The 57,671-nt window shown below is 29.4% G+C and carries 50 protein-coding genes and 2 riboswitches (1 of these 52 running past the window's edge); of the genes, 38 read left to right on the forward strand and 12 right to left on the reverse strand.

What is annotated here, in order from left to right; translation table 11 throughout:
• The first annotated feature begins 132 nt into the window (after positions 1 to 132).
• The 11 genes from H3N56_RS12485 to H3N56_RS12535 all read left to right on the forward strand — a co-directional run bounded on the left by H3N56_RS12485 (position 133) and on the right by H3N56_RS12535 (position 11,106).
• Positions 133 to 1,629: a Na+/H+ antiporter NhaC family protein gene (locus H3N56_RS12485; RefSeq protein ID WP_185881508.1), complete on the forward strand. Its 1,497-nt coding sequence runs from the start codon at positions 133 to 135 to the stop codon at positions 1,627 to 1,629.
• Between the two features lie 34 nt (positions 1,630 to 1,663).
• Positions 1,664 to 2,050 carry a hotdog domain-containing protein gene (locus H3N56_RS12490; protein WP_185881509.1) on the forward strand — a complete coding sequence of 129 codons (387 nt, stop codon included), beginning with the start codon at positions 1,664 to 1,666 and terminating at the stop codon, positions 2,048 to 2,050.
• 5 nt (positions 2,051 to 2,055) lie between these two features.
• Positions 2,056 to 2,874: a 3-keto-5-aminohexanoate cleavage protein gene (locus tag H3N56_RS12495; protein WP_185881510.1), complete on the forward strand. Its 819-nt coding sequence runs from the start codon at positions 2,056 to 2,058 to the stop codon at positions 2,872 to 2,874.
• A gap of 11 nt (positions 2,875 to 2,885) precedes the next feature.
• On the forward strand, positions 2,886 to 3,920 hold the full coding sequence (locus tag H3N56_RS12500) for an L-erythro-3,5-diaminohexanoate dehydrogenase (RefSeq protein WP_185881511.1): 1,035 nt from the start codon (positions 2,886 to 2,888) through the stop codon (positions 3,918 to 3,920).
• Positions 3,921 to 3,979: 59 nt separating this feature from the next.
• On the forward strand, positions 3,980 to 5,230 hold the full coding sequence (gene ablA / locus H3N56_RS12505; protein WP_185881512.1) for a lysine 2,3-aminomutase: 1,251 nt from the start codon (positions 3,980 to 3,982) through the stop codon (positions 5,228 to 5,230).
• A 1-nt stretch (position 5,231) separates the two neighbouring features.
• The gene (locus H3N56_RS12510) at positions 5,232 to 6,233 is read left to right on the forward strand and encodes a hypothetical protein (protein ID WP_185881513.1); all 1,002 of its coding nucleotides are present in this window, start codon (positions 5,232 to 5,234) and stop codon (positions 6,231 to 6,233) included.
• 1 nt (position 6,234) lies between these two features.
• Positions 6,235 to 7,596 (forward strand): DNA mismatch repair protein MutS, encoded by a 1,362-nt coding sequence (locus H3N56_RS12515; protein WP_185881514.1) that lies wholly within the window; start codon positions 6,235 to 6,237, stop codon positions 7,594 to 7,596.
• A complete protein-coding gene (locus H3N56_RS12520; protein ID WP_185881515.1) occupies positions 7,589 to 9,148 on the forward strand; it encodes a lysine 5,6-aminomutase subunit alpha in 1,560 nt (519 codons plus the stop codon). The genes H3N56_RS12515 and H3N56_RS12520 overlap by 8 nt, the downstream gene beginning before the upstream one ends.
• Positions 9,148 to 9,942 (forward strand): OAM dimerization domain-containing protein, encoded by a 795-nt coding sequence (locus H3N56_RS12525; RefSeq protein WP_185881516.1) that lies wholly within the window; start codon positions 9,148 to 9,150, stop codon positions 9,940 to 9,942. The genes H3N56_RS12520 and H3N56_RS12525 overlap by 1 nt, the downstream gene beginning before the upstream one ends.
• Positions 9,943 to 9,962: 20 nt before the next feature.
• Positions 9,963 to 10,682: a beta-ketoacyl-ACP reductase gene (locus tag H3N56_RS12530; RefSeq protein WP_185881517.1), complete on the forward strand. Its 720-nt coding sequence runs from the start codon at positions 9,963 to 9,965 to the stop codon at positions 10,680 to 10,682.
• A 103-nt stretch (positions 10,683 to 10,785) separates the two neighbouring features.
• Positions 10,786 to 11,106, forward strand: a complete 321-nt coding sequence (locus tag H3N56_RS12535) for a (2Fe-2S)-binding protein (protein ID WP_185881518.1) — start codon at positions 10,786 to 10,788, stop codon at positions 11,104 to 11,106.
• Positions 11,107 to 11,198: 92 nt separating this feature from the next.
• On the opposite strand, the gene H3N56_RS12540 is transcribed toward H3N56_RS12535, so the two are convergent.
• Positions 11,199 to 12,551, reverse strand: a complete 1,353-nt coding sequence (locus tag H3N56_RS12540; RefSeq protein WP_185881519.1) for an NAD(P)/FAD-dependent oxidoreductase — start codon at positions 12,549 to 12,551, stop codon at positions 11,199 to 11,201.
• Between the two features lie 102 nt (positions 12,552 to 12,653).
• Between H3N56_RS12540 and H3N56_RS12545 the strand changes: the two genes are divergently transcribed.
• The gene (locus H3N56_RS12545; RefSeq protein WP_332478887.1) at positions 12,654 to 13,448 is read left to right on the forward strand and encodes a transketolase; all 795 of its coding nucleotides are present in this window, start codon (positions 12,654 to 12,656) and stop codon (positions 13,446 to 13,448) included.
• Between the two features lie 5 nt (positions 13,449 to 13,453).
• Complete coding sequence (locus H3N56_RS12550; RefSeq protein WP_185881521.1) at positions 13,454 to 14,389, forward strand: transketolase family protein; 936 nt, start codon at positions 13,454 to 13,456, stop codon at positions 14,387 to 14,389.
• Here the strand turns inward: H3N56_RS12550 and H3N56_RS12555 are convergent.
• The 4 genes from H3N56_RS12555 to tenA are packed head-to-tail and all read right to left on the reverse strand — an operon-like array spanning position 14,373 to position 17,474.
• Positions 14,373 to 15,359 (reverse strand): ABC transporter substrate-binding protein, encoded by a 987-nt coding sequence (locus H3N56_RS12555; protein ID WP_185881522.1) that lies wholly within the window; start codon positions 15,357 to 15,359, stop codon positions 14,373 to 14,375. The two genes, H3N56_RS12550 and H3N56_RS12555, sit on opposite strands and share 17 nt — an antisense overlap.
• Positions 15,359 to 16,102, reverse strand: a complete 744-nt coding sequence (locus H3N56_RS12560; protein WP_185881523.1) for an ABC transporter permease — start codon at positions 16,100 to 16,102, stop codon at positions 15,359 to 15,361. The genes H3N56_RS12555 and H3N56_RS12560 overlap by 1 nt, the downstream gene beginning before the upstream one ends.
• Positions 16,092 to 16,814, reverse strand: a complete 723-nt coding sequence (locus tag H3N56_RS12565) for an ABC transporter ATP-binding protein (protein ID WP_185881524.1) — start codon at positions 16,812 to 16,814, stop codon at positions 16,092 to 16,094. The genes H3N56_RS12560 and H3N56_RS12565 overlap by 11 nt, the downstream gene beginning before the upstream one ends.
• Entirely contained in the window at positions 16,815 to 17,474 is a 660-nt protein-coding gene (tenA, locus tag H3N56_RS12570; protein ID WP_185881525.1) for a thiaminase II, read from the reverse strand.
• A gap of 54 nt (positions 17,475 to 17,528) precedes the next feature.
• A riboswitch (TPP riboswitch) is annotated at positions 17,529 to 17,626 on the reverse strand.
• Positions 17,627 to 17,761: 135 nt separating this feature from the next.
• Here tenA and H3N56_RS12575 point away from each other — a divergent pair.
• The 6 genes from H3N56_RS12575 to xylB all read left to right on the forward strand — a co-directional run bounded on the left by H3N56_RS12575 (position 17,762) and on the right by xylB (position 23,618).
• Entirely contained in the window at positions 17,762 to 18,217 is a 456-nt protein-coding gene (locus H3N56_RS12575; protein WP_185881526.1) for a TSCPD domain-containing protein, read from the forward strand.
• Between the two features lie 14 nt (positions 18,218 to 18,231).
• A complete protein-coding gene (locus H3N56_RS12580) occupies positions 18,232 to 18,543 on the forward strand; it encodes an FMN-binding protein (RefSeq protein WP_185881527.1) in 312 nt (103 codons plus the stop codon).
• A 156-nt stretch (positions 18,544 to 18,699) separates the two neighbouring features.
• On the forward strand, positions 18,700 to 20,184 hold the full coding sequence (locus H3N56_RS12585; RefSeq protein ID WP_185881528.1) for a sugar ABC transporter ATP-binding protein: 1,485 nt from the start codon (positions 18,700 to 18,702) through the stop codon (positions 20,182 to 20,184).
• Position 20,185: 1 nt separating this feature from the next.
• A complete protein-coding gene (locus tag H3N56_RS12590; protein ID WP_221893498.1) occupies positions 20,186 to 21,163 on the forward strand; it encodes an ABC transporter permease in 978 nt (325 codons plus the stop codon).
• A gap of 32 nt (positions 21,164 to 21,195) precedes the next feature.
• The gene (locus H3N56_RS12595) at positions 21,196 to 22,149 is read left to right on the forward strand and encodes a substrate-binding domain-containing protein (RefSeq protein ID WP_185881529.1); all 954 of its coding nucleotides are present in this window, start codon (positions 21,196 to 21,198) and stop codon (positions 22,147 to 22,149) included.
• Between the two features lie 8 nt (positions 22,150 to 22,157).
• On the forward strand, positions 22,158 to 23,618 hold the full coding sequence (xylB, locus tag H3N56_RS12600) for a xylulokinase (protein WP_185881530.1): 1,461 nt from the start codon (positions 22,158 to 22,160) through the stop codon (positions 23,616 to 23,618).
• A 56-nt stretch (positions 23,619 to 23,674) separates the two neighbouring features.
• On the opposite strand, the gene H3N56_RS12605 is transcribed toward xylB, so the two are convergent.
• Together H3N56_RS12605 and H3N56_RS12610 are read right to left on the reverse strand one after the other, a co-directional pair.
• Entirely contained in the window at positions 23,675 to 24,310 is a 636-nt protein-coding gene (locus tag H3N56_RS12605; protein WP_185881531.1) for a flavodoxin family protein, read from the reverse strand.
• Positions 24,311 to 24,328: 18 nt separating this feature from the next.
• Positions 24,329 to 24,928 carry a class I SAM-dependent methyltransferase gene (locus H3N56_RS12610; protein ID WP_185881532.1) on the reverse strand — a complete coding sequence of 200 codons (600 nt, stop codon included), beginning with the start codon at positions 24,926 to 24,928 and terminating at the stop codon, positions 24,329 to 24,331.
• Between the two features lie 100 nt (positions 24,929 to 25,028).
• A riboswitch (SAM riboswitch) is annotated at positions 25,029 to 25,116 on the forward strand.
• A 93-nt stretch (positions 25,117 to 25,209) separates the two neighbouring features.
• On the opposite strand from H3N56_RS12610, the gene H3N56_RS12615 reads away from it, so the two are divergent.
• From H3N56_RS12615 to H3N56_RS12700, 18 genes are all read left to right on the forward strand, one after another.
• Positions 25,210 to 26,217 (forward strand): methionine ABC transporter ATP-binding protein, encoded by a 1,008-nt coding sequence (locus tag H3N56_RS12615; RefSeq protein ID WP_185881533.1) that lies wholly within the window; start codon positions 25,210 to 25,212, stop codon positions 26,215 to 26,217.
• Positions 26,207 to 26,857, forward strand: a complete 651-nt coding sequence (locus tag H3N56_RS12620) for a methionine ABC transporter permease (RefSeq protein WP_185881534.1) — start codon at positions 26,207 to 26,209, stop codon at positions 26,855 to 26,857. Before H3N56_RS12615 ends, H3N56_RS12620 begins: the two co-directional genes overlap by 11 nt.
• Before the next feature lie 5 nt (positions 26,858 to 26,862).
• The gene (locus H3N56_RS12625; RefSeq protein ID WP_221893499.1) at positions 26,863 to 27,633 is read left to right on the forward strand and encodes a MetQ/NlpA family ABC transporter substrate-binding protein; all 771 of its coding nucleotides are present in this window, start codon (positions 26,863 to 26,865) and stop codon (positions 27,631 to 27,633) included.
• 140 nt (positions 27,634 to 27,773) lie between these two features.
• Positions 27,774 to 29,279: a glutamate/gamma-aminobutyrate family transporter YjeM gene (gene yjeM, locus H3N56_RS12630; RefSeq protein ID WP_185881535.1), complete on the forward strand. Its 1,506-nt coding sequence runs from the start codon at positions 27,774 to 27,776 to the stop codon at positions 29,277 to 29,279.
• An 80-nt stretch (positions 29,280 to 29,359) separates the two neighbouring features.
• On the forward strand, positions 29,360 to 30,397 hold the full coding sequence (locus tag H3N56_RS12635; RefSeq protein WP_185881536.1) for an acyltransferase: 1,038 nt from the start codon (positions 29,360 to 29,362) through the stop codon (positions 30,395 to 30,397).
• Positions 30,394 to 31,113, forward strand: a complete 720-nt coding sequence (locus tag H3N56_RS12640) for an FMN-binding protein (protein WP_255492205.1) — start codon at positions 30,394 to 30,396, stop codon at positions 31,111 to 31,113. Before H3N56_RS12635 ends, H3N56_RS12640 begins: the two co-directional genes overlap by 4 nt.
• 123 nt (positions 31,114 to 31,236) lie before the next feature.
• Positions 31,237 to 33,717 carry a heavy metal translocating P-type ATPase gene (locus H3N56_RS12645; protein WP_221893500.1) on the forward strand — a complete coding sequence of 827 codons (2,481 nt, stop codon included), beginning with the start codon at positions 31,237 to 31,239 and terminating at the stop codon, positions 33,715 to 33,717.
• A gap of 112 nt (positions 33,718 to 33,829) precedes the next feature.
• On the forward strand, positions 33,830 to 35,686 hold the full coding sequence (locus H3N56_RS12650) for a bifunctional diguanylate cyclase/phosphodiesterase (RefSeq protein ID WP_185881538.1): 1,857 nt from the start codon (positions 33,830 to 33,832) through the stop codon (positions 35,684 to 35,686).
• The gene (locus H3N56_RS12655; RefSeq protein WP_185881539.1) at positions 35,683 to 38,031 is read left to right on the forward strand and encodes a bifunctional diguanylate cyclase/phosphodiesterase; all 2,349 of its coding nucleotides are present in this window, start codon (positions 35,683 to 35,685) and stop codon (positions 38,029 to 38,031) included. Before H3N56_RS12650 ends, H3N56_RS12655 begins: the two co-directional genes overlap by 4 nt.
• A gap of 18 nt (positions 38,032 to 38,049) precedes the next feature.
• On the forward strand, positions 38,050 to 39,009 hold the full coding sequence (locus H3N56_RS12660) for a BMP family protein (RefSeq protein ID WP_185881540.1): 960 nt from the start codon (positions 38,050 to 38,052) through the stop codon (positions 39,007 to 39,009).
• Positions 39,010 to 39,600 (forward strand): NAD(P)H-dependent oxidoreductase, encoded by a 591-nt coding sequence (locus tag H3N56_RS12665; RefSeq protein ID WP_185881541.1) that lies wholly within the window; start codon positions 39,010 to 39,012, stop codon positions 39,598 to 39,600. It abuts the gene before it with no gap.
• Between the two features lie 159 nt (positions 39,601 to 39,759).
• Positions 39,760 to 40,773 carry a LacI family DNA-binding transcriptional regulator gene (locus H3N56_RS12670; RefSeq protein WP_185881542.1) on the forward strand — a complete coding sequence of 338 codons (1,014 nt, stop codon included), beginning with the start codon at positions 39,760 to 39,762 and terminating at the stop codon, positions 40,771 to 40,773.
• Positions 40,766 to 42,256 carry a sugar ABC transporter ATP-binding protein gene (locus H3N56_RS12675; RefSeq protein WP_185881543.1) on the forward strand — a complete coding sequence of 497 codons (1,491 nt, stop codon included), beginning with the start codon at positions 40,766 to 40,768 and terminating at the stop codon, positions 42,254 to 42,256. Before H3N56_RS12670 ends, H3N56_RS12675 begins: the two co-directional genes overlap by 8 nt.
• 22 nt (positions 42,257 to 42,278) lie before the next feature.
• A complete protein-coding gene (locus H3N56_RS12680; protein ID WP_185881544.1) occupies positions 42,279 to 43,247 on the forward strand; it encodes an ABC transporter permease in 969 nt (322 codons plus the stop codon).
• A 23-nt stretch (positions 43,248 to 43,270) separates the two neighbouring features.
• Positions 43,271 to 45,262, forward strand: a complete 1,992-nt coding sequence (locus H3N56_RS12685; protein ID WP_185881545.1) for a substrate-binding domain-containing protein — start codon at positions 43,271 to 43,273, stop codon at positions 45,260 to 45,262.
• Positions 45,252 to 46,214 (forward strand): sugar phosphate isomerase/epimerase, encoded by a 963-nt coding sequence (locus H3N56_RS12690; protein ID WP_185881546.1) that lies wholly within the window; start codon positions 45,252 to 45,254, stop codon positions 46,212 to 46,214. The genes H3N56_RS12685 and H3N56_RS12690 overlap by 11 nt, the downstream gene beginning before the upstream one ends.
• 16 nt (positions 46,215 to 46,230) lie before the next feature.
• Positions 46,231 to 47,904, forward strand: coding sequence for a ribulokinase (locus H3N56_RS12695; protein WP_185881547.1), 1,674 nt, complete (start codon positions 46,231 to 46,233; stop codon positions 47,902 to 47,904).
• 2 nt (positions 47,905 to 47,906) lie between these two features.
• Positions 47,907 to 48,617: an L-ribulose-5-phosphate 4-epimerase gene (locus H3N56_RS12700; protein WP_185881548.1), complete on the forward strand. Its 711-nt coding sequence runs from the start codon at positions 47,907 to 47,909 to the stop codon at positions 48,615 to 48,617.
• 2 nt (positions 48,618 to 48,619) lie between these two features.
• On the opposite strand, the gene ppk1 is transcribed toward H3N56_RS12700, so the two are convergent.
• The 5 genes from ppk1 to H3N56_RS12725 form a co-directional block, all read right to left on the reverse strand.
• Complete coding sequence (ppk1, locus tag H3N56_RS12705) at positions 48,620 to 50,653, reverse strand: polyphosphate kinase 1 (RefSeq protein WP_185881549.1); 2,034 nt, start codon at positions 50,651 to 50,653, stop codon at positions 48,620 to 48,622.
• Positions 50,643 to 52,172 (reverse strand): hypothetical protein, encoded by a 1,530-nt coding sequence (locus H3N56_RS12710; protein ID WP_185881550.1) that lies wholly within the window; start codon positions 52,170 to 52,172, stop codon positions 50,643 to 50,645. The genes ppk1 and H3N56_RS12710 overlap by 11 nt, the downstream gene beginning before the upstream one ends.
• A 24-nt stretch (positions 52,173 to 52,196) precedes the next feature.
• The gene (locus H3N56_RS12715; protein WP_185881551.1) at positions 52,197 to 53,693 is read right to left on the reverse strand and encodes a Ppx/GppA phosphatase family protein; all 1,497 of its coding nucleotides are present in this window, start codon (positions 53,691 to 53,693) and stop codon (positions 52,197 to 52,199) included.
• 16 nt (positions 53,694 to 53,709) lie between these two features.
• On the reverse strand, positions 53,710 to 55,149 hold the full coding sequence (pap, locus tag H3N56_RS12720) for a polyphosphate:AMP phosphotransferase (RefSeq protein WP_185881552.1): 1,440 nt from the start codon (positions 55,147 to 55,149) through the stop codon (positions 53,710 to 53,712).
• A gap of 120 nt (positions 55,150 to 55,269) precedes the next feature.
• Positions 55,270 to 56,028, reverse strand: a complete 759-nt coding sequence (locus H3N56_RS12725; protein ID WP_185881553.1) for an IclR family transcriptional regulator — start codon at positions 56,026 to 56,028, stop codon at positions 55,270 to 55,272.
• Positions 56,029 to 56,207: 179 nt separating this feature from the next.
• Here H3N56_RS12725 and H3N56_RS12730 point away from each other — a divergent pair, with 179 nt between their 5' ends.
• A protein-coding gene (locus tag H3N56_RS12730) for a glutamine synthetase III (protein WP_185881554.1) crosses the window boundary here: on the forward strand, positions 56,208 to 57,671 show its 5' portion. The gene runs 645 nt beyond the window's last position; the window shows 1,464 of its 2,109 coding nt (coding positions 1-1,464); the start codon lies at positions 56,208 to 56,210; its stop codon lies off the right edge, out of view.

Below are 57,671 nucleotides of genomic sequence, written 5' to 3' on the forward strand. Positions count from 1 at the left end.
TTTTTTTCAAAAAATCTATTGACGAAACGAAAAGCCTAAGGTATATACGTCTAGTGTCATAAGTAAGTACTCACTTACACTGCTCTACTCAAAATTTAAAAATATCAAACAAATATTTTAGGGGGAGTTAACATGGAAATTTTAGTCGCCTTGGCAAAGCTGAGTCCGGTAGCACTATTAGCAGGTCTTATGGTGGGAGGTTATGATGCACTAATAGCAGCTCCAATTGCAACTGTTTATGCAGCGATTATCGCAGTATTTTTCGCAAAGAAAAAAATAAATGATATTATGGATGCTTGTATAAAAAATGCAAGAGAAATGCAAATAGCTTTCTTTATTTTGATGGCAGCATATGCAATGGCAGAGGCATTTATGTCAACTGGAGTAGGAGCATCAATAATCAATTTATCACTAAATATTGGATTGACAGCAAGAACAGTGGCTGTAGTGGGAGTAGGAGTAACTTCAATACTATCGATAGCTACAGGAACAAGCTGGGGAACATTTGCAGCATGTGCGCCTATATTTCTTTGGTTAAATCATATTGTTGGTGGAAATATGTATCTTACTTTAGCAGCAATCGCAGGTGGAGCATGTTTTGGAGATAACATTGGACTTATATCTGATACCACAATAGTAAGTTCTGGAATTCAAAGAGTTGAAGTTGTAAAAAGAATAAGACACCAAGGTTTCTGGTCAGCATCTGTATTAATATTAGCTGTAACTTCTTTCTATATAGCGGGAGTTGTTATGGACTTACCTACAACAATAGGAAATGCAGCAGAAGCTATAGATCAAATTCCTGAGGCAGCTTGGAAAGCATTAGCAGAGGAAAGACCAAGTGCTGAAGCACTTTTAAATCAAGTTAAAAATGGAGTGCCTTACTATATGGTAATTCCATTGATATTAGTTCTTATTTCAGCTTTTAGAGGGATGACGACTTTACTTTGTCTATTCATAGGAATATTATCAGCATACGTTCTTGGAAGTATAGCAGGGACAGTTGAAAGTTTACAATCATTCTTAGATTTAGTAACAACTGGATTTGCAGATGCAGGTTCATGGGTAATTGTTATGATGATGTGGGTAGCTGCATTTGGTGGAATCATGAAAATTATGGATGCTTTCAGACCTATATCTATATTAGTTGTAAAGATTTCAAGAAATGTTAGACAACTTATGTTTTATAACGGTGTTCTTTCTATTTTAGGAAATGCAGGTCTTGCAGATGAGATGGCACAAATTGTTACAATAGGACCAATTATAAAAGAATTGGTAGAGAAAAATGTTGTTGGAAAACCAGAACATATAGAAACTCTTAGATTAAGAAACGCTACGTTTAGTGATGCATTGGGAGTTTTTGGTTCTCAACTAATACCGTGGCATGTATATATAGGATTCTATTTAGGAATTGCTAATGCTGTTTATCCTTTACATGTATTTAATGCAATGGATTTAATAAGATTTAACTTTATGGCCTTTATAGCAGTTGGAAGTATTTTGATTCTTACATTAACTGGACTTGACAGATTAATACCAAGATTTGGATTACCATCAGAACCAGATGTTAGATTAAGACAAGCTCATGAGGAAATAGAAGTAGAAGATGGTATTGAAGCCGAGGCTTAATATATAAACAAAGAAGAATAAAAGGAGAGGTAAAATGACAAAATCATTGATCAGATTGAGAATGAGTTCAGGAGATGCCCATTATGGGGGAAATCTTGTGGATGGAGCAAGAATTTTACAGCTATTTGGAGATGTTGCTACAGAACTTTTGATAAAGCATGATGGAGATGAAGGGTTATTTAAGGCCTACAGTAATATAGAATTTATAGCACCAGTTTATGGTGGAGATTATTTAGAAGTTGTTGGAGAAATTACAAAAGTTGGAAATACTTCTAGAGAAATGAAATTTGAAGCAAGAAAAGTTATTGTTCCAAGAACAGACATTTCAGATTCTGCTGCAGATTTCTTAGAAGAACCAATAGTTGTTTGTAAGGCCATTGGAACTTGTGTTGTACCAAAAAATGTTCAAAGAAAGGGATGATAAAAGTGGAAAAACTTATAATTACTGCAGCTATTTGTGGAGCAGAGGTAACTAAAGAGCATAATCCAGCAGTACCTTATACTGTTGAAGAGATAGCAAATGAAGCATATTCCGCTTATATGGCAGGAGCATCAATTATCCATCTTCATGTAAGAGAGGACAATGGTACACCAACTCAGAAAAAAGAAAGATATGAAGAGTGTATGAAAGCAATAAGAGAAAAATGTCCTGATGTAATTATTCAACCTTCAACAGGTGGATCGGTTGGAATGACATCAGACGAGAGATTAGAACCAGTGGAACTTTCTCCAGAGATGGCAACTTTAGATTGTGGAACTTTAAACTTTGGTGGGGATGAAATCTTTGTTAATACAGAAAATATGATAAAGATTTTTGGTAAAAAAATGATTGAAAATTCAGTTAAACCAGAAGTTGAAGTGTTTGATAAATCTATGATAGATACAGCGATTAGATTAGCTAAAAAAGGATTTATAAAAGAACCTATGCATTTTAGTTTAGTTATGGGAGTTAATGGGGGAATATCTGGAGAGTTGAGAGACTTTATTTTTATGAAAGAGAGTATTCCATGTGGATCAACTTATTCAGTAGCAGGAATTGGAAAATATGAGTTTACCTTAGCTACAGCTTCAATAATTTCGGGGGGACATGTTAGAGTTGGATTTGAGGATAACATCTATTTAAGCAAGGGTGTACTTGCAAAAAATAATGGAGAATTAGTTGAAAAAGTTGTAAGAATAGCAAAAGAGCTAGGAAGAGATATAGCAACACCAGAGGAAGCTAGACAAATTTTAGGGTTAAAATAGGAGGAATTAATATGATAAAAGGATGTAAATTTGGAACTCACAGAGTACTTCAACCTATAGGATCACTACCACAAGGAGCTTTAAAAATATCTAACGATATGGAAATAGCAACAAATGAAATTTTAGTGGACGTTAAAACTCTTAATATAGATTCTGCAAGTTTTACTCAAATAAAAGAAGCTTGTCAAAAAGATGAGATCAAAATGGCAGAAATGATTAATAGTATTGTTTCTGAAAGAGGAAAAATGCAAAATCCTGTGACTGGTTCAGGTGGAATGTTAATTGGAACAGTTGAAAAAATAGGGCCAGATTTTCCTGATAAAAATTTAAAAGTTGGAGATAAAATAGCGACATTAGTATCTCTTTCTCTTACTCCTTTACATATCAATGAAATAAAAAAAGTAAACACTTCAAACGATCAAGTTGATGTTGATGCAAAAGCAATTGTATTTGAAAGTGGACTTTATGCAGTATTACCAAGTGATATTCCAGAAAAATTAGCTCTAGCTGCACTTGATGTTGCGGGTGCTCCAGCTCAAGTTGAAAAACTTGTAAAAGAAGGAGACACTGTTTGTATCATCGGTGGAGGTGGAAAATCAGGAGTTCTTTGTTGTTATCAAGCTATGAAAAATGTTGGTCCAAATGGAAAAGTTATAGTATTTGAATATTCAGAATCAAATGCTCAAAGAATAAGAGATTTAGGATTAGCTCACGAAGTAATAGTTGGAGATGCTACAAAACCAGTTGAAATTTACAATACAATAAATGAAGTAACTAATGGTCAACTTTGTGACGTTGTAATAAATAATGTAAATGTTCAAGGAACTGAAATGTCTTCAATTCTTATAACTAAAGATGATGGAGTTGTTTACTTCTTCTCAATGGCTACTTCATTTACAAAAGCTGCTCTTGGAGCGGAAGGTGTAGGAAAAGACGTAAATATGATAGTTGGAAATGGATATACAAAAGGGCATGCAAATCTAACATTACAAATTATTAGGGAATCAGAATCAATCAGACAATTGTTTGAAAAGCTATATGTATAATTAATATTTAGGAGAATTTCAACATATATTTTGAGCATATATCAGGGAGGAAAAACATAATGAGAGATTTTAAAAAAGTTTGGAATGTAACAGACGAACAATGGAATGATTGGAAATGGCAAGTTAGAAATAGAGTCGAAACTTTAGAAGATTTAGAAAAACATATAAGTTTAACAGAATCAGAAAAAGAAGGAATTACTAAATCATTAGAAACAATCAGAATGGGAATCACTCCATATTATTTAAGTTTAGTTGATGAAACTGACCCAAATTGTCCTGTGAGAAAACAAGCAGTTCCAGCTATAAATGAACTTCATAATACCGATGCTGACTTAGAAGATCCTTTACATGAAGATGGAGATTCACCAGTTCCAGGATTAACACATAGATATCCTGATAGAGTGTTATTGTTACTAACTGATATGTGCTCTATGTATTGTAGACATTGTACAAGAAGAAGATTCGCTGGGCAAACTGACCACGCTATGCCAATGGACAGAATTGACAAAGCTATAGAGTATATTAAAAATACACCTCAAGTAAGAGACGTTGTTTTATCAGGTGGAGATCCATTACTTTTATCTGATGAGAATTTAGAAAAAGTTATTAAAAAAATAAGAGCAATTGAACATGTTGATGTTATAAGAATTGGATCAAGAACACCAGTTGTTATGCCTCAAAGAATTACTCCAGAATTATGTGAAATGCTTAAAAAATATCACCCAATCTGGTTAAATACTCACTTTAACCATTCTAAGGAAGTAACTCCAGAAGCTAGAGCAGCTTGTGAAATGTTAGCGAATGCTGGTGTTCCGTTAGGAAATCAATCAGTATTATTAAGAGGAGTTAATGACTGTGTGCACGTAATGAAGAAATTAGTTCATGATTTAGTAAGAATGAGAGTAAGACCATATTATATCTATCAGTGTGACTTATCTATGGGATTAGAGCATTTTAGAACTCCGGTTTCAAAAGGTATTGAAATAATTGAAGGATTAAGAGGACATACATCAGGATATGCAGTTCCAACATTTGTTGTAGATGCACCTGGTGGAGGAGGAAAAATTCCTGTAATGCCATCTTATTTAATATCACAGTCTCCAGATAAAGTTGTACTAAGAAACTTTGAAGGAGTTATAACTACTTATACTCAACCAACTGGATATGTTAATAATTGTCAATGTGAAGTTTGTGCTTCTCCTATGGAAAATAAAGTTTCAACAGGAGTGTCTAGTCTTCTTCATGGAGAAACAATGACTCTAGAACCTACAGAATTAGATAGAAAAGTAAGAGCTCAATCAAGAGTATAAAATGCCTTTTATCGAATCTGTAAAAAAATACAAGAGCATTTCCACCATAGGACTTGAAAAGAATGTAGGAAAGACAGAGACATTGAATTATATTCTAAAAAAATTGAGTAAAGAAAATTATACTGTAGCTCTTACTTCTATAGGGATTGATGGAGAGGTAGTCGACCAAGTTACGACTACCTCTAAACCGGAAATTTATTTACCAAAAGGAGCTTTGTTTATAACAAGTGAAAAACATTATAAAATGAAAAAATTTCAAGCAGAAGTAGTTAATGTAAGTGAAAGAACTACAGCGCTTGGAAGATTGGTAACATCAAGAGCTCTTACTCCTGGATATATTCTTTTATCAGGTCCATCTAATGGAACTTGGGTTAAAGAGGTTATAGACGATACCTTAGAAAAAGGTGCTGATATAATAATTGTTGATGGGGCCCTATCTCGTTTGAGTGTAGGGTCTCCTATCATTACAGAAGGAATTGTTCTTTCGACAGGAGCTTCGGTATCAATAAACATGAATGAGGTAGTAAAAAAAACTAGACATGTAATAGATTTACTAAATCTTTCGAATGTAAATTTAGAAGAAAAAAATAAGTTGGAGAATTTATCAGATGGAATTTATCTTATAAATGATGGGATAGAAAAATTACCAATTAAATCTATTCTTCATTTTACAAACTTGAAAGAGAATATTTTTCAACACAAGTCTAAAGTTTATATAACAGGAGTTGTTACAGAGAGATTTATAGACTATATAACAAGACAAGAAAATATAGAAAATATAGAAATAATCGTTAAAGATTTTACAAAAGTATTTGTAGGGCCTGAAATTTTAAGAAAATTTTTTAGAAAAAATGGAAAATTAAAGGTTTTAACAAAAACCGAATTAATTGCAGTCACTGTAAATCCAACTTCACCAGCTGGATATATATTAAACTCAAGTGAACTTATACAAAAACTTAAAGAGTTTATTGATGTTCCAGTTGTTAACTTAAGGGAGGTTTGAAATGACAACTTATGAAAAAATTGGGTTGGATTATATACTTAATAATTTAAACACAGTAACTCTTTTAGGGAAGAAAAAAATAAAAAATTTGAAATTTCTGACGGACTCTAACTCTATAGAGAATGAATACTATTTCATGGAAGAAGTTAATAAATTCATTACTGAAAATAAAGATCTGGATAGGGATATAAAAAGAAAACTTTTAAATATTAAAGATATAACTAACACTATTGATAGACTAGCAGAAGGCTATATTTTGGATGATATAGAATTGTTTGAAATTAAAATTTTTGCAATGAGCTCTCAAGAGTTATATAAGATTATAGGAAATGACCTTCCTTTTATATCTCCCAAAAATTTAGAAAAAGTAGTGGAAATTTTAGATCCAGAAAAAACTGGAATAGCGAGTTTTCATATTTATAGTTCATATTCTCCTGAACTTTATTCAATAAGAGAAGAAATAAAGAGAGAAAAAGATAACGAATCTCTCTATGAAAGAGAAATGATTATAGAGGATAGAATTAGAAAAGAATTAAGTAAGAAGTTAAGAATTTACAAAGAAGCTATTCTAGCTTCTTTAGAAAAAGTTGGACATCTAGATCTCATTTTGGCAAAACTAAAACAAAATCAAGAGTTAGAGTTAAAAAAACCTATTATTGGATTAGAAACAAAGTATAAAGAGGTGTTTAATCCAAAAGTATTAAAAACTTTAGAAAATAGTTCTAGAAGTTATCAAAAGATAGATTTAGAAATTGGAGATAGTGTGACTGTAATTACAGGTGCCAATATGTCTGGAAAAACATTGAGTTTAAAAACTTTAGCTCTTTGTCAATATATGTGTCAATTGGGATTTTTTATCCCAGCTACATCTTCAGAAATAAAATTGGTAGATGAGATATATTTAACTGTTGGAGATTTTCAATCATTGGAATCAGGATTATCTTCTTATGCAGCAGAAATGCTAGAGCTTAATAGAATTATATTATTTGTAAGAAGGGGTGTTAAGCCACTTATATTAATAGATGAATTGGCACGTACCACAAATCCTCAAGAAGGACGGGCAATTGTGCAAAGTGTTATACAAATTTTAAAGGAGTATAATGCAAGAGCAATTATAACAACTCACTATGATAAAATTGGAAAAGACATTAAAAGATTAAGAGTTAAGGGATTGAAGCATTCAGAAATCCCTGAAAATATATCTGAAAAAAATATAGAAAATTATATAGATTATTCTTTAATAGAAGATAATTTAGATAAAGTTCCAGAAGAAGCTTTGTCGATTGCAAAACTTCTGAATATAGATGAAGAAATAATCAAAAGAGCTTATGGATACTTAAAAGGGGGAAATACGGATGTCTAGAAGTAAATTAGGATTAGATTTTAATAAAGTAGATATGGCAAGAGGTCTTGCAAAAAATATAGCTGAGGATGTGCAAGGATTTGTGGATTCTTATACAACAGTTGCAGTTGAAAGAACTATTTGTAGATTGTTAGGTATAGATGGTGTGGATGCCGATGAAGTTCCATTGCCAAACATAATTGTTGATCATTTAAAAGATAAGGGTATTTTAAATGAAGGAGTAATGTATTTTATTGGAAATGCAATATTAGAAACAAATCTTTCACCTCAACAAATAGCTGAAAAAGTTTCATCTGGAGAGATTGATCTATCAAAACTTCCAACACATTCGAAAGAAGATGTAAAAGCCACAATTGAACCAATCGTAAACGAATCAGTTGAAAGAATTAGAAAAAATAGAGAAGTTAGAGAAAACTATATTGAAAAAATAGGAGAAGGTGACAAGCCTTATCTTTATGTAATAGTTGCAACTGGAAATATTTATGAAGATGTTATTCAAGCTCAGGCAGCAGCAAGACAAGGAGCGGATGTAATTGCTGTTATAAGAACAACAGGACAAAGTTTATTAGACTATGTACCTTATGGAGCTACAACTGAAGGATTTGGAGGAACATTTGCAACTCAAGAAAACTTTAGAATAATGAGAAAAGCTTTAGATGAAGTTGGAGAAGAGGTTGGAAAGTATATAAGACTTTGTAATTACTGTTCTGGACTTTGCATGCCAGAAATTGCTGCAATGGGTGCTTTAGAAAGACTTGATGTAATGTTAAATGATGCTCTCTATGGAATTTTATTTAGAGATATAAATATGCAAAGAACGTTAGTTGATCAATTCTTCTCAAGAGTTATAAATGGATTTGCTGGAGTTATTATAAATACAGGAGAAGATAACTATCTTACAACAGCAGATGCTGTTGAAAATGCACATACAGTATTAGCTTCAGATTTAATTAATGAACAATTAGCTTATATTGCTGGAATTCCAGCAGGACAGATGGGACTTGGTCATGCATTTGAGATAGATCCAGAATTAAAAAATGGATTTTTACTTGAGTTAGCTCAAGCTCAAATGACAAGAGAAATTTTCCCTGATGCTCCATTAAAATATATGCCACCTACAAAATTTATGACAGGAAATATTTTTAAAGGACATATTCAAGATGCTTTATTTAACCAAATTGCGATTATGACAGGACAAGGATTACAACTTTTAGGAATGATGACAGAAGCTATTCACACTCCTTTTATGTCTGATAGATATTTATCAATTGAAAATGCGAGATATATCTTTAATAATATGAAAGATTTAGGAAGTGAAATAGAATTTAAGCAAGATGGAATGATCCAAAAAAGAGCTCAGGAAGTTTTAAATAACTCTTATGAATTATTAAATAAAATGTCAAGTGATGGATTATTTAATTCTTTAGAAAAAGGAACATTTGCTGATATAAAAAGAAGTAGAACTGGTGGAAAGGGTCTTGCAGGAGTAGTTGAAAAGGGAAGTAATTATATGAATTTATTTATCCCTAAAATGTTAGGAGGTAACCAATAATGAGTGGTGGACTATATTCAATGGAAGCAAGAAGTTTTGATACAACTTTAGATTTAAAAATGGTTAAACCTTATGGTGATACTATGAATGATGGAAAGACTCAGATTTCATTTACTCTTCCTGTTCCGGCGGGAGAAGAGGGAGTAGAAGCAGCAAAGCAACTTTTAAAGAAAATGGGATTTGAAAATCCACAAGTTTCATATTATAAAGAATTAACTGATGGATTTACTTTCTTTAACTGCTATGGAAGTTGTACTCACACAGTTGATTACAGTACTATATATGTTCCTAAAGTAGAATCAACAACTTGGTCTATGGAAGATACAGATAAGTATATAAAAGAGAATATTGGGAAAAAGTTGACAATACTTGGAGCAAGTACTGGAACTGATGCTCATACGGTAGGTATAGATGCTGTTATGAATATGAAGGGATATGCCGGTCATTATGGACTTGAGAGATATGAAATGTTTGAAGCTTTAAATATAGGAAGTCAGGTTCCGAATGAAGAGTTTGTAGCGAAAGCTATAGAAATTGGTGCAGATGTATTATTAGTTTCTCAAACGGTAACTCAAAAAGATGTTCATATAAAAAATTTAATAGAACTTGTTGAAATTTTAGAAGCTGAAGGAATTAGAGATAAAGTTATTTTGATTTGTGGTGGTGCAAGAATAACTCATGAATTAGCAAAAGAACTTGGATATGATGCTGGATTTGGAACAGGAACTTATGCAGATGATGTTGCGTCTTATGTAGCTCAAGAAATGGAAAAAAGATTAAGAGAATCTAAATAGATATTTTAAGGAGGAGCTAAATGAAATTAGAAGGTAAAATAGCAGTTGTAACAGGTGGAGCAAGAGGAATTGGAGCTGAAATTTGTAACAAGTTAGCAGAACAAGGAGCAATCGTATATTCATGCGATTTAGGTGTTGGAGAATTCCAAAATGATAATATAAAATCAGAAATATTAAATGTCGTAGATAGAGAAGGGGTAGCAAATTTAGTTCAAAAAATAAAAGAAAAATATGGGAAAGTTGATATTTTAGTAAATAATGCAGGAATAACTAAAGATGCTTTAATACAAAAGATGACAGAAGAAGCTTGGGATGCTGTAATTGACGTTAACTTAAAAGGTGTGTTTAATTTAACTCAAGCAATAGCTCCTATAATGATGGAAAATGGAATAGGATCTATCATCAATCTTTCATCTGTAGTTGGAGTTTATGGAAATATAGGACAAACTAACTACGTAGCAACTAAAGCTGGGGTAATAGGATTAACAAAAGCATGGGCAAAAGAGTTTGCAAGAAAAGGAGCAAAAGTTAGAACAAACGCAATAGCTCCTGGATTTATAAAGACTCCAATGACAGTTGATTTACCTGAAAAAGTTATAGCTGGAATGATTGAAAAAACTCCTTTAAAAAGATTAGGAGAATCGGAAGATATAGCAAATGCTGTTGTATTCTTAGCTAGTGATGATTCAAGTTTTATAACTGGTCAAACTTTAGGTGTAGATGGAGGACTTACTATTTAATAAAGAAAACTTTAGAATAATTCTTTTTTCTTTTTTCTACTTATGATATAATTATAACGTTTCAAAAACAGCTATATAATTGGAAGATTAAAGGAGAATAAAGATGGCAGCAAATAAAATAATATGTACTTGTAAAAATGTAGATTATGTTACTATAAGAATGGCAATGGTTAAAGGGGCACGTACTCTAGATCAGATAAAAGAGATGACAGGAGCAGCTACTGGTTGTGGAAAATGTGCTGAAGAGATAGAGAAGATACTTTCTTCTGTATGTGGATGTACAGGAACTTCTATGGAATCAGTTATTAATGCAGTTAGAAATGGTGCTGATACGACAGAGGAAGTAGCAGAAATTACTGGAGCTGGAGCAGCTTGTGGAAGATGTAAGGTTTTAGTAAAGGATATAATAGAGAGAAAGTTCTAATTAAATAAAAAGAGTATTTCAGGGGGTCTTAGTTCTGTATTTTATAGAACCAAGACCCCTTGATTAATATGAAGAATACAATCTCTCTTTTTTTATTTTCTTAAAAGTTTTAAAATTGGATTTTCAGAAAGATGCTCAACATTTGCCATTTTTGCAATTTTTCTTATAACATCTGAATATGTTGGATATGCTTGAATAGATTCAACATATTTGTATAGAGGGATATTTAAAGACTTCATTAATTGAATAGTTCCAATAATTTCACCTGCTCTTTCTCCAAGACATGAAGCTCCAACGATTTTATCTTTATAGCACATTACTTTTAGAAGAAATTTCTTCTCTAATGAGGCTATAGATCTATCGTTCGTTTTTTCGTCAAGAGTATAAACTCTTAAATCTACTCCATATTTTTCTCTTGCTTCTTTTTCATTAAGACCTGTTCTGGAATATTCTGGACTTAGAAAAATTACCCATGGAATAGATGTATAGTCTGCAGATTTTTTTATAACTGGGGCTACAATATTTCTAACGACAATTTCACCTTGATAACCTGCCATGTGTGAAAATTTATATGGGCAACAAACATCTCCAGCTGAATAAATATTATTCATAGATGTTTGAAGATAGTCATTTGTTAAAATACCTTTTTCTGTATATGAAATATCCGCTTTATCTAAATCTAAATCATCTAAATTAGGTTTTCTTCCTGTGGATAGAAAAACTTTTTCACATTCAACAATTTTATTTTTTCCATTTTGGACAAAATTAACTTTAGTTTTGATTCCATCTTTAGAAAAACTTATCTCATCTACTCCCAATTCTAAAGTAATATTGTTTTCTTTTAGGCAATTAATAGCATACTCTCCTATTTCTGGATCTTCAAGTGGAAGAAGTACTTTTGATTTTTCTAAAATAGTGACTTTACTTCCTAACTTTGCAAGCGGTAAAGAAAGTTCTAGAGAAATTACTCCACCTCCTATAAAAACAATAGATTTTGGGATTTCAGTTTGTAAGAAAAAATTCTCATTAGTGAGATATTCTATTTTTTCTAAGCCAGGAATATGAGGAATAAATGGTGAGCTTCCAGTAGAAATAACTATATATTCACTTTTATATTCGCTACCATCTACAATAATGGTATTAGAATCAATAAATTTTGGATTTCCAATAATTACATCAATTCCCATATCCCTTAAAACATCTGGAGTTTCATGAGAATATACATTAGAAATAATTTTATTGACTTCTTTGAAAATATTAGTTGGATCTGTATTTTGTGCTGCTAGATGAATAAAAGATTTTGAGGGGATACATCCTGACCAAGTACATTCCCCACCTATATGTTTTTTTTCAATTAAAAGTACTTTTTTTCCAATTTTTGTGGAGCCAATTGCAACAGTCAATCCTGCAGCTCCGCCACCTATAACGATAACATCATATTTCATAGTAATCTCCTTTAAATAATATCCTGTGAATAATCTTACAATATTATTCACAAAAAAAGAAATTATCTTTTAATTTTGTATATTAAAGTGGAGGTGTTACAAGTGGAAAAAGAATGTAAAAGAATTAGAAGAGAAATATTAGAAATGATTCATACTGCTGGATCAGGGCACCCAGGAGGTTCACTTTCTGGAGTGGAATTATTGTATGTGTTATATTCAGAATTTTTAAAATATGACTCAAATAATCCTAAGTTAGAGAATAGAGACAGAGTTATTATTTCTAAAGGACATGCATCAGCACTTGTTTACTCAATTTTATCAGAATTTGGATTTTTTCCTAAAAAAGAATTAAAAAATTTCAGAAAGTTACATTCGTTATTACAAGGTCATGTCTATAGAGAAGTTCCTGGAGTTGAGCTTTCAACAGGATCATTAGGACAGGGATTGAGCTATTCTTGTGGAGTAGCGATGGCTGGAGTATTAAATAAAAAAGATTATAAAACTTTTTGTTATCTTGGAGATGGAGAGTTGCAAGAAGGGAATGTTTGGGAGGCAGCTATGACTGCGGGATTTAGAAAGTTGAATAATTTATGTGCGATAGTTGATTATAATAAAGTTCAGGAAAATGGATTAGTAAGAGAAATAAAATCTCTCGAACCATTAAGAAAAAAATTTGAAGATTTTGGATGGTCTACAGTAGAAATTAATGGACACGATATTTCAGAAATTAAAATGGCGTTCAATAAATTTTTAAAAGAAACTGAAAAGCCGTTTGTAATTATAGCTAATACAATTAAAGGGAAGGGTGTTTCATTTATGGAAATGAATAGTTTATGGCACGGAAAAGCACCTAATGACGTGGAATTACAAAAAGCACTTGAAGAGATTGGAGGATAAAGAGAATGGATATGAAATCTACAAGAGATGCATTTGGGGAAGTATTGGTTGAAATGGGAGAGAAAAACGAAAAGATAGTAGCTCTTTCTGCTGATTTACAGGATTCAACAAAAGCTATTGAGTTTCAGAAGAAATTTCCAACTAGATTTTTTAATGTTGGAATATCAGAACAAGATTTAATAGGTATAGCATCAGGATTTGCAGATGAAAATTTTATCCCTATAGTTTCCTCATTCGCATCTTTTTTGACTACTAGACCATATGACCAAATAAGGATATTAGTTTGTTATAATAACTTAAATGTAAAAATAGTTGCAACTCATACGGGACTGACAGTTGGAGAAGACGGAGGAACAGCACAAGCTTTAGAAGATATTGCAATTATGAGAGTTTTACCGAATATGAAAGTTTTTCAACCATGTGATTCAAATGAAACTAAAGCTATTTTTAAGGCAGTTTTAGAAGAGAAAGGCCCTTGTTATATACGTTTAGCTAGAGCTATGTATCCAATAATATATTCGCAGGAAAAATCTTTTAAAATTGGAAAAAGTGATATATTAATAGAGGGAACTGATATAACTATTTTTGCAACTGGATTTATGGTTTCAAAAGCATTGGACGTAGAAAAAATGTTAAAAAAAGATGGTTGTTCGGCAAGAGTTGTGAATATTTCATCAATAAAACCAATTGATAGAGATTTGATAATTGAAAGTGCATTAAAAACAAGGGCTTTTGTTACAATAGAAGAACACCAAAAGAGTGGAGGATTAGGATCTGCTATAGCTGAAGTAATTTGTGAAAAAAATCCAATCCCAATTAAAATAATTGGGATTGAGGATGAATTTGGACAATCTGGCACGCCATCTGAATTAATAAAAGAATACGGTTTAGACGAGCAATCTATTTATCTTAATATAAAAAACTTTATAGAAGATTTATAAAGAAATTTTCGGAAGGAATTTTCTTGTCTATAAGATTTTCTTTTAAAAGCCATTCATTATTTTGTTCCCAAATATTTTTATCTTGAAAGAAAAAATTCCCATTTTCAGAAATCATCATTGGAATAAGTATATCTATACTTTTATTTTCAATATTTTTAGATAATGGGAAACTTTCTTTTTGTTGATTTTTAATAATTAAATCTACTGATTCGTAAGGAGAATTTTTCACGTCAGAAATTGCTCTTTCTGAAGCTTTTAGGAATTTTTTCAAAGTATCTTTTTTATTTAAAATAGTTTCATCTCCCGCTATAAAAACCCATCCATAATGATTTGGAATCCCATATTGCTCTGGTGTAAAATAATTTATTTCAAATCCTTTATCTTCCATAACTGGAATTTCGTGATTTATAACCCCACCAATTGTTGCATCCACTTGATTTGTAATCATCGCCGTTAAAAGCTCAAAACCGACGTCTATTAATTTTACTGATTCAATATCTTTATTACTATTTTTAACTAGTGATTTGATAATTGATTCTGAATAAAGAGAACCAGAATATCCAATTTTTTTTCCAGCTAAATCTTCCGGAGAAAAAATTTCTTTATCTTTAAGAGAAATAATAACATTTGAAGGTTTTTTAGTAACTGCTCCGATGGATTTTATAGGAATATTTTCATTAGTCTTTTTCATGATAACTTCATGCATATAGTAAAGTCCAATATCTGCTTTTCCAGCCGCAGTAAGGGCAATTGGATCGTTTGGAGTTGATGGAAATCTTATATTAACCTTTAGTCCCTCTTCTTCAAAATATCCTTTTTCAATTGCGGTATATATAAAACTATGTAGAGCATTGGGGTACCAATCCAAGACTAAATCAACAGATTCTAAATTTTTAATATCTTTAGATTTTCCACAAGATATTATAATAAATGATAGTATAGATATTATAAAAAATTTAATAATTTTCATTATTGACCTCTCCAATAAATATATTTTTTTTCTAATATACTAATAAAGTTTACAGAAATGATGGCAAAAATTGATAAAATTAGGATTGGGGCAAATACTCCAAAACCATTTAATTGTGTCATCATTCTTTTACTAAAATACCCAAGTCCTTTTTCTGATCCCAACCATTCCCCTATTGAAGCTCCTATTAAACTTAATGGAATGACAATTTTTAAAGATGAAAATAAATAGGGAAGAACTGTTGGTATTTTAAGTTTGAAAAAAATTTGTCGCTTTGATGCATTCATGGAAATTAATAATTCTAAATACTCTTTTTTTACTGATTTTAAACCTTCATGAATATTAATTGTTATTGGAAAAAATATCATAATTATAGCGACGATAACTTTACTCCATATAGTATATCCAAACCAGAGAATAAAAATGGGGGCAATAGCTATAATAGGTAAAGTTTGAGATGTAACTATGAGAGGATAAATCATTTGCTCAAACCATTCATAATTATCCATGAGTATAGCTAGTAAAATTCCCAAAACTATAGAGATGCTCAGAGAAATTAAAACAATTAATAGTGTTGCTGGAAGATGTACAAAAAATAGTGAGATTCGATTTTCAAATATAAATTTTAAAATTCCTGATGGCCAAGGAAGAAGATATTGTTTGCCAACATATCTGGATATTATTTCCCAAATTAATATGAAAAATGCTGTAGATAAAAACGAGTAATTTTGCTTATTTTTCATATTTTTCTCCTTTAATAGTAGTTAAGATATTATTTCTTAGATTATTTAAGTCTATATTTGAAAGATTTTTATTGATATGAAATTCTTTAAAATCTTTAATTGGAGAATTTTTTATTACAATAATTCTATCAGATAGATAAATTGCTTCATCAATATCGTGTGTAACAAATAAAAATGTTTTATCGAGATTTAAAATTATTTCTGATAGCCATTCTCTAAGAAAAATTTTAGTAATTGAATCTAGAGCACTAAAAGGTTCGTCAAGTAGTAGTAAATCTGCATCCGATATAAGTGTTCGAACTAGCGAGATCCTTTGTCTCATACCTCCAGATAGTTCTTTTGGGTAACTGTTTCCCCATTGACTTAAGGAAAGAACCTTCAAAAGATCTTTTGCTTTCTTTAGTGAGGTTTCCTTATCAACACCTTGTATATCAAGAGGTAAAACTATATTCTCTAAAATATTTTTCCATGGCAACAAAGAATCATTTTGAGGCATATATGAAATTTTTAACGAATTATTTAAAATAGATTTTAAATTAACTTTTTCTAAACCAGCTAATATTCTTAGTAAAGTGGTTTTACCAGATCCACTAGCTCCCAATATAGAAACAAATTCTCCTTTTTTAATATTCAGATTAAAATTTTCTAAAATATTACAATCAGAATTTTTATATTTAAAATTTAAGTTATTAATTTTTAAAATTGAATCCATTTAAACTTCCTTTCCATAAACCATATCCCAGAATAAATATTCATATTTGCTAGTATTAATAAAAATTTCTATTAATTTTTCTTTGTGAGAACTAGAAAGATTTTGACAAAAATTATTTGTTAAATCGATTAACCATTGGTTTATTTTTTGATAGTCTTCAGAGATATATGTCTTTATCCAATCACCATAAAGAGGATGAATGGTAGAATTTTCAATTTTGGATAATTCTAAACCTATAAGATGATAACTCCACATACAAGCTAGCAGGGCAACGGTTATTTCTGGCATTCCACCATTGTGAGAAACAGACATCATATAATGAGTATATGATAAATTTATTAGAGATGGTTTTGAGTTTACAATTTCATCTTTAGTAATATTTAAAACTTTCATATAATGTTTATGAATTCCCATTTCAGAATTTAAAATTCCATCTAATAGTTTAGAAAATTTTTGCATAGATGCTTCATCTTCAGATTTTATTACACCAAGAGCAAAAATTTTTGCATAATCTAAAAGATATAGATAATCTTGGACTATATAAAATCTAAACTTATCTTCCTCTAATTCTCCCGTTCCAATCCCATTAACAAAAGGGTGTGAATAATATGTATCCCAAATATTTGTTGCACTATTTAGTAGCTGATTTGAAAATAACATAAAAACCTCCTAAAATTTTGAAAATAAAAAAGCTGCATCAAGGACGCAGCTAAAAATGCTAAAAAACAGCTTCCCTACGCTGGTACTATCCAGATCAGGTTCAAAGGGTCAGTTATAAACTTCTCAGCCCAAAGGCTCCCCTAGCATTTTTTTTATTTCGTTAATTGAAACTATACTATAAAAAAGCTAGAAATGTCAATTGAAAATAAAAAAATGGGATTTTGTATTGACAAAATCGAAAAAATGGGGTAATAACAGTACAGATTATACAAAATGGGGAGGTTTTTATGAATAAACTAGCAATTTTATTGGCTGGAACTGCAATTTTAAGCCAAACATCTTTAGCAGAAATAAAAAAAGATGTAAAATTTACGGAAGAACCACACGGAGTATGTAGTACTCTGATGACTGTAGAAGTAAAAGAAGGGAAAATAGAATCATTTAAAGCAGCGAGAGGTTGCCCAGGAAATTTGAATGCTATTTCTAAACTTCTACCAGGAATGGAAGTTACTAAGGTTATAGAATTATTAGATGATAATGAGTGTTCAGGAGCTCAAATGCCAGGAGTAACATCATGTATGGATAATATGGTTGAAATGTTAAAATACCATGTTATGGGTGAGGGAGAAGGACACGTAACTGAAATAAGAAATAAACTTATGAAGCAAAAGGGTGTAGTGACAATTTTAAATGCTGGACACGTATGTAGTGGATGTGGACTTTGTCAGGCGAAATTAGGATAATTGGGGGAGAAAAAATGAAAAAATATTTTTTAGTTTTAATGGTGGCATTGGTATCTTCAGCAGTAGCATTTGGGGCGACTACTGTAAAAGAGGGAGAAGCATTCGGTTATAGAGACAATGTAAAAGTTATTCTTGAAATGGATGGAAAAACAATCAAGGATGTTAAAATAGAGCATAAAGATTCTCCAAAAGTTGCTGATCCAGCAATAGTTGAAATAAAAAAAGATATTCTTAAAAAGCAAAATGCTAATATTGATAATTATGCAGGAGCAACTTACACAACAAATGGTGTAAAAGAAGCTTTAAAAAAAGCTTTAGCTAAATAATAGAGAAATGTAGACCTTCCAAAATTATTGTAAAAATGGAAGGTTTTTTTATTTTTTGGAATATTTAGACAAATAATTAAACAAAAAATGTTGAAAAAAAGCACAAATTAGTTTACAATACTATCAGAAATTGTGAAAAAAGAAGGGAGAAACACTTTGAAAGTTGAAATGAACAACATTTGTAAGGCATTTGGAGATATTAAAGTATTGAAAAAAGTGAATCTTAATATACTAGATGGTGAAATCCATGCTCTTATGGGAGAAAACGGCGCAGGAAAATCAACTTTAATAAAAGTTTTGACAGGAGTATACACAAAAGATGATGGTGAAATATCTATAGATGGAGAAAAAGTTGAAATAAAAAGTATTAAAGATAGTGAAAAATATGGAATTGCATATGTTCATCAAGAGCTAAATGTGGTTAAAGAAATGACAATTTGTGACAATATGTTTTTAGGAAAAGAATTAAGAAAAAGAGGACTTTTAGATAAAGAAAAAATGTCAAAAATATGCCAAGAAAAATTAAAAGTATTGGGGATTGATCATCTTCTACCGAATACACCCATGAAAGATTTGAGTGTTGGTTATCAGCAGATGATAGAGATAGCGAAAGCTCTCTTAATAAATGCCAAATTAGTGATATTAGATGAGCCGACAGCTGCTCTTACTAATAAAGAAATAGAAAATCTTTTCAGAATAGTTTTTGAATTAAAAAATCAAGGAGTTAGTTTTTTATATGTTTCTCATAGAATGGAGGAAATATTTAGGATTTGTGATAATATAACTATTTTAAGAGATGGAACTTATATAGGAACAGAATCACTAAAAGAAATTTCTGAAGAAAAAGTAGTAGAAATGATGACTGGAAAATCAATTGATAATCTGTATTTAAAAGATGAAGTTGTAGTTGGGGAAACAGTTCTAGAAGTAGAAAATTTATCTCGTAAAGGAGAGTTTGAAAATATAAGTTTTTCTGTTAAAGCTGGAGAAGTTTTAGGATTTGCTGGTCTTATGGGGTCAGGAAGATCTGAGATAATGCACGCTATATTTGGAAGTAAAAATTTAGAAAATGGAAAAATATTTATCAACGGGAAAGAAGTTTTAATAAAAAATCCTCTAGATGCTAAAAATCATGGAATAGGTTTTGTTACTGAAGACAGAAAAGAAGAGGGGTTAATATTAGATTTTGATGTTAGAGATAATATAGCCGTACCATCTTTGAAAAAATTTATAAATAAATTTATAGTAAATGAAAAGAAAATAGATACTGTGGTAGATGATTATATAAAAAAATTAAAAATAAAAGTTTTTAATAGTAATCAAAAAGTAAAGAGTTTGAGTGGTGGAAATCAGCAAAAAATAGTTTTTGCTAAATGGTTAGAAACATCACCAAAAATACTTATATTAGATGAGCCAACAAGAGGTGTAGACGTTGGAGCAAAAAAAGAGATATATGAAGTAATAAATGAATTGAAAAGACAGGGTGTAGCAATTATTTTGGTTTCAAGTGAACTCTCAGAAGTGGTAGGAGTATCAGATAGAGTCGCGGTCATTCACAACAAAAAAATTGCTAAAATCTTTGAAGATAAAAATATAAATCAAGAAGAAGTGCTAAGAGTTGCATTTTTAGGGGGAAATTAAATTGGCAGAAAATACAGTAATACTTACTAACAGTAAAAATTTTTCAATGAAGGAATTTTATGAAAAATATGGATTAATTCTTATACTTTTAATGATTTCAGGATTTTTTGGAATTATAAATAATAACTTTTTTTCATTATATAATATTCAAAATATATTTAAACAATCTTCTATAAATGGATTAATTGCTTTTGGAATGACTTTTGTAATTTTATTGGGATGTATAGATTTAACTGTTGGATCAACACTTGCATTAGTTGGATATTTAGCAGGAATTATGTTGGTAACTTTACAGCTTCCAATCATTATTGTTATTCCTGTGGCTTTAGCGATGGGAACAACTCTTGGTCTAGTAAATGGTATTCTTGTTTCAAAAATAAAACTTCAACCATTTATAGCAACACTTATAACTATGACTATCTATAGAGGAATTACATTGATTATATCAAAAGGACTTCCGATTAGAAATATTAATAATGTATCTCCATTAATGAAATATATAAATCGTGGTGAAATAGGGAAATTACCAATATCTATGATAATTTATTTAATAATATTTGGAGTTCTTTGGTTTATTTTAGGAAAAACAGTTTTTGGAAAGCATCTATATGCTACTGGAGGAAATGAAGAAGCTGCAAGACTTTCAACAGTTCCAATTAATAAAATAAAAATGATAGCTTATTCTGTAAGTGGGTTTTTATCAGCACTTGCTGGGATACTTTATATTTCAAGATATAATTCAATATATCCAAATGCAGGTCAAGGGGCAGAACTTGATGCGATTGCAGCAGTTGTTATAGGTGGAACTTCTATGTCTGGCGGAAAAGGTAAAATATTTGGAACTTTAATAGGAGCACTTATAATAGGAATTTTAAATAACGGTTTAAATCTTTTGGGAGTTTCATCTTTTTATCAAGAGGTTATAAAAGGTTTAGTAATACTTTTAGCAGTAGTTGCGGATCGTAAAAAAACAAAGTAACAAATAATTAATATAAATGAGGGGGATACAAAATGAAAAAAATTATACTTTTATCGCTTCTTTGCGGAAGTTTAGCAATGGGGGCACCTGCAAAAAAAGTTGCTTTAATGATGTCAAATAGGTCTAACGAATTTTTTGGAATACTTGAGAAATCTTTTGTTAATGAGGCTGAAAAATTAGGTTACAAAGTAGACGTTTATGATGCTGCAAACGATGCCACAAAACAACCTAGCCAAGTTGAAGATGCCATTGTAAAAGGATCATCTGCAATCGTTATAAATCCATTGAACAAGGATGCTACAGAAGGTGTTTTAAATGATGCTATTTCGAGAGACATACCAATAATAACTGTTGATACAAGTGTTGAAGGTGTAGATATTTTAGCTGATATAGCAACAGATAATGAAGATGGAGGAAAGTTTGCAGCAGAATGGATTGTAAAAAAATCTAATATAAATCCTGAAGAACTTACAGGTATAATTCATATGAAAGGAATCGATGGACATACTGCACATATTTCAAGATATAAGGGATTTAATGATTATCTGTTATCAGAGGCAGCAGGACAAAAATGGAATGAATTAGCAAATGATTCAAAAAGATATATTGAGCTTACAGGAAATTTTGCTCAAGATGTAGCTCAGAATGTTCTTGAATCTAAATTAAGTGCTTTAGATAATAAAGGTAAGTATATTGTATACAATGAAAATGATGTAATGGCAATAGGAACAATTGGAGCTATAATGAATGATAGCAGATTTGACTTAACGAACTTTACAATAATAGGATTTGATGGATCTTCAGAAGGAAAAAAACTTGTAGACGAAAAGAAAATGGCTATAACAGTAGTTCAAGATTTCCAATTTATAGGGAAACAGGCAGCTATAGTTATGGATGAATACTTAACAAAGAAAAAATCTCCTGAAAATACAATTATTCCAATAGAAGTTGTTATGTACCCAGAATCTCAAAACCCAAGATATTAGGAGGAAACATGTATTTAGGAATAGATTTGGGAACTTCTGCCATTAAGCTTTTACTTATGAAAGCAAGTGGAGATATCGTTAAAACGGTATCTAAAAGTTATCCGATATATTATACAAATTCTAATTGGGCTGAACAAGATCCTAGCGATTGGTGGGAAGCATGTAAGGAAGCCATGGATGAAGTTTTGGATTTTGAATCTAAGAAAAATCTAAAAGGAATTTCTTTTTCTGGTCAGATGCATGGATTAGTTACATTGGATAAAAATGATGAAATTATAAGAAATGCTATGCTTTGGTGTGATCAAAGAACTGAAAAGGAATGTAGAGAATTAAACAATTTAGAATGGCTAGGAGAAGAAACAGGGAATCAAGCATTAACAGGTTTTACGGCACCAAAAATTCTTTGGATGAAAGAAAATGAAATAGAGAAATTTAATAATATAGAAAAGATAATGCTTCCAAAAGATTATTTAGCATATAAATTTTCAGGAATTCATGCAATAGATGTATCAGATGCATCAGGAACCCTTATGCTAGATGTAAAAAATAGGACATGGTCAAAAAAAATGTTAGATTTTTTACAAATTAATACTTTGCAGCTAGGTGAAATTTATGAGTCGTGGGAATCGATTGGTTATATTAAACCAGAATTGGCTGAAAAATTTGGAATAAGTAAAGATATTAAAATTATAATAGGTGGCGGAGATCAAGCAGTAGGAGCAGTAGGAGTAGGTGCGATAAATGAAGGAATAATTTCATTAGCACTTGGAACATCTGGAGTAATATTTGCACCAACTGATAATTATCAAATTGACTCTAAATACAGATTACATTCTTTTTGTGATGCTAATGGTAGATATCATCAGATGGGTGTTATGTTGTCGGCAGCAGGAGCTTTCAGATGGTGGGTAGAAGAGGTAAATGAGTCAAAAGATTATGAGTTATTTAATAAAATAGCTAATGATACGTTAGCTGGTTCAGAAAATCTTTTTTTTCTTCCATATTTAATTGGAGAAAGAACTCCACATAATGATAGTTTTGTTAAAGGAAGTTTCATTGGATTATCTTATAATCATAAGAAAGGTCATATGACTAGAAGCGTATTAGAGGGCGTAGCTTATTCGTTAAGAGATTCAGTAGAACTTTTAAAAGATATGGATATATCTATCAGTAAAATTAGAGTTAGTGGTGGTGGAGCAAAAAGTTATCTTTGGAAGCAAATTTTATCAGATACTTTAAATTGTGAGATTATTTCTATTGATTCTGCAGCTGAAGGACCAGCATTAGGAGCTGCAATATTAGCTTCTGTTGGTTGTGGAGAGTATAAGAATGTAGAAGAGGCTTGTAATAAAATTATAAAAGAAGTTGAAATTATAAAACCTATTTTAGAAAATGTTGAAATTTATGAAAAGGGTTATGAAAAATTTAGAAAATTATACCCTTCACTAAAAGATTTTTATTCTTGTTAAAGTAAAGAAGAGCAGCTCTAGGACATATTAATCCTGGAGCTGCTCTATTTTTATATTTATCTTACAAAACTTGTGTATATTTTTCTTTCTGAAGAAGGTTCCTCAACAACATCTTTTCCATTTTCAACTAATTTCATTAACCAAGCCATATTCTTACCAAGAACACTCATAATTTGTTTTCCTTCATCGTCTTTATCTACTTCACCAGCTGCTCTTCCATGAATAACATTCCAATAATTAGATGTAGGCATTAGCATCTCGGCATAAGTTATATAATTATTTAACTGGTCAAAAGTAGGTATTCCTCCTGAACGTCTAACTGCAACAACTGAAGCTCCAACTTTATGTCTAAAAAGTCCACCATTTACAGAGGCAACATAGAACGCTCTATCTAAGAATGATTTCATTGTAGACCCCATAGCAGCGAAATGAACTGGAGATCCTAGTAATACGCCATCAGCTTCTTTAATTTTTTGAATCCATTGATTAACATCATCACCAGGAATAACACATTGCTCATTTTTGTTTCTTACACATCCACCACAAGCAAGACAACCTCTTATAAGTTTATTTCCTACATGAACGATTTCAACATCAATTCCATTTTTTTCTAACTCTTTAGCTACCATTAAAAGAGCAAAGTATGTATTTCCTTGTTCTCTTGGACTTCCATTAAATGCAACAACTTTCATTAGTCAACCACCTCTTTTTTATTTTTCTGCAATTATTAATCTCACTACATCCTTCATCATAATATTCTTACTAGTAACTTTTGAAAATCCTACTTCTCTTATAGTTTTTTCAGTTTCTCTAAGAAGTGATGTTCCTAAAGCTTTAGTGGTTATTATATTCATGAATTTCAAAAAAATATTTATAGAAGAACTACTACTTTTCATATGTTCAAGAAAAATAGCTTTTCCACCAGGTTTTAAAACTCTTAATATTTCTAATATTCCATTTTTAGGATTAGGAACAGTACAGAAGACACAAGTTGATAAAACAGAATCAAATGTATTATCTGGAAAATTCATATTTTCAATATTCATTTCAATAAGTTTGACATTATTTAAATTTAAGGTATTTATTTTTTCTTTTGCAATTTCTAACATCCCAGTAGAAAAATCAATTCCAGTTACATCAGAATCTTTTTTATAAAATTTTAAATTAGCTCCACTTCCAATACCAACCTCTAAAATTTTACCTTGCAATAAATTAACAGCTTGTTTTTTAAAATCATTCATGGGCATACGCTGTTCAACCCAATCATATATATGAGCCATCCTAGTATATTTACTTTGAGTGTTTTTCAAATTACACCTCCTCACTATATAGACTTTAATAAATTAATAACATTTTGTCAAATGGAAAAATAAATATTGACTTAAATCTTTATATTATGTATAATTATCAAAACCATCAAGAGAGACCGAGGGACTGGCCCTATGACGTTTCAGCAACCTACCGTAAAGGTGTGGTGCTAACTCCAGCTAGATGGAAGGATAAATACCTAGAAATGTTCTAGACTCCTTCATCTTAAAGATGATGGAGTCTTTTTTATTTTTAAATTACTTAAGGGAGCAGTGATTACATTATGATTAAAATTAAAAATCTTAATAAAATTTATCCAAATGGTTTTCATGCGGTACAAGATGTATGCCTAGAGATAAATGAAGGGGATATATTTGGAATTATAGGTTTAAGTGGAGCGGGAAAGTCATCATTGATAAGAATGTTAAATAGATTAGAAGAGCCGAGTTCTGGTTCAATAATGATAGAGGGAAAAGATATAACGTTAGCAGATAAGAAGGGATTATTAAACATTAGAAAAGATGTAGGGATGATATTTCAACATTTTAATTTATTGTCTTCAAGAACAGTTGCTGATAATATAGCATTTTGTTTGGAGATAGCTGGATGGAATAAGAAAGATATTATGCCTAGGGTAGAAGAACTTTTAGAGGTTGTTGAACTTTCAGATAAGCGTAACTCGTATCCTAGTCAACTATCTGGAGGACAAAAACAAAGAGTTGCTATAGCGAGAGCTCTTGCTAATAACCCAAAAATAATTTTATCAGATGAGGCTACATCGGCACTAGATCCAAAAACTACCAAATCTATTTTGAATTTATTAAAAGATATTCAAAAAAAGTTTGGATTAACAGTAGTTCTTATAACTCATCAGATGGAAGTTATAAGGGATATATGTAATAAAGTTGCAGTGATGTCGAATGGAAAAATAGTTGAAACGGGTGGGGTACATCATATATTTTCAGAACCACAAAATGAAATAACAAAAGAATTAATTTCATATCTTCCTAATGAAGAAGAAAAAGAAATTGAGCTATCTAAAACTAAAGGAAAGAAAATAATTAAACTAATATTTCTAGGGTCATTAGCGGGAGATCCGATACTTTCAAGAACAGTAAAAAAGTTTGATTTGGATATAAATGTTTTAGGTGGAACTGTAAATGTTTTATCAACAATGCAAGTTGGTCATTTAATAGTTGAGTTAATAGGTGATATGAAAAAACAAGATGATGCAATAGAATTCTTTGAAGATTCAGATGTTAAAGTGGAGGTTTTATACAATGGTATTTAATATGATATTAACAGCAACTTGGCAAACTTTGTACATGGTATTTTGGTCCACACTATTTTCTATAATCCTTGGATTACCAAGTGGAATTTTAGCTGTAATAACAGCTCCAGGACATATATATGAACATAGAAATTTAAATAAAATTTTAAACTTTATAATAAATATTTTAAGATCTTTTCCGTACATTATACTTATGATAATATTATTACCACTTTCTAGACTTATAGTTGGAACCACAATAGGAAGTACTGCTGCAATCGTTCCACTTTCAATATCTGCAGCTCCATTTGTAGCTAGAATAGTCGAAGGGGCTTTAAATGATGTTGATAAAGGATTAATAGAAGCTAGTGAAAGTATGGGTGCAGACAACTGGACAATTATTAAAAAAGTTATGATTCCAGAATCTATGCCTGCATTAATACATGGACTTACGGTAATTGTAATTAGTTTAGTTAGTTTTTCTGCAATGGCTGGTGCTATTGGAGGAGGAGGACTTGGAGATTTGGCTATTAGATTTGGTTACCAAAGATTTAAAACGGATATAATGATTTATTCTGTAGTTGTAATTATAATTTTAGTTCAAATAATTCAAACTATTGGAAATTATTTTTCAAATAGATTAAAAAATCAGAGGGGGTAATTTATATGAAAAAAGTTTTAGGAATTTTAGGATTATTGGTATCGGCTTCTTTATTCGCAGGAGATATTAAAGTTGGGGCATCACCAGTTCCGCATGCAGAATTATTAAATATGGTTAAAGATGATCTGAAAGTTCAAGGTGTTAACTTGATTGTAATTGAAATGACAGATTATGTAACTCCAAATCTTGCTGTAGATTCAAAAGAAATAGATGCAAATTTTTTCCAACACAAACCATATATGGATACTTTTATTGAAGAAAAAGGGTTGAAATTAGTATCAATTGGAAATGTTCATGTTGAACCTTTAGGTGTATATTCTAAAAAAATAAAATCATTAGATGAATTAAAAAAAGGGGCTTCTATCGCAATACCAAGTGATCCAACAAATGGAGGAAGAGCATTGATTCTTTTACACAATAATGGAATCATTAAATTAAAAGATCCTACAAATCTTTTGGCGACAGAGTTTGATATAATTGATAATCCAAAAAAAATAAAATTTAATGCAATTGAATCAGCTGGAATTCCAAGAGTTTTAGATGATGTTGACGCAGCTGTAATCAACGGAAATTATGCACTAGAAGCTGGATTAAATCCAAATAAAAATGCAATTATCCTAGAGGGAAAAGAGTCTCCTTATGCAAATCTTGTGACAGTTAAAGAAGGAAGAGAGAACGAGGAAGATTTACAAAAGTTAATAAAAGCATTGCAATCTGAAAAAGTAAAAACTTATATTTTAGAAAAATATGATGGAGCAGTAGTACCAGCATTTTAAAATTATGTCCTAACTATATAAAATCTAAATAGATTATAATTGACATATATTAATTATGTATATATAATATATACATATTATAATTAATTATTTCACTTTTTTAAATGATTTATTTTAGATTTTATATTTTAGGAGGTTTGATGAAGAACGAAAAGAAACTTACTCTTGTACCACTTATACTTATGATATTTACTTCAGTATTTGGTTTTGCTAACATTCCTAGATCATTCTTTTTAATGGGATATTCTGCAATACCTTGGTATATTATTTCATCCGCTCTTTTTTTTATTCCTTACGCTTTTATGATGTCTGAGTATGGTGCCGCATTTAAAAATGAAAGTGGTGGAATATATTCTTGGATGGAGAAGTCAGTAGGACCAAAGTACGCATTTATTGGAACTTTTATGTGGTATGCATCTTATATAGTATGGATGGTAAACATAAGTTCTTCAATTTGGATTGTTCTATCTACAGCGATTTTTGGAAGGGACTTAACTTCAACTTGGCATTTATTTGGATTGAACTCAACACAGACACTTGGATTACTTGGAGTTTGTTTAATAATACTTATAACTTTTATCGCTTCAAGAGGACTTGAAAAAATTACTAAGGTAACCTCAATTGGAGGAATAGCAGTTTCTCTTTTAAACTTAGTTTTATTATTCGGTTCGATTGGAATCTTAATTTTAAATAAAGGGCACTTAGCTCATTCGATATTAAATGTACAGGAAGCATTTACAATTTCGCCGAATCCTAATTATACATCTACTATCTCTGTGGTATCATTTATGGTTTTCTCTATTTTTGCATTTGGAGGAATAGAAGTAGTTGGAGGTTTAGTAGACAAAACAGAAACAGCGGAAAAAACCTTTCCTAAAGGTGTTACAATAGCAGCCACAGTAATAACAATTGGATATGCAGTTGGAGTTTTCTTAATTGGAATTTTTACTGATTGGCAGACAATACTTTCAAATCCAAATATTCACATGGGGAACGTAGCTTATGTGATAATGGAAAACTTAGGGTATCAAGCTGGAATTTCTCTTGGATTTTCACAATCTATTTCTGAGCAAATAGGACTTGTAATGTCTAGATACATGGGAATATCAATGATTCTTGCCTTTATGGGAGCATTCTTTACTTTAGCTTATGCACCTTTAAAGCAATTAATAGAAGGAACTCCTAAAGAAATTTGGGGAGAAAAGATGTCTAAAGTAGAAAATGGAATGCCCTTAAATGCAATGTGGATTCAATGTGGAATAGTAATTGTATTTATTTTATTAGTATCATTTGGAGGAGAAGGAGCATCTAAATTCTTCTCAAAATTAATTTTAATGACAAATGTGGCAATGACAATTCCTTATATATTTATTGCAGCAGCATTTCCAAAATTCAAACAAAATGAAGCTATAAAAAAACCATTTGTAATTTATAAAAGTTCGACAGCTGTAAAAATTGCAACAATTTCAACAGTTGGGTCAGTAGCTTTTGCTAATTTGGCAACTATAATAGAACCAGCTACAAAAGGTGATTATATGTCTTCAGTTTGGATGGTAATTGGACCTTTATTATTCTCGTTAGCTGCATTAGGTTTATATAGAAGATATGAAAAACATATGATTGCAAAAGAAATTCATGGAATATAATTGATAATAGTAAAATTAAAGAATATAATTGTAGAGAGCCGATAAAGCTCTCTATTTTTTTATTATAATATGGAGGAATTTTGAAAAGAGAAAATAATTTAGATTGTTTGCGAATTATAGCAGTTGTAATGGTTATAGTAATTCATCTTTCAGCAGGATATATTGTAGATAACATGGATACTCCAAATTTTAATTTTACGGTAGCTAATTTTTTTGATTCTATTTCTAGAACTTGTGTATCAATATTTGTTTTGTTAAGCGGAGGGTTTCTTTTAGAAAATAATAACAATAAATCATATAAAGAATTTTATAATAAATCTTTCAAAAAAGTGGGAATTCCAACTTTAATTTGGAGTTTAGTATATGTTCTTTATAGTTACATAAGAGGAATACTGATTATGAAGATAACAGGGATTCCATTTGATTTTTTTAAACCACTTTTTGATTGGTTTTTAGGAGTGCCGTTTTATCATTTGTGGTACCTATATATGCTGTTTGGATTATATGCAGTAACTCCAATTCTCATAAGATTAAAAAATGATATTGGAGATAGAAGTTTTATGAAAGTTGGAATTACTCTTTTGATTCTTGGAATAATAGTTTCAAAATTTAGTAATCTTTACTGGTTAGTCCAATTTACAAAATATTTAGGATACTTTATACTTGGTTACTCTTTAAAGATATATAAAAATAAGTCACCATTGTTTTATTTTTTGATATTTATTATATCTTCAATAACAATATTTATTTTAACAGAGATAATTATAAGAAGTAATATTTGGAATAAAACTCTTTATTTTTATCAAGATTTAAGTCCTTTTGTTATTATTTCTGCTTTAAGTTTATATATTTCTTTTATAAATATGAATATAATAAAATATGATTTTAGTAGTCTAGCTAAATATTCTTTCAATATATATTTAATTCATGCTTTCTTTTTAGAAATGATAGAATTTTCTGTAAAATATATTCTTAAAGTTGAGTATAATGCCTTGATTTTCATATTGAGTATGACTCCAATAATTTTCGTATTATCTTATGGGGGGTCTTGTTTTTTAGAGAAACATAAGGTATTATTCTATCAGAAACCAATAAATAAGGGAGGGATAAAAAAATGATAAAAAAATTATTACCATGCATTTTTTTAGCGGGAATGAGTTTGGCTTTTGGTGCGGAAGCGCAAGTTTACCAAGGTTTAGGAAAATCAGCAAACTTTCGTGTAGGACCTGGAAAAGATAATAAAGATGTTCCGGTTTATAGTTTTAACTATGTGACTGCAGCTGGAATTTTTGATAAGGATGGAAAGATAATAAATATTATAGTTGATGGATTAGAGGTTAGTACGCCTAATTACGATGGAGAATCTATGCCACATTTCTCAGGATGGCCTGGAACTCCAGGATATAATGTAGCAGATCATAAAACTGGAGAAGTTTCAGGAGTATCCGAAAATAATGTAGAATTTATTATTGATGAAGTTAGTAATTGGAAAACTAAGCGTGAACGTGGAAAAGACTATGGAATGAATCCTAGATTGGAATGGCATACACAAATGGATAATTTCCAAAAATTCTTCAAAGGAAAAACAGTAGCAGAGGTAGAGGAATGGTTTAAAAAGTATACTTCTGATATAAATGGTAGACCATTAAAAATGAAAAATAAAGATATTAAAGATCAGCAAAAATACGATAAATTGAATGATACTGAAAAGAAAGAGCTTACAGATTTAGTAGCTGGAGCGACTATGAGTATAAAAGATTCACATGGAGATATTTTAGGTGCTATAAAAAATGCTTATGAAAACCGTGTGGAAGTAAATATTCCTGTGAAGTAAATTTAATAGATTAAAATAAAAATCCAAGGTAATCTAATTATATTAGGTTTCTTGGATTTTTTAATATTATTATGTTATACTTACTAAAAGAATATAAAATGAGAAATTTGGATGGGTGATACTATGAAAGAAAAAATATTTAAAGTAGAAGGAATGACCTGTTCTTCATGTGTTAGTCACGTTGAAAAGGCTGTGAAAAAATTAGAGGGAATAGAGTCGGCCAATGTGAATTTAGCATCTGAAAAACTTACAATTAAGTTCAATGATAATAAAATTAATGAAAAAGAAATGGAGTTAATTGTTGAAAAAGCAGTAGATGATGCCGGATATAAGGCTTTTATTGAAGATAATATTTCTTTGGATCAGGATAAGATAAAAAAAGAAGAAGAAATAAAATCTCTTTGGAAAAGGTTTATATGGTCTGCAGTATTTACAGTTCCTCTTTTGATTATTTCGATGGGACATATGTTTGGTTATTCTCTTCCAAATTTTATATCCCCAGAAATTAGTCCGAAAACTTTTGCAATGTCGCAATTATTATTAACTACCCCTGTTATGATAATTGGATGGAAATTTTTTAAAGTTGGAATAAAAACTTTATTAAAAGGTGCACCTAATATGGATTCACTTATAGCCATAGGGACATCATCTGGATATTTGTATGGTTTGTTTGCTATATATCAAATTTTTAATGGAAATATAAATTATGTTCATCAACTATATTTTGAATCATCTGCGACAATTTTAATGTTGATAACCCTTGGAAAATACATGGAATCAGTAAGTAAGGGTAAAACTTCAGAGGCAATAAAAAAACTGATGGGATTAGCCCCTAAAATAGCAACTGTAGTGAAGGATGGGAAAGATATACTAACCCCCATAGAAAATGTTGAAGTAGGGGATATAATCTTAGTAAAACCAGGAGAAAGATTTCCGGTAGATGGAATAGTAGTTGAAGGTACAACATCTGTAGATGAATCTATGCTAACAGGAGAGAGTATACCCGTAGAAAAATTTATAGATTCAACTGTTATTGGAGCAAGTATAAATAAAAATGGTTCGGTAAAATATAGAGCAACAAAAGTCGGTAAAGATACAACTCTTGCTCAGATAATAAAATTAGTAGAGGAAGCTCAGGGATCTAAGGCACCTATAGCAAAATTAGCAGATATAATTTCTGGATATTTTGTTCCTGTAGTAATAGTTCTTGCAATTCTATCAAGTGTTGCTTGGTATATAGCTACTGGAGATAAAATATTTGCATTAACAATTTTCATTTCAGTTTTAGTTATAGCTTGTCCTTGTGCTTTAGGTTTAGCAACTCCTACCGCTATAATGATAGGAACAGGAAAAGGAGCTGAATATGGTGTTCTTATAAAGAGTGGAGTAGCACTAGAGACGGCTCATAAAATTCAAACAATAGTCTTTGATAAAACAGGAACAATAACGGAAGGGAAACCAAAAGTTACAGATATAAAAGTGAGTAAAGATATTTCTGAAGATGAACTTTTGATTTTAGCAGCAAGTGCTGAAAAAAATTCAGAACATCCATTAGGAGAGTCAATAGTTAGATTTGCTTCTGAAAAGAATTTAAATTTAAAAAATTTAGAAACTTTTAAAGCAATACCTGGTTATGGAATAGAAGTAACAATTGAAAATAAAGATATTCTTCTAGGGAATAAAAAATTAATGGTTGATAGAAAGATTGCTCTTGATTCTTTTGAAAAAGAATCGGATAATTTAGCAGGTATGGGAAAAACACCTATGTATATAGCAATTGAAGGTTCAATAGCTGGAATAATAGCTGTTGCTGATACTGTAAAAGAAAGCTCAAAAAATGCAATTTCATTATTGCATAGTATGGGAATAGAAGTAGCTATGATAACAGGAGATAATAGAAGAACCGCTGAAGCTATTGCAAAGGAAGTTGGAATAGACAGAGTTTTATCAGAGGTATTACCTCAAGATAAAGCACGAGAGGTTCAAAAACTTCAGGAAGAAGGCAAGCAAGTAGCAATGGTAGGAGATGGAATAAATGATGCTCCCGCTTTGGCACAAGCAAATTTAGGAATAGCAATTGGATCTGGAACGGATGTTGCGATTGAATCAGCTGATATAGTATTGATGAAAAGTGATTTAATGGATGTCCCTACAGCTATAAAATTAAGTAGAGAAACAATAAAAAATATAAAACAAAATTTATTTTGGGCATTTGGATATAATATACTAGGAATACCTATTGCAATGGGAATTTTACATATATTTGGAGGACCATTATTAAGCCCGATGATAGCAGGGGCTGCTATGAGTATAAGTTCGGTTTCTGTTTTAACAAATGCACTTAGATTAAAAAGGTTTAAACCAGATAAATTTATTCAGGAGGAGAAAAAAATGTCTAAAACAAAAGTATTTATTGATGGAATGAGTTGTGGAAATTGTGTGAAACATGTAAAAAATGAGTTTGCTAGTTTACCTGAAGTTGTTTCAATTGAAGTTGATTTACCTGGAAAATTTGCTGTAATTGAGGGAAATATTTCTGATGAAAAGATAAAAAAAACAGTAGAAGATGCAGGATATGTTGTAGTAAAAATAGAGAAAATGTAAAATTAAAAAAGAGAGTGATGATAGTTAACTATCATCACTCTCTTTTTTTTTGTTGAAAATAAATAAAAGATAAAGTAATATAGGAATGCTGTAGAAAATTGGGGGGGATTAGATGTTAGAAAATATTAAGGGGAAATTCTATGAAAATTTCTTAGATATTTTTACTATATTAATTTTACTAGTATTTATTTTTCAAAGTTTTTATACTAAAAAGTATATTTACTTAAAATTAAATATAGTTGAATACTTAATACTAAGCGTTTTTTTGTGTATAGTAGGTTTAGTTATACTGGAAACTATAAATGAAATTTCAAAAAAATCGCTTAATTTAAATACTTCAAAATATCATTTTGAGAATGAAATGAAAGAAGAAATAAATACAAGTTATTCCATAATAGTGAAAGTCATTTGTGGATTTACAATTGCCTTAAATATTGGTGAAATAAGAATTTTATTAATTTTAACAGCAATTTTATTCTTTAGAAAAACACTTATAAAACATTTGAAAATATATACAATTAATAACTTTCTAAAAAAAAAATATGAAAGTGCTAATATTGTATTAGAGAAAAAAATATTAGAAATAAATAATATGAATAAAAATTTAGAGAAAAAGGTTTTAGATAGAACTGAGGAGCTTAAAAATAAAAATCAAAAGTTATATCAGATAGCAAATACAGATTATTTAACACAATTTCCAAATCGAAGAAAATTTATAAAATATTTAGATAAACTTATAGAAAAAATTGGAAATAATGATAAATTTGCACTTGTTTTTATGGATTTAGATAGATTTAAAAGTGTGAATGATTGGTATGGACATGATATAGGGGATAAACTTTTAATTGAAGTATCTAATCGTTTAAAACTAATACTAGATGAAAATGATTTTATAGGAAGACAAGGTGGAGATGAATTTGTAATAATATTAAAAAACATAGAGAGTTTAGACGATGTAATATTTAAAGCTAATAAAATTATTACGAATTTTCAAAAGACTTTCGAAATAGATGGAAGAAAACTTATGTCTACAGCAAGTATAGGTATTGCAATATATCCGGATGTAAGCAAGGACAGAACTGAGCTAATGAAATGCTCTGATATAGCCTTATGTAGAGCTAAAGAAGACGGGAAAAATAGATACAAAATCTACGAAAAATCTATGAAAAAAGAAAGTGATAAAAAATTAGAAATAGAGACCAACCTTCAAGAAGCATTAGAAAAAAATGAGTTCAAACTTTTTTATCAACCACAAATGGATATAGATATGAATACTATCATTGGAGTTGAAGCACTCATAAGATGGGATAGCAAAAAATTAGGGTTTATAAATCCTGGAGAATTTATCCCAATTGCTGAGGAAAATGGATCTATAATAGATATAGGAGACTGGGTAATTAAAAAAGCATGTGAAGATATTAAATACTTAAATACAAAATATTTTAAAAATTTAAAAGTTGGAATTAATGTTTCTCCAAAACAATTTATTGCTGGAGAGCTAGTGGAAAAAATAAAAAAAATAATAGATAACAATAATATGTTAAGCAACTGGATTGATATCGAAATAACAGAAGCTTGTGCTATAAAAAATGAAAGTTTAGCAATAGATAATTTAAATGCTTTGAAAAAATTGGGCGTTAATATTTCAATTGACGATTTTGGAATGGGATATTCAAGTATAAGCTATCTTAGATGTTATCCAATCAATACTTTAAAAATACCTTTAGAATTAATAAGAGGCATAAATGCAAATAAACAAGACTATAAAATAGTTCAAGCTATAATAAATATGGGAAAAAATATGAATTTAAAACTTATTGCAGAAGGAGTTGAAGAATTTAGTCAGGCTGAATTATTGGTTTATCTTGGATGCAACCAATTACAGGGTTATTATTTTGATAGACCAATGGAGATTACAGCACTAGAAAAAAAATATTTTTCCCAACGAAGAGGGGATGAAACATTTTGAAAAAAATTAGTTATATAATATTTGGATATGTCTTAATATATAGTTTTATTGTTTTTTTTTATAAAGGAGAATTAAGAAGAGATACAATAGAAATATTAAGTATAACTGGATCTTTATTTATAGTGTGGGCATCCTATTTAACATACAAAAAAGCGACTGCAAGATTGATATTCTGGAAAATTTTATTTATAGGATTTTGTTTGAATTTTGTAAGTAATATTTTGCATATAGTGAGTGAAAAATTTGATATACTAGAAATAATGAATGGAAGAAATATATTGTTTCTTTTGGTTTATATTTTTATGTTATTAGCAATATATTATTTTTTATATGAAGCGATTGGACATCTAAATATTTGTCAACTTCTAGTAGATTCCATTATAATGATTGGATTTTCTTTATCTCTAATTTCAAAATTATTTCTTAAAAAATTCGAATATAATTTTGCTTGTTTTAATTATGAAAGTAATATAATTTTGATATTTATGATTTTAAATTTTTTAATTTTAATCGGAGCATTTACAATTTATCAAATAAATATAAAAACAAAAATTTTAAAAAAGGCTTCATTAATTAGAACACTGGGATTTTTGATATATACGATATCAGATTTAGGATATACGTATACAATATTAAAGAAACAGAATATAGGAGAATGTAATCCATTGTTTGAATTTTTATGGCAGCTTGGACTAATAATAGTTGTTTTTTCAGGGTTATATGAAGTATATAATATAAAAAGAAATTTTAGAAGAAGGGTATCAATTCCAGAAAATTTAGGAATAAGATTTCCGATGGGAATGATTTTTCTATATGTTTTGATATTGTCGTTAAACTTTAGAAATATTACAATAGTTTTTATAGCGACTTTGATAATAGTATTGAGAATATTTTTAACAAAACATGTTAATATTTATGTGACTAATGAATATCTTTATAAAAGTTATAAAGATATTGGCTATCAATTGACAAAAAAAATGGAAGAAATAAGTAATTTAAGTTTATATTTGGAGAAGATAGTATACGAAAGAAATATAGAGCTTAGTAAAAAAAATATAGAATTAAATAGATTAGCTAATATAGATTGTTTGACTAACTTACCAAATAGAAGGAATTGTCTTAATTTTTTAGATAATTTAATTTCTACCAAAAAGTCAGATGGTGAATTTATTTTAATATTTATAGACTTAGATAGATTTAAGTCTATAAATGATTGGTATGGGCATGATATAGGGGATAAAGTTTTGCTTGAATTTGTTAAAAGATTAAAAAATTATCTATCACCAATAGATTTTTTAGCAAGATTATCAGGAGATGAATTTATTGTCATTATAGATAATATAGGACAAGAAAAAATAATAAAAGAAATGGCATGCCAAATTATCAAACTTTTCCAAAATCCTTTTGTTATAGGAGAGAATAAAATAATATGTACGCTAAGCATAGGGATTTCTATGTATCCAAAGAACTCTCAAGATAGGTTAGAACTTATGAAATATGGAGATATAGCCTTAAATAGTGCAAAAGAGGATGGAAAAAATAGAGCTAAAATATATAATAAAGAAATGGAAAAACAAAGTTTAAAAAATTTAGAATTAGAAAATAAAATATATAGAGCAATAGAAAAAAATGAATTTAAAATTTATTATAGACCTCAGATGAGTTTAGAGAATATGAGAATATCTAGTATTCATGCTGTGATAAGATGGAAAAATGATGAATTAGGATTTATTTCTTCAGAAGTTTTTAACCGTATAGCAGAAGAAAGTGGTATTATAATTGAGGTAGGAGAATATATTATTGACAAGTTAGGAAAAGAAATTAAATATTTAAAAGAGAAGTATAAGGAGAAAATTACAGTTGGTATTTCTGTAAGTCCGAAACAATTTCATGCGGGAGACATAGTTGGAACTTTAAAAAAGACTATGAAAAAATATGATATAGAGGGAGAGCGCATAGAAATTGGGATTACAGAATCTTGTTCAATAAAAAATGAAGAAAAGACCTTAGAAAGATTAAAAGAATTAAAGCATATCGGGATAACAGTAATTCTTGACAAATTTGGAATAGGATATTCTTCTTTTAATAATCTTAAAGTTTATCCATTGGATTCTATAAAAATAAGCAAGAAACTAATAAATAATATTGAATCAAACCAAGAAGACTATAATATTTTGAAAACTGTAGTAGAAATTGGAAAAACTTTAAATTTAGACATTATTGCAGAAGGATTAAATGATCTCAATGAGGTTAAGATATTAAAAAATCTTGGATGTGGTAAAATTGAGTTTATTCAAGAGTTAATACCATTGAAAACTTTAGAAGAAAAATATTTAAAAATATAAAAATTAAGGGGGAAGAAAATGAAAAAAAAGGTTTTATTAGGATTGTTTTTTATTTTATCGGTGATTAGTTTAACTGCACCTATTAAAGTCGGTCTTATTTTAGCTATGGGAGGATTGGGAGATAAATCTTTTAATGACTCAGCATATCTTGGATTGCTAGAGGCTAAAAGAGATTTTAATATTGAAGTAAAATATGTAGAGCCAAACTCTTGGATGGAAGATAGTTTTTATTTGGAAGAATATTCGGAGAGTGGATTTGACTTAATAATTGCAACTTCTTACACAGCTCTTGATGCTATGGAAAGTATAAGTAAAAAATATCCAAACACAAAATACGCAATAGTAGACACTCAAGCTGAGGTAGGAAAAAATGTAGCTTCTTTGGTTTTTAATGAAGCTGAAGGTTCTTTTTTGGTTGGAGCTTTAGCAGCCCAAATGTCTAAAACTGGAAAAGTGGGATTCATAGGTGGGGTAGATATACCTTTAATAAATAATTTCAAAAATGGTTATGAACAGGGGGCTAAACATATAAATCCATTTGTAAAGGTTATGACGACATATATAGGTGGAGATGCCCCTTTTAACGATCCAATAAAAGGAAAGGAGCATGCAATTTCATTAGCTGGGCAAGAAGTTGATGTTATATATCATGCAAGTGGAAATACAGGAACTGGAGTTTTAGAGGGAATAAGAGAAGCAAAAATTTATGGAATAGGTGTAGATTCTAATCAAGATGATGCAGTAAAGGGACAAATTTTAACTTCAATGTTAAAAAATGTTAATAACGCAGTATATAAAATAATACAAGATACCGTGGAAGGAAATTTCCGTGGGGATATTTATAATTTTGGATTAAAAGAAAATGGAGTTGGAACAACTGAATTTATATACACGAAAGAAATTATTGGAGAAGATAAAATAAAAGTAATCAATGAAATAAAATCAGATATAATATCTGGAAAGATAAAGGTGAATTAAGTGAAAATAACTGTAATAGTAACTCATCCAAATATTAAAGAATCTCTAGTGAATAAAAGATGGATTGAAGAATTGAAGAAAAATGAAAATATAACTGTAAGATTTTTAGATGAACTTTATCCAGATGGAAAAATTGATATAAAAAAGGAGCAAGAATATTTAGAAAAATCAGAGAGAATAGTTTTCCAATACCCTTTTTACTGGTATAATATGCCTGCATTAATGAGAGAATACTTCGACAAAGTTTTAGAATTTGGTTGGGCATATGGACCAAATGGTAATTCTTTACTTGAAAAAGAATTTATGGTAGCAATTTCTGTGGGAGCTCCTGAATATTCGTATCAGGGTGGTAGTTATAATAATTTTACAATTACTGAATTATTAAGACCTATGGAAGCAGTGTCAAATGCACTTCAAATGATTTATTTACCAGCATGGAGTATTTTTGATACGCCTAGATTAACGAATGAAAAAATTGAAGAATCAGCAAAAAAATATATAGAATACATAAATAATGAAGATTTGAATCATAGAAAGTTTTTAGAAAAATTAAAAAAAGCAAATAACAAAGCAAGCTTTGTAGATTTATAAAATCTAAGATTATCTGGACCTCATAAGAGGTCCTTTTTTATTTCATCAATAATAATTTCACAACTTAAAGTGAACACTAAAAATATATATTGCACATCCAATTTAAGTATGCTATTATTGTGACATTAAATAAGAACAGACTTTTATCGGGGGGAAAAGATGTCATATAAAACTTTAAGTGAGATATCAAAACATTTATTATTATCTCCTTCAACAATTTCAAGAGTTATAAATGGGAAAACTAATGTTTCAACTAAAACTAGAGAAAGGGTAGAGAGAGCACTAGAAGAGTATGACTATGTTCCGAATGTAATTGCAAGAAGTTTAAAAACTTCAACAAAATTTATTGGAGTAATATTTCCAGATATTAGAAATCCATATTTTACAGAAGTTATATTAGGTATAGAGAGCATTTTAAAAGAGAAAGGATATACAATTCTATATTTAAACACAAATAATAGAAAAGAAGAAGAGGAGAAAAGAATCCTAGAACTTCTTTCTGTAAGAGCTGAAGGGATAATTCTTCTTAGTAACTTTTGTAATGAAGAGAGTAAAGCTATTCAAATAGCAAAGAGAAATACTTACCTTGCTTCTGTAGAAAACTATATAGAAGGAATTGATAATATAACCGTTGATAATATAAAAGGAACTCAAACAGCTTTAAATTATCTATATGAAAAAGGACACACAAAGATTGGGTACTGCGGAAATGATTTGAGTTATAGTTCTTGGCAGTTAAGATACCAAACTTATGAGACATTTATGAAAGAAAAAAATATTTATTCCAATGGTCAACACATTTATATTGGTCAAGATTTTACAGATTTATTGGATATTAATAATTTGCCAACTGCAATTTTTACAAACAACGATATGAACGCTTTAAAAATATATAAATGGTGCCAAAATAATGGAGTTAAAATACCAGAACAACTTTCAGTAATAGGGTTTGATGATATATCTTTTGCAAAAATATTATCACCAAAACTGACAACGATTGCACAACCTGCATATGAAATTGGGCAAATAGTTTCAAGAAATATGTTTGAAAGAATAGAAAATAAAACAAAAAAAGGAACAAAAAAGATATTTATAAATCCAATTATAAAAAAAAGAGAATCTGTTTTAGATTTAAAAAATAATATTCAAGGAGAGCTAATAAATAATGAATAACACTTTTTTGGAAATAAAAAATATTTCAAAAACATTTCCTGGAGTTAAAGCTTTATCAGATGTAAATTTTTCAATAAAAAAAGGAGAAGTTCATGCTCTAATTGGTGAAAATGGAGCAGGGAAAAGTACTCTTATAAAAATTTTAACAGGGGTTTATCAGGCCGATGACGGGGGCGAAATTTTCATAAATGGAAAGAAAGTAACTCTAAAAAATTCTTTAGAGTCTCTTGAAAAAGGGATAGCTGTAATCTATCAAGATTTTTCTTTATTTTTAAATTTAAGTGTTGCTGAAAATATAGGGATGGGATTAGAGGTTGAAAAGAAAAAAAAGTTTTTTGATTGGAAAAATGTCAGATCAAAGGCTAAGGAAGCTTTAGATTTAATAGACTTAGATATAGATTTAGATACTCCTGTTGGTGAGTTATCAATTGCAAAACAACAAATGATAGCGATTGCACGTTCTTTGGTGTGCGATGCCAGCTTGATTATAATGGATGAGCCTACGGCAACTCTATCAAAAGAAGAAACTAAAATATTATTAAGTTTAATAAAGAAAATTCAGAAGACTGGGGTAAGCATATTATTCGTAAGTCATAAATTAGAAGAGCTATTTGAAGTTGCGGATGTATTTACAGTTTTAAGGGATGGAAATTATATAGGAACTTATCCAGCAAATCAAATAGATGAAAAAAAATTAATAACTTTAATGGTTGGACGTCAAATCTTTTTTGAAAGAAAAACAAGAAAAATAGGAGATTCAACACTTTTAGAAGTAAAGAATCTTTCTAAAAGAGGAAATTTTAAAGATATAAGTTTTTCTTTGAAAAAAGGAGAGATCCTTGGAATAACTGGAATAGTTGGAGCGGGTAGAACAGAAATGATGGAAGCCATTTACGGTGCAACATCTTATGATTCTGGAGAAATATTTATTGAAGATAAAAAAATAGTTATAAAAAACACTAAAGATGCACTAAAAAATAAAATTGCATTTGTACCAGAAGATAGAAAAAACTTAGGATTAGTTCTTAATAAAACGATAGAAGACAATATAGTTATTTCAAATCTAAAAAAAATATCTTCAAAATTTGGAAAATTAAATTTTGACTTAAAATTTAAAGAAGCAGAGAGCTGGATAGAAAAATTGGATATTAGACCAAAAGATTGTCAACTTCAAACTAAAAAGTTATCAGGAGGAAATCAACAAAAAGTCGTAATTGGAAAATGTCTTTCAACTAACCCTAAAATTCTAATAATAGATGAACCTACAAATGGTATTGATATCGGAGCTAAGACCAATATTCATGATTTATTAAGAGAATTAGCAGATGATGGAATGGGAATAATAATGATTTCTTCAGATTTACCAGAAGTTTTAGCTGTAAGTGACCGAATCTTAGTTATGAGAAAAGGTAAAATAACTGGTGAGTTTTTAGGAGAAGAGGCAACTCAAGAGTCAATAATTAATAAAGCTATTTTAAATTAAAATTAAATATTGGAGGATACGAATGAAGAAGATTTTAAAGTCTAAAGAAGGGATAATACTGCTACTTATTATATTTATATCAGCTATTATAACTTTAAAAAATCCAGACTTTTTGACAACCGAGAATCTTTTAACACTTTTTAAAATAAATTCAGTTGTTGCAACAATGGCTATAGGGATGACTTTGGCAATCTTAACTGGTGGAATCGATGTATCAGTTGGTGGGAATATAGCGGTGAGTGCAATGATAGTTGGATATTTATCAAAGATGGCTCCTAACCTTAATATATTTTTCTTGATTTTGATTGGATTTGCAATAGGAGCTTCTATTGGAAGTATAAATGGAATGTTGATATCATTTTTTAACTTTCCACCGATTGTAGTGACACTGGGAGTTTTGAGTATATTAAATGGACTTTTAATGTATTTTTCTAAAGGGAATTGGGTAAATAATCTTCCTGTTCATTATATGGAGTTTGGAAATATTAAAATTTTAGGATTACCAATACAAATATTATTGTTTCTATTTGTTGCAATTGTAATTCATATATTTTTAAAATATACAATAATTGGTAGAGGAATTTATGCTCTTGGTGGAGATGAAAATTCAGCTCAAAGAATTGGATTTAACACGAAAAAAATAAAATTTATTGTTTACATGTTATTAGGTGGAATAGTTGGAATATCATCTGTAATTCATACATCGATAGTAAAACAAGTTGATCCAACGGCCTACTCAGGAATAGAGCTTATAGTAATTGCTGCAGTTGTATTAGGTGGAGTTAATATAAATGGTGGATATGGAACAGTGCTTGGAACAACTCTTGGGATTATACTTTTGTCTATAATAAACAATGGAATGATAATAATGCATATTCCAGTCTTTTGGCAAAAAATTGCAACAGCATTAATTATACTATTTGCCGTAAGTATAGATATAATTCAAAGAAAAATAAAAGAAAAAAATACTTATAAAGTTGATATAGTTTAATTTAAAGAGAGGATAAAATATAAATGAAAAAATTAAAAGAAATTGCATTGTCTAAAGAGGGACTTCTATTTATAGTATTTATTTTGATGTTCACAATATTTTCTATAATATCTCCAAATAAATTTTTTACATATTTAAATTTAGAGTCTATGGCTTTCCAACTTCCAGAATTAGGAATTTTATCAATAGCTATGATGGTGGTTATACTGACTGGTGGAATAAATTTATCTGTTACATCAGCATGTGCACTATCTGGGATAGTTGGTGGATATTTTTTAGGAAATTTAAATTATTCCCCTGAATTAACAATCACTTTATCGATATTGATGGCATTACTAACAGGAGGAATATGTGGATACATAAATGGATTCTTTGTTTCTAAAATTGGGGTGACTCCTATGTTAGCTACATTAGGGACTATGACTTTATTCGAAGGTGTTGGTTTAAATTTTACAAAAGGTGGAGCACTAGGAAATTTTCCGTTAGAGTATATGGCATTAGGAAATGATGTATTTTTAAAAATTCCTATTCCCTTCATTATTTTTATACTAGTAGCTATCATTAGTACTTACTTTTTAGAAAAAACAAAATTTGGACTTGAAGTTTATATGACTGGAGACAATCAAAAAGCAACATATTATTCAGGAGTTAATACTAAAGCTATATTAAATTATATTTATATATTTTCTGGGATTCTATCAGCAATAGCTAGCATAATAATGATTTCAAGATATAATTCAGCAAAAGTAGATTATGGGGCATCTTACTTATTACTAACTATAACTGCCGCTGTTTTAGGAGGAACTAATATTACTGGTGGATATGGAAAAGTATTTGGTACAGTTACAGCAACAATGATTCTACAAATTTTAACTAGTGGCTTAACAATAATTGGCATTGATAGATTTTTAGTAGATTTCATACTAGGAATGGTGTTATTGTCAACAATATTAATTCAATATTTTATTTCTAATAGACAAGAAACTGATAAAACAAAAATAACTAAAAAGTCAACGGAGGGAAAAGTTATGAAAAAAAGTATTATTACAATGGTAATTGGAGCATTCTTATTTGGGGGGTTATCTAAAGGAGTAATAGCGGCAGAAAAGAAAATAAGAATTGTTGTAATGCCTAAATTAATGGGAATTCCATATTTTAACGCTGCACAAAAAGGCGCAGAAATGGCAGGGAAGGATTTAGGAATTGAAGTTTCATATGTTGGACCAACAACTGCTGATGCAGCTCTTCAAGTAAAAATGTTAGAAGATATATTAGTTCAAGGAGTAGATGCAATAGCTGTGGCACCAAATGATCCATCTGCATTAACTCCAGTATTAATGAAAGCTAAAAAGATGGGTGTAAAGGTCCTAGATTGGGATACAGCAGCAGATCCAAGAATTGTAGATGCTTCGATTAAACAAATAGATGATAAAGAGTATGCAATTGCACTATGGGATTCTCTAGTTAAAGTTATGGGAAAAGAAGATGGAAATTATGCAATTGTAACAGGAGGACTATCTGCAGCTAATTTAAATACTTGGATTGATTTAGGATTAGAATACTCTAAAAAAAGATATCCTAATTTAAAATTAGTAACTGATAAAGTTCCAAGTGATGAGATGCAACAATTGGCTTACCAAAAGTCTTTAGAGCTAATGACAGCATATCCTAATTTAGATGGAATAATAGGAGTAGGAACAATCTCGCCTATTGGAGCAGCACAAGCAGTAAAAGAAAAAGGAATGCAAGATAAAGTTGCTGTAGTTGGAGTAGCACTTCCGATGGACTCAAAACCATACTTAAATGATGGAGCTTTAAAAGAAGCAATTTTATGGGATCCTGTAAAACTTGGATATTTAACTGTATTTGCAGCAAATGAATTAGTAAATGGAAGAAAATTAACTAATGATCAAGATATCCCTAAAGTTGGAAAAATAAAAAGTGAAGGAAAAAATGTAATAATGGGAAAACCAACAACTTTTACAAAGGAAAATGTTGAAAACTATGATTTCTAATAAAATTAAATTACAAAATTTTCAATTGGAAAATGAAATTTTAAAAAATAAATTTATGGAATTAAAAGGCAAAATAAATTCAAAAGAGTCTTTGAAACTATCTTGGAGTAATTGGGGATTTGGAATTGAAAACCTTGAAGATTCAATCAAAAGATTAAAAAATAATAATTTAGATTATATAGAATTACATGGAAATAAATATAGTCCAGATTTAGGATACTCTTCTATAGAGGTAAACAAACTTTTAAAAAATTATGATATGAAAGTAAGTGGTGTATGTGGAATGTTCTCGAAAGAAAATGATCTTTCGAGTAACAATCCTATTCATCGTCAAAGAGCGATAGATTATATAAAAAGACAAGTTGAATTTACCGCAGAAGTTGGTGGAGAGTATCTTTTAGTTGTTCCTGCCGCTGTAGGAAGACCTGTAGCATATGATGATTGCGAAATTGAAAGAAGTATTGATAGTTTAAGCAGAGTGGCAGATATATTTGTAGAGTATAAGATAAAGGGAGCTGTTGAACCAATAAGAGCGGCTGAAACATCAATTATACACACAGTGGCTGAAGCTAGAGAATATATAGAAAGATTAAATCATCCAGGAATCCAACATATAAATGGAGATATCTATCATATGCAAAGTGGTGAAACTCATATTGGAAAAGCTATACTGAGTTCTGGCAAAAGTTTAGTAAATCTTCATATGGCAGATAGTAATAGATGTGCTCTTGGGGAAGGGTCAATGGATTTAGATTCGATAATAATGGCTCTTTATATTTTAGGATATAATGAAGGGAATAAGTATGTAACTCCTGAGCCATTAGGTCCCGGGGCTGATCCTTATCCTGCAATGAATGGAAAAAATAATCCAAAAGATTTGGATTTACTTGTAAAAAGTAGTATTGATTATTTTAGATTTAGAGAAAAAGAGGTTTTAAGCCTATTAAAATGAGATGGAGTGGGGAAAATTGGATAAAGAAAATTATGTAATAGGTGTGGATTATGGAAGTGATTCTTGTAGAGCAGTATTAATTAATGCAAGTAATGGAAATGAAGTTGCAAACTCAATTTTCGAATATCCTCGTTGGAAAAATAAACTATATTGTGATGCAAAAAAAAATAAATTTAGACAACATCCCTTAGATTACATTGAAGGATTAAAATTTGTGGTAAGAAATTGTTTAAAGGATATTTCAGAAGATAAAATAGAAAAGATTAAAGGCATTTCAATTGATACAACTGGGTCAACTCCGATTGCTGTGAATGAGGCAGGAATACCTCTAGCATTGACAGAAGAATTTAAAGAGAATCCAAATGCAATGTTTATTTTATGGAAAGACCATACTTCAATAAAAGAAGCTCAAGAGATAACCAAATTATCAAAAAATTGGGGAGGAAAAGACTTTACAAAATATTCTGGCGGAGTATATTCAGCGGAATGGTTTTGGGCAAAAATTTTACATACTATAAGAGAAGATGAAAAGGTAAAAGAAGCTGCTTATTCTTGGGTTGAACACTGTGATTGGATGCCAGCTCTTTTAACAGGAGTAAATAAGTCGGAGAATATCAAGAGGGGAAGATGTTCTGCAGGACATAAAGCTATGTGGAATGAAGAATTTGATGGATTACCATCTGAAGAATTTTTAAATCAACTGGATCCGTATTTGGGAGCATTAAGATCTAGATTATACACTGAAACATTTACTTCTGATAAATCAGCGGGAAATTTATCAGAATACTGGGCAAAAGAACTAGGATTATCTACAGATATAACTGTTAGTATTGGAGCCTTTGACGCCCATATGGGAGCTGTTGGAGGTCAGATTAAACCTTATTCTTTTGTTAAAGTTATGGGGACATCAACATGTGATATTTTAATGGTTCCAGAAACGGATATTATGGATAGAGTAGTTGATGGGATATGTGGCCAAGTAAATGGATCAGTTATAGATGGAATGATAGGAATGGAAGCTGGACAATCTGGATTTGGAGATATATATGCATGGTTTAAAGATATTATCTCTTGGCCATTAAATCTACTAAATGAAGTAGACGGTATAGATATTGAAATAAAAAATAAAATAAAAAATCAAATTCTTTTTGAACTTGAAAAAGAAGCACAAAAGTTAAAACCTGGGAGTAATGAACTGATTTCATTGGATTGGATGAATGGAAGAAGAACTCCTTTTGCAAACCAAGAGTTAAAAGGAGCTATAACTGGAATAAATCTTGGAGATACAGCACCTAGTCTATATAGATCTTTAGTTGAATCAACAGCTTTTGGAGCTAAGGCAATAGTTGACCAATTCAAAGTGAAGGGAATTAGAATAGACGAAATAATAGCTATAGGTGGAGTTGCAAAAAAATCTCCTTTAATAATGCAAATTTTAGCAGATACATTAGATATGCCAATAAAAGTTTCTGAATCGAGTCAGACAGTTGCACTAGGAGCGGCAATATTTGCATCTGTTAGTTCTGGAATATATAAGGATGTTCAAACGGCTCAAAAGATAATTGGTAGTAAGTTTGAGAAAGAATATCTGCCTATAGAAGAAAATGTTCTAATTTATAAATCTCTTTATGAAAAATATTCTGAACTTGGAAATTTTATAGAAAATAAATCTCTTAGAAAGAGAGGGTGATGATGTTAGAGGAATTAAAAAAGGAAGTTTTAGAAGCTAATTTAGAATTGAATAATAGAAAATTAGTAACATATACTTGGGGAAATGTTAGTGGAATAGATAGAGAGCTTGGATTAGTGGTAATTAAAGCAAGTGGAATTAGATACGAAGATATGACACTAGAACATATGGTTGTTGTTGATTTAGATGGAAATATTTTAGAAGGAAAATATAATCCATCTTCAGATACACCAACTCATCTTGAGATATATAAAAAATATTTAAATTTAGGTGGAATAGTACATACACATTCTACGTATGCTACGGGATGGGCACAGGCATGTAGAGATATTCCTGTATTTGGAACAACTCATGCAGATTATTTTTATGGTTCTGTTCCTTGTACAAGAGTTTTATCAGAAGATGAAATAGAGGGAAATTATGAGAAAGAAACTGGAAAAGTTATAATTGAGACATTAATAACTAGAGAAATAAATCCATTAGAGGTTCCAGGGATTACTGTAGCCAGTCATGGTCCATTTACCTGGGGAGAGAGTCCTAAAAAAGCTGTACACAATGCTGTTGTACTAGAAGAAATTGCTAAAATGGCATATTTAACAAATTCAATTAATCCAAATATAAGACAAGTTTCTAAAGCTTTAGAAAATAAACATTATTCTAGAAAACATGGTAAAGACTCATATTATGGTCAAAAAAATGAGGTAGAGAGCTGATTTTAAGTCAGCTCTCTATAATATTCTTGCACGTTGAATGATTTAGAATTTTTCTTTTTAGGAACTTTTGTATAGGTTCCATCAGGATTTTGGATAGATAATTTAACATTGTCTTTTAAACAGTTATTTATTATACTTTGAATTTTTTTCTGATCATCTTTATTTTCAATAGGAAACATAAGTTCAACTCTTTCACTAAGATTTCTTGTCATCCAATCGGCACTTCCAAGATAATATTCATGTTTTCCATTATTTTCAAAAAAAATAATTCTATCATGTTCTAAAAATCTTCCCACAATACTATAAACTTTAATATTTTCACTTAAATTTTTAATGCCTGATTTCAAGCAGCAAGCGCCCCTAATGAGCAAAATAATTTCAACTCCTGCTTTGGAAGCGTCGTATAATTTTTCAATTATTTTTTTGTCAGTCAATCCGTTTGCCTTAACAAATATTTTGGCCTTTTTTTTCAATTTTGCATTTTTAATTTCTCTATCAATTAAAAAATATAGTTCATTTCTTAAATATTGTGGAGCAACTAATAATTTTTTCCAATTATCTATTTTTGAAAAGCCTGTAAGTTTATTGAAAAGATTGGAAATATCTATTCCAATTTCTTGATCAGAAGTAAAAAAGGAAGTATCTACATAGAGTTTTGCAGTTGAGTCATTATAATTTCCAGTTCCAAGATGTACATACCTTTTTATACCCTCGTCTTCTTTTCTAATTACAAGCAAAGCCTTACAATGAGTTTTAAGGCCACTTAGCCCATAAATAACGTGGCAACCTGATTTCTCGAGCTCTCGGGCCCATTTTACATTGTTTGCTTCATCAAATCGAGCTTTAAGCTCAACAACAACGCTTACCTGCTTACCGTTATTTGCAGCTTGAATTAGAGCTTTAATAACAGAGGAATTTCCACTTACTCTATAAAGAGTTTGTTTAATTGCTAAGACTTTTGGGTCATTTGCTGCTGCATTTATAAAATTTATTATATACTCAAAAGAATCAAAAGGATGTCTTAGTATAAGATTTTGATTTTTTAAGATGCTAAATACTTCATCATCCTTAAAATCGGGATTAAACTTTGGAATATTCGGTGGAAATTTTAGGTTATCTGAAGAATTAATATTTGAAATTTTCCAAAGAAAATTAAGATTTAAAGGACCGTCTATTTCATAGAAATCAATATTATTACTTTCCAATTTTTCAGATAAAAATTCTAAATAATGTTTTGGAGTTTCTTTGGTATATTCAATTCTAACTGTTTCACCCCAACGTCTTGCTCTTATTTCTTTTTCAACTTCCATAAGCAGATCTTCTGAGATATTTTCATCTTCGATGGTAGTATCTTCATTTCTTGTAATTCTAAAAAGCCCATAACTAAGTATTTCATAACCATAAAAAATATTTAATAAATTATGTTTTATTATATCTTCTAAAAGTATAAAGTGGAGTTCTTCACCTGGAAGTTTTACTATTCTGTCTATGACACTTGGGATTTCTAGAAATGAAAAGTTTATTCCATTTCTTTCTTTAACATTAACAACAAGGTGAAGTTGACCTGCATTAAGATTTGGAAAAGGTCTATAGGCATCAACAGCCATAGGTGTCAATATCGGAAAAATAATATCTCTAAAATAATTATCAATATAAACTTTTTCTTTATCCGTAAGAGTGTCAAATTTTTTTATATGGATATTTACTTCATCTTTTAAAGATTCAGACAATACAGAATAATATTCATATTGAGTTTTAACCAATGAGGATACTTCTTTTTTAATTTCATCTAAATGTTTTTGTGGGAGTAAACCAGAGATATCAAGATTATTAATATTTTGATCTGCTTGTACCTTTAAAGAGGCAACTCTAACCTTAAAAAATTCATCTAGATTTGAAGAGAGTATAGCTAAGAATTTAATTTTTTCTAATAGAGGGTTTGTATTATCTTGAGCCTGTTTTAAAACTCTATAGCAAAATTTTAACCAGCTCAATTCACGACTAAAAAAATCACTAGATGTGTATTTATTCTCCATGATATCTCCTCTTAATTTTTAGTTCTATATCAAGATTAAAAACATTTTTAAATAAATCTAAATTTTTATTTATTGAAAATTTTTCTAATAAAAAATTTTCTGTAGATTCAGCTTCTAATACTAAAGAATTATTTTTCAGTGTGGCTTTAAAATTTTTAAATTTTTGTTTTTTACTTTCATCTAAAGAACGAGCTAATTTAAGGATTGCTCCTAATTTAACAAAGGGAATAATTTCATTTTCAGGAATTTCAAATTTATCAGAATTTTCTAAAATTGAATTTGTTTTACTTATACTAACTAAAAAAATAATTTTTCTGAGCTGTTTTTCTGTTAAACCAAAAATGAATGAGTTCTCTATTATATAATTAGAATGTCTATTATGATTACTGAATCCAATGTATTTTCCAACATCTTGAAGATAAGAAGCTAGGATAAGATATTTCTTATATTCTGTACCGAGTTGATGCAAATCACTCAGAGAATCAAAAATGGTTTCACTAGATTCTAGAACAAATGCGACATGATTTTTATTAAAATTATATTTGTTACCAAAATCATCTAAAAGATCCAATGTCATTTTCCACATTTTTTCTCTTAGAACTTTTTTTTCATCTTTATAGAAGTTCTCATAAGCTATAATATTTTTGCTGTCGTAACTTAAATACTTTAAAATTTTTATATCAAAAAAATCTCTTATAATTTCAAGAATAGAGAATTTTGTAAAAATATGAATAGCCTCTTGGTTTGTAATATTATATTTTTTTGTAATATCTTTAAATGATTTTTTTTTAAGATTATTTAAGATGTTTTTTAAGTCATCTGTTTGAAGATTTTTAATACCCTTACTTTCTAAAATAGTTGTAAGATATTTATCCTCGTCACCTATTATAGAAAGATTTAGTATCTTTTTTCTACCTATTTGTGTTTTTAGAGAAAGCAAATAGGTTTTAAGTTGATCTTCTATAAAATCAAACATTTCATCATTAGAGAGTTTTTCATTCTCTACTATCTGAAAAATATCGGATGTTTCCAAGGATTCATCTAGTAAAAGTTTATTTTTTGAAAAAAGATAGAAATCTATACTTTCTTTTTCTAAGCTTAGTAGAAGAGTATTGCTAGCTGATGTTAACATAGATTTTTCAAATTGAATAAATTTTTTTAAAATTAATCTTTTCCTTTCAAATGGAGTTGGAATAGATATCTTAAAATTAGTTTTAATAAATATGTAGTCTAAAATTATATTTAAATTTTTAATTTTATTAAAGAAATTCTTGGCAGTAACAATAGTGTTTGTTACATCATAATCTTTCAGTATATTTTTCATTTTTAAAATTATTTTACAAAGTTTATCGATTTCACCCATAGAAATTGAGTTGTTTGATTCATCTTCAGGAGATAGATTTATTTCTTCCGAAATATATTCCAAAACATTAAACATATCTTTGTTTTCTGTTTTTTCGTATATAACGAGCTCAATATCAGTATTTGAAATCTCAATTATTCCTAATAAGGCAACCATAGAAAAAATCCCTCCATTTAGTTTTTATCTAACCTCTAATGTTTTACCAAAAATATCTTTAAATTTTTTATCTGAAAGATACATATCCATAATTTTAGGATTTATTATAGATTTTTTATTTATATTTATATGAATTTTTTTATTATCTGAAAATATATCGAAATCCGAGCTATTTAAATTTAAAAACTTGTTTAAAATATCTGATATTTTTAAAATTTTTGAAACTGCAGCAAGGTTTTTAATTTGATCTTTAGTTAAAAGTTTAGAATATTGAGATAAAATATTTTTTTTTCGAGCCATTTCTCCAGCTAATAGTGCTGAATAAATTATTTCCCAATGCTCCATACCTTTTATTCCTGAATTTAATATTGTATAAAAAGAATGAGAGTTTTGATTATAATAATTTATTTTTATTCCAATATTATCTAAATAACATATAAGTTTTGTTATTTTAGTATTTACAGAATCTACATTTTCAAATGGAGTTAAGGCATTCATGATTTTTATAAAATTATGATATGTGTTATCTCTATCTGCAATATTAACATCATAATATTCCAAAATATTAGAAAGGCTATCATCAAAGACATTTGTAATTTTTCTTCCATATTCATTTAATTTTGTAAATAGAAAACCTTCCCTTACACCATTACCACTTATAATTATATTTTTTAGTTTTGAAAAATCTAAAATTTCACTAATAGCAACAGTTGCTCCACTAAAAAGATCGGCTCTAGATTTTGAGAGACCTTGAAGGTTACATTTTTGTTTATAATCCAAGTCTTTAATATTTTTTAATACTTCAAGAACATCCCCACTTGTCATTTTATAATTATGAAGAATTTGTAGGGGATATTTTGTCATATTTAGATGGACATTTGCAACACTTCTTACAACTCCACCAACTCCAATAAGAGGTAAACCTTCTATATTTTTTAACCATGGAATTTTATTAAGCTCATTTTTTACAAAATTTCTGATATTTTTTTCATCTTCCAATGAAAGACATTCTTTTATATTACCAATTTCACCAAAAGTAACAGAACCAAAATCTAGACTTATTTTATCAAAAGGTTTTCTATCCTTAAACCAAAGTAACTCAGTACTTGATCCACCCATATCCATGACTAACCCTTCACTTATATCTAAGCTATTTAGGGCACCTGTAAAAGAATAAAAAGCTTCTTCAACACCTGAAATAACTTTAATATCAATATTTAAATCGGCTTTTACTTTATCAAGTAGAATATCTGCATTTGAACCAATTCTTAAGGCCGCGGTTCCAAAGGCAACAATTTCATCAACTTTATATTTTGAACAAACTCCTTTAAATAGTTCAAGAGTTTCAAATGCCAATTGAATTTTTGTATCTTTAATTTCACCTGTTAAATGGATATCTTCTCCTAATCTAATAGTCTCTTTAATATCTTCTATTGGAAAAAAACCGTTAGATTTTGTTATATGAAAAATAACCAGTCTTACTGAATTAGAGCCAACGTCAATTATTGCAACTCTTTTCATTTACTTCACCTCAGTATTATTTTTTTAAGTGGTCTTCAATAGCTTCAATAACAGTTTTTAAAACAAATAATCTTGAATAATATTTATTATTTGAAGGGACTATAGTCCAAGGTGCACGGATATTATTTGTTCTAGCAATCATTTCCGAGACAGCAAGTTCATATTCATCCCATTTTTCTCTATTTCTCCAATCTTCATCTGTTATTTTCCATTGTTTATCTTGATTATTTTTTCTTTCTTCAAATCTTCTTAGTTGCTCATCTTTATCTATTTGTAGCCAAAATTTAATAACAACAGCATTGGAATTTACCCATTGTTCTTCCATTTCTCTAATTTCTTTATAAGAACGTTTCCATTCTAATTCTGTTGCAAAGTTTTCAACTCTTTCAACTAGAACTCTACCGTACCATGTTCTATCAAAAATAGCAAAATAACCAAATTTCGGGAAATAATGCCAAAATCTCCAAAGATAAGGTCTACTTTTTTCGAAGTCATTCGGTGAAGAAATTGGAATAACTGAATATCCACGAGGATCAAGTTTTTCAACAAGACGTTTTATATTTCCCCCTTTTCCAGCTGCATCCCAACCTTCATAAGCAATAATAACAGGAATTTTTTTCTTAAAAACTTCAAATTGCAAATCATGTAATCTTTTCTGATATTTCTTTAGTGTTTCTTTATATTCTTTTGGTTTTATATTTTGTTTTAAATCAACAGTACTTAAATCAAACGATTGTATAGTTGGTAAAACTATTGGAATTTGAGAAGTTTTTACTTCTAGACGATTTTCTAGTTCTTGAGAAATAAGTTTTAAAACTTCAAGTTTAGCAAAATTTAAATCCTCAGCACATATAATATGCCAACCAACAATTCCATTATCACTGATTTGAATTATTTTTTCCCATTTATCCATAATTTCATCATAGTGCTTATTTTTTCTAAGTGCAATTCGTCTAGACTTTTTGGAACTAAGTGGATTTTTTTCAAATCTTTTCAATCTTTTAGATTGTTCATTTTTTGAGGTATATAAAAAGAATTTTAAAACAACCATTCCAGAGTCTTGTAAAAATTCTTCTATATTATTTATATCTATACAACTTCTATTATAATCTTTTTCACGCCAAAGAGTTGAGAAATACCAACTTCTATAAAATATAGAAATTTCTCCAGTTTTTGGAAGATGCTCCCAAAATTTCCAAAACATTGGTCTTTCAGTAAGATTTTTTCTATCGTCTGGATTATTATAAAGGTTATATCCTCTAGGATCTAAAGAAAGAAGGAGCTCATTTATAATAAGTCCTTTACCAGTTCCCTGCATTCCTTCAAATATTATTAAGATAGGAACTTTTAATTCTTTAGCTTTCCTTTGAAGTTCTCCAACTTTTAACATTAGTTCGTCTTTTTGAGTTTTATAATCTACTTTTGATATTTTCTTAATCTTCTCTACTGTAAACATTTAAACCTCCCTAAAAAATGTTTATTTAGTGTTATTCAAATGTATAAGTCACAATCCTTTTAAAAAAAAAGGAGCCTAAAAGATATAACAAATATCTTAAAAGCTCCATAATATATTAAATTATTTATTTCCTAATTCTGCAGAAAGTTTTTTGCCAACAGCTAACATTTTAGGAACCAGTTTTGATAAAATTTGATTTAATTTTTCTTTAGTTGCCATAATCGAAATGGTTCCAATAAATTCATTATTAATCTTGAATATGGGTACTGAAATACAATGAATTCCAATTTCTACTTCTGCTTGTTCCAAAGAATATCCTTGTTTTCTAATAACTTCAATCTCTTCTATTAAAGTTTTTTTATCAGTTATAGTTGTATTAGTATATTTATGTAAAAGATTTTTTTCAAAAATTTTATCAATATTTATTTCTTTAGAATATGCTAAAGCTAGTTTTCCAGAAGCTGAAGCATTTAGTGGGATTTTCTTTACCGAGGTACTGATGCTATAGTACATACTCAAAGAAGAAACTCTATCAATTAAATGTAAATGTAAACTTTTAAATAGAAAAATATTAACTGTTACATTAAATTCATTAGATAAGCTTTCAAGATATTTTCTTCCTATATTTTTTAATAAAACATCTTCATCAACTAAAAAACTTTTTTCAATAAATGCGGCTCCTAAAGAGTAGTCACTAGAAATTTTGTTTTGTTGTAAAAATGAATTCTTAATTAGTGTCGATATAATACCATGAACGGTACTTTTACTTAATTCTAATTTATTGCTTATATCTTTTAAAGATAATTCGTGTTCATCTTCTGTAAAACAATTTATTATATCGATAGCTCTTTGAACTGATTGAATAGTTTTTCCTTCCATAATCTTCACCTATTTTAAATGATTTTTAATAATAGGATAACATATTTCTTTCTTTTATGAAATTTTTTTATTGACTTTGAGAGAAAATAGCGATATATTATTTTAAAGTTCTACAATGATGAATGCCGTTCGACAATACAGAAAAATAAAATTAACATAAATTTAGGAGGATTATACCAATGAAAAATATGCTAGAAATTTTTGGAACTCAATGTTTTACAGAAGCAGAGTTAAAAAACAGAGTTCCTAATTCAATATTTAAGGAGTTTAAAGCAGTTCAAAATGGAGATAAAGAACTTTCTTTAGAGATTGCAGATGTAATTGCAAATGCCGTAAAAAACTGGGCAATTGAAAATGGTGCCACTCACTTTACTCATTGGTTCCAACCCCTTACAGAACTTACAGCCGAAAAACATGATTCTTTTCTTTCTATAAATTCGGATGGAAATGTTTTTTCACAGTTTTCAGGAAAAGAGATTATTAAAGGTGAAGCAGACACATCATCATTTCCAAATGGTGGTATAAGGTCAACATTTGAAGCTAGAGGATATACAGCTTGGGATTTAAAATCTCCTATGTTTTTAAGAGGTGAAGGAATTTCTAAAACTCTTTATATTCCAACAGCTTTTATTGGATATAATGGAGAAGCTTTAGATAAAAAAGTTCCGCTTTTAAAATCAATAGACTTTGTAACGGAGCAAGCTTTAAAACTAAAAAAAATATTAGGTGATAAAGAAAGTAAGAATATAATTAATACTTTAGGAATAGAGCAAGAATATTTCTTGGTTGAAAAAAAATTCTGGGAAAAGCGTCAAGACTTAATGTTATCAGGAAGAACTATATTTGGTTCTCTTCCTCCAAAAGGTCAAGAGTTAAATGATCATTATTATGGAACGATAAAAGAAAGAGTAGAATCATTTATGGCAGAGTTAGATGCTGAGCTTTGGAAAATTGGAATAATGGCTAAAACAAAACATAATGAGGTTGCACCAAATCAATTTGAAATAGCATTGATATTTTCTACTGCAAATGTGGCAGTTGATCAAAATCAATTAGCAATGGATATAATAAAAAAAGTAGCTGATAGACGTCAATTAGCAGCCTTATTACATGAAAAGCCATTTCAAGGTGTCAATGGATCAGGAAAACATTGTAACTGGTCACTATCAACTGATACAGGAGAAAATCTTTTAGAGCCATCAACATTAACTGAAGAGAATTTAAGTTTCTTGGTATTTATGATGGCTATTCTTGAAGCTGTAGATAGATACTCATCAATTTTAAGAGTATCTACAGCAACACCAGGAAATGATCATAGACTTGGTGGGCACGAAGCACCACCTGCAATAATTTCAGTATATATCGGAAATGAACTTGAGCAAGTATTTGAAAATATCGGAAAAATATCTGTTGAAAATCCTAATACTTCAGTACTAGAAGTTGGAATTCATAATTTTCCTAAAATACCTAAAGATGTTTCAGATAGAAATAGAACTTCACCATTTGCCTTCACTGGGAATAAATTTGAATTTAGAATGCCAGGATCAAGTGCATCTGCATCAACTCCAGTTTTTATAATGAATACTATGATAGGAACAGTTTTAAAAGAATATGCTGAAATATTTCAAAATGTTTCACCAGAT

This window comes from Cetobacterium sp. 2A (assembly GCF_014250685.1).
Classification (GTDB): Bacteria; Fusobacteriota; Fusobacteriia; order Fusobacteriales; family Fusobacteriaceae; genus Cetobacterium.

Excerpts from the sequence above, each read along its gene's own strand:
- H3N56_RS12485 (WP_185881508.1), top strand. The coding sequence starts at position 133 with ATGGAAATTTTAGTCGCCTTGGCAAAGCTGAGTCCGGTAGCACTATTA.
- H3N56_RS12490 (WP_185881509.1), top strand. The coding sequence starts at position 1,664 with ATGACAAAATCATTGATCAGATTGAGAATGAGTTCAGGAGATGCCCAT.
- H3N56_RS12500 (WP_185881511.1), top strand. The coding sequence starts at position 2,886 with ATGATAAAAGGATGTAAATTTGGAACTCACAGAGTACTTCAACCTATA.
- ablA (WP_185881512.1), top strand. The coding sequence starts at position 3,980 with ATGAGAGATTTTAAAAAAGTTTGGAATGTAACAGACGAACAATGGAAT.
- H3N56_RS12510 (WP_185881513.1), top strand. The coding sequence starts at position 5,232 with ATGCCTTTTATCGAATCTGTAAAAAAATACAAGAGCATTTCCACCATA.
- H3N56_RS12515 (WP_185881514.1), top strand. The coding sequence starts at position 6,235 with ATGACAACTTATGAAAAAATTGGGTTGGATTATATACTTAATAATTTA.
- H3N56_RS12520 (WP_185881515.1), top strand. The coding sequence starts at position 7,589 with ATGTCTAGAAGTAAATTAGGATTAGATTTTAATAAAGTAGATATGGCA.
- H3N56_RS12525 (WP_185881516.1), top strand. The coding sequence starts at position 9,148 with ATGAGTGGTGGACTATATTCAATGGAAGCAAGAAGTTTTGATACAACT.
- H3N56_RS12530 (WP_185881517.1), top strand. The coding sequence starts at position 9,963 with ATGAAATTAGAAGGTAAAATAGCAGTTGTAACAGGTGGAGCAAGAGGA.
- H3N56_RS12535 (WP_185881518.1), top strand. The coding sequence starts at position 10,786 with ATGGCAGCAAATAAAATAATATGTACTTGTAAAAATGTAGATTATGTT.
- H3N56_RS12540 (WP_185881519.1), bottom strand. The coding sequence starts at position 12,551 with ATGAAATATGATGTTATCGTTATAGGTGGCGGAGCTGCAGGATTGACT.
- H3N56_RS12550 (WP_185881521.1), top strand. The coding sequence starts at position 13,454 with ATGGATATGAAATCTACAAGAGATGCATTTGGGGAAGTATTGGTTGAA.
- H3N56_RS12555 (WP_185881522.1), bottom strand. The coding sequence starts at position 15,359 with ATGAAAATTATTAAATTTTTTATAATATCTATACTATCATTTATTATA.
- H3N56_RS12560 (WP_185881523.1), bottom strand. The coding sequence starts at position 16,102 with ATGAAAAATAAGCAAAATTACTCGTTTTTATCTACAGCATTTTTCATA.
- H3N56_RS12565 (WP_185881524.1), bottom strand. The coding sequence starts at position 16,814 with ATGGATTCAATTTTAAAAATTAATAACTTAAATTTTAAATATAAAAAT.
- tenA (WP_185881525.1), bottom strand. The coding sequence starts at position 17,474 with ATGTTATTTTCAAATCAGCTACTAAATAGTGCAACAAATATTTGGGAT.
- H3N56_RS12575 (WP_185881526.1), top strand. The coding sequence starts at position 17,762 with ATGAATAAACTAGCAATTTTATTGGCTGGAACTGCAATTTTAAGCCAA.
- H3N56_RS12580 (WP_185881527.1), top strand. The coding sequence starts at position 18,232 with ATGAAAAAATATTTTTTAGTTTTAATGGTGGCATTGGTATCTTCAGCA.
- H3N56_RS12595 (WP_185881529.1), top strand. The coding sequence starts at position 21,196 with ATGAAAAAAATTATACTTTTATCGCTTCTTTGCGGAAGTTTAGCAATG.
- xylB (WP_185881530.1), top strand. The coding sequence starts at position 22,158 with ATGTATTTAGGAATAGATTTGGGAACTTCTGCCATTAAGCTTTTACTT.
- H3N56_RS12605 (WP_185881531.1), bottom strand. The coding sequence starts at position 24,310 with ATGAAAGTTGTTGCATTTAATGGAAGTCCAAGAGAACAAGGAAATACA.
- H3N56_RS12615 (WP_185881533.1), top strand. The coding sequence starts at position 25,210 with ATGATTAAAATTAAAAATCTTAATAAAATTTATCCAAATGGTTTTCAT.
- H3N56_RS12620 (WP_185881534.1), top strand. The coding sequence starts at position 26,207 with ATGGTATTTAATATGATATTAACAGCAACTTGGCAAACTTTGTACATG.
- H3N56_RS12625 (WP_221893499.1), top strand. The coding sequence starts at position 26,863 with ATGAAAAAAGTTTTAGGAATTTTAGGATTATTGGTATCGGCTTCTTTA.
- yjeM (WP_185881535.1), top strand. The coding sequence starts at position 27,774 with ATGAAGAACGAAAAGAAACTTACTCTTGTACCACTTATACTTATGATA.
- H3N56_RS12640 (WP_255492205.1), top strand. The coding sequence starts at position 30,394 with ATGATAAAAAAATTATTACCATGCATTTTTTTAGCGGGAATGAGTTTG.
- H3N56_RS12645 (WP_221893500.1), top strand. The coding sequence starts at position 31,237 with ATGAAAGAAAAAATATTTAAAGTAGAAGGAATGACCTGTTCTTCATGT.
- H3N56_RS12650 (WP_185881538.1), top strand. The coding sequence starts at position 33,830 with ATGTTAGAAAATATTAAGGGGAAATTCTATGAAAATTTCTTAGATATT.
- H3N56_RS12660 (WP_185881540.1), top strand. The coding sequence starts at position 38,050 with ATGAAAAAAAAGGTTTTATTAGGATTGTTTTTTATTTTATCGGTGATT.
- H3N56_RS12670 (WP_185881542.1), top strand. The coding sequence starts at position 39,760 with ATGTCATATAAAACTTTAAGTGAGATATCAAAACATTTATTATTATCT.
- H3N56_RS12675 (WP_185881543.1), top strand. The coding sequence starts at position 40,766 with ATGAATAACACTTTTTTGGAAATAAAAAATATTTCAAAAACATTTCCT.
- H3N56_RS12680 (WP_185881544.1), top strand. The coding sequence starts at position 42,279 with ATGAAGAAGATTTTAAAGTCTAAAGAAGGGATAATACTGCTACTTATT.
- H3N56_RS12685 (WP_185881545.1), top strand. The coding sequence starts at position 43,271 with ATGAAAAAATTAAAAGAAATTGCATTGTCTAAAGAGGGACTTCTATTT.
- H3N56_RS12690 (WP_185881546.1), top strand. The coding sequence starts at position 45,252 with ATGATTTCTAATAAAATTAAATTACAAAATTTTCAATTGGAAAATGAA.
- H3N56_RS12700 (WP_185881548.1), top strand. The coding sequence starts at position 47,907 with ATGTTAGAGGAATTAAAAAAGGAAGTTTTAGAAGCTAATTTAGAATTG.
- ppk1 (WP_185881549.1), bottom strand. The coding sequence starts at position 50,653 with ATGGAGAATAAATACACATCTAGTGATTTTTTTAGTCGTGAATTGAGC.
- H3N56_RS12710 (WP_185881550.1), bottom strand. The coding sequence starts at position 52,172 with ATGGTTGCCTTATTAGGAATAATTGAGATTTCAAATACTGATATTGAG.
- H3N56_RS12715 (WP_185881551.1), bottom strand. The coding sequence starts at position 53,693 with ATGAAAAGAGTTGCAATAATTGACGTTGGCTCTAATTCAGTAAGACTG.
- pap (WP_185881552.1), bottom strand. The coding sequence starts at position 55,149 with ATGTTTACAGTAGAGAAGATTAAGAAAATATCAAAAGTAGATTATAAA.
- H3N56_RS12725 (WP_185881553.1), bottom strand. The coding sequence starts at position 56,028 with ATGGAAGGAAAAACTATTCAATCAGTTCAAAGAGCTATCGATATAATA.